Origin of the sequence: Scandinavium lactucae (genome assembly GCF_033843265.1) — a bacterium.
Lineage (GTDB): Bacteria > Pseudomonadota > Gammaproteobacteria > Enterobacterales > Enterobacteriaceae > Scandinavium > Scandinavium lactucae.
On sequence record NZ_JAWXRD010000038.1, the window covers coordinates 1 to 57,671 of the forward strand.

Annotated in this window: 49 protein-coding genes (1 of these 49 running past the window's edge); 27 read left to right on the forward strand and 22 right to left on the reverse strand. The window is 54.5% G+C overall.

What is annotated here, in order from left to right:
* Positions 1–182: 182 nt before the first annotated feature.
* Genes gsiD through iaaA form a run of 5 tightly spaced genes read right to left on the reverse strand, consistent with a single transcriptional unit; the run spans position 183 to position 6,379 of the window.
* Positions 183–1,094, reverse strand: coding sequence for a glutathione ABC transporter permease GsiD (gene gsiD, locus SIK69_RS16615; RefSeq protein ID WP_319629349.1), 912 nt, complete (start codon positions 1,092–1,094; stop codon positions 183–185).
* Positions 1,095–2,015 (reverse strand): glutathione ABC transporter permease GsiC, encoded by a 921-nt coding sequence (gene gsiC, locus SIK69_RS16620; protein ID WP_319786591.1) that lies wholly within the window; start codon positions 2,013–2,015, stop codon positions 1,095–1,097. It lies immediately after the preceding gene.
* Positions 2,015–3,553: a glutathione ABC transporter substrate-binding protein GsiB gene (gene gsiB / locus SIK69_RS16625; protein WP_319629351.1), complete on the reverse strand. Its 1,539-nt coding sequence runs from the start codon at positions 3,551–3,553 to the stop codon at positions 2,015–2,017. The genes gsiC and gsiB overlap by 1 nt, the downstream gene beginning before the upstream one ends.
* Before the next feature lie 19 nt (positions 3,554–3,572).
* On the reverse strand, positions 3,573–5,411 hold the full coding sequence (gene gsiA, locus SIK69_RS16630) for a glutathione ABC transporter ATP-binding protein GsiA (RefSeq protein ID WP_319786623.1): 1,839 nt from the start codon (positions 5,409–5,411) through the stop codon (positions 3,573–3,575).
* A 29-nt stretch (positions 5,412–5,440) separates the two neighbouring features.
* Complete coding sequence (gene iaaA, locus SIK69_RS16635) at positions 5,441–6,379, reverse strand: beta-aspartyl-peptidase (RefSeq protein WP_319786592.1); 939 nt, start codon at positions 6,377–6,379, stop codon at positions 5,441–5,443.
* Between the two features lie 196 nt (positions 6,380–6,575).
* On the opposite strand from iaaA, the gene moeA reads away from it, so the two are divergent.
* Positions 6,576–7,811 (forward strand): molybdopterin molybdotransferase MoeA, encoded by a 1,236-nt coding sequence (gene moeA / locus SIK69_RS16640; protein WP_319786593.1) that lies wholly within the window; start codon positions 6,576–6,578, stop codon positions 7,809–7,811.
* On the forward strand, positions 7,811–8,584 hold the full coding sequence (moeB, locus tag SIK69_RS16645) for a molybdopterin-synthase adenylyltransferase MoeB (RefSeq protein ID WP_319629355.1): 774 nt from the start codon (positions 7,811–7,813) through the stop codon (positions 8,582–8,584). Before moeA ends, moeB begins: the two co-directional genes overlap by 1 nt.
* 53 nt (positions 8,585–8,637) lie before the next feature.
* On the opposite strand, the gene fsa is transcribed toward moeB, so the two are convergent.
* Positions 8,638–9,300, reverse strand: coding sequence for a fructose-6-phosphate aldolase (fsa, locus tag SIK69_RS16650; protein ID WP_319786594.1), 663 nt, complete (start codon positions 9,298–9,300; stop codon positions 8,638–8,640).
* 134 nt (positions 9,301–9,434) lie between these two features.
* On the opposite strand from fsa, the gene SIK69_RS16655 reads away from it, so the two are divergent.
* The 4 genes from SIK69_RS16655 to SIK69_RS16670 all read left to right on the forward strand — a co-directional run bounded on the left by SIK69_RS16655 (position 9,435) and on the right by SIK69_RS16670 (position 15,172).
* The gene (locus SIK69_RS16655) at positions 9,435–10,334 is read left to right on the forward strand and encodes a glycyl-radical enzyme activating protein (protein WP_319629357.1); all 900 of its coding nucleotides are present in this window, start codon (positions 9,435–9,437) and stop codon (positions 10,332–10,334) included.
* Positions 10,335–10,338: 4 nt separating this feature from the next.
* Positions 10,339–12,771, forward strand: a complete 2,433-nt coding sequence (locus SIK69_RS16660; protein WP_319786595.1) for a formate C-acetyltransferase/glycerol dehydratase family glycyl radical enzyme — start codon at positions 10,339–10,341, stop codon at positions 12,769–12,771.
* 156 nt (positions 12,772–12,927) lie between these two features.
* On the forward strand, positions 12,928–13,743 hold the full coding sequence (locus tag SIK69_RS16665) for a Cof-type HAD-IIB family hydrolase (RefSeq protein ID WP_319786596.1): 816 nt from the start codon (positions 12,928–12,930) through the stop codon (positions 13,741–13,743).
* Between the two features lie 163 nt (positions 13,744–13,906).
* Positions 13,907–15,172 carry a DUF1479 domain-containing protein gene (locus tag SIK69_RS16670; protein ID WP_319786597.1) on the forward strand — a complete coding sequence of 422 codons (1,266 nt, stop codon included), beginning with the start codon at positions 13,907–13,909 and terminating at the stop codon, positions 15,170–15,172.
* On the opposite strand, the gene SIK69_RS16675 is transcribed toward SIK69_RS16670, so the two are convergent.
* Entirely contained in the window at positions 15,169–16,290 is a 1,122-nt protein-coding gene (locus SIK69_RS16675) for a LacI family DNA-binding transcriptional regulator (RefSeq protein WP_319786625.1), read from the reverse strand. The two genes, SIK69_RS16670 and SIK69_RS16675, sit on opposite strands and share 4 nt — an antisense overlap.
* A gap of 254 nt (positions 16,291–16,544) precedes the next feature.
* Here SIK69_RS16675 and SIK69_RS16680 point away from each other — a divergent pair, with 254 nt between their 5' ends.
* Together SIK69_RS16680 and SIK69_RS16685 are read left to right on the forward strand one after the other, a co-directional pair.
* Positions 16,545–17,846, forward strand: a complete 1,302-nt coding sequence (locus tag SIK69_RS16680; RefSeq protein ID WP_319786598.1) for an MFS transporter — start codon at positions 16,545–16,547, stop codon at positions 17,844–17,846.
* 18 nt (positions 17,847–17,864) lie between these two features.
* A complete protein-coding gene (locus tag SIK69_RS16685) occupies positions 17,865–20,231 on the forward strand; it encodes a glycoside hydrolase family 31 protein (RefSeq protein WP_319786599.1) in 2,367 nt (788 codons plus the stop codon).
* Positions 20,232–20,323: 92 nt separating this feature from the next.
* Here the strand turns inward: SIK69_RS16685 and SIK69_RS16690 are convergent, their stop codons facing one another.
* Positions 20,324–21,919, reverse strand: coding sequence for an ABC-F family ATPase (locus tag SIK69_RS16690; RefSeq protein WP_319629363.1), 1,596 nt, complete (start codon positions 21,917–21,919; stop codon positions 20,324–20,326).
* Between the two features lie 232 nt (positions 21,920–22,151).
* Between SIK69_RS16690 and ldtB the strand changes: the two genes are divergently transcribed.
* Positions 22,152–23,072, forward strand: a complete 921-nt coding sequence (gene ldtB, locus SIK69_RS16695; protein WP_319629364.1) for a L,D-transpeptidase LdtB — start codon at positions 22,152–22,154, stop codon at positions 23,070–23,072.
* An 82-nt stretch (positions 23,073–23,154) separates the two neighbouring features.
* Here ldtB and SIK69_RS16700 read toward each other — a convergent pair whose 3' ends face one another.
* The 9 genes from SIK69_RS16700 to mntR all read right to left on the reverse strand — a co-directional run bounded on the left by SIK69_RS16700 (position 23,155) and on the right by mntR (position 33,829).
* Positions 23,155–23,868, reverse strand: coding sequence for a GntR family transcriptional regulator (locus SIK69_RS16700; RefSeq protein WP_319629365.1), 714 nt, complete (start codon positions 23,866–23,868; stop codon positions 23,155–23,157).
* Between the two features lie 14 nt (positions 23,869–23,882).
* A complete protein-coding gene (locus SIK69_RS16705) occupies positions 23,883–25,202 on the reverse strand; it encodes a PTS sugar transporter subunit IIC (RefSeq protein WP_319629366.1) in 1,320 nt (439 codons plus the stop codon).
* A 56-nt stretch (positions 25,203–25,258) separates the two neighbouring features.
* A complete protein-coding gene (locus tag SIK69_RS16710) occupies positions 25,259–26,635 on the reverse strand; it encodes a glycoside hydrolase family 1 protein (RefSeq protein WP_319786600.1) in 1,377 nt (458 codons plus the stop codon).
* 159 nt (positions 26,636–26,794) lie between these two features.
* A complete protein-coding gene (locus SIK69_RS16715; protein ID WP_319786601.1) occupies positions 26,795–27,832 on the reverse strand; it encodes an aldo/keto reductase in 1,038 nt (345 codons plus the stop codon).
* A 121-nt stretch (positions 27,833–27,953) separates the two neighbouring features.
* Positions 27,954–29,480, reverse strand: a complete 1,527-nt coding sequence (locus SIK69_RS16720) for an efflux transporter outer membrane subunit (protein ID WP_319786602.1) — start codon at positions 29,478–29,480, stop codon at positions 27,954–27,956.
* Between the two features lie 2 nt (positions 29,481–29,482).
* Positions 29,483–31,054 (reverse strand): DHA2 family efflux MFS transporter permease subunit, encoded by a 1,572-nt coding sequence (locus tag SIK69_RS16725; protein ID WP_319629370.1) that lies wholly within the window; start codon positions 31,052–31,054, stop codon positions 29,483–29,485.
* Positions 31,051–32,145, reverse strand: a complete 1,095-nt coding sequence (locus SIK69_RS16730) for an HlyD family secretion protein (RefSeq protein ID WP_319629371.1) — start codon at positions 32,143–32,145, stop codon at positions 31,051–31,053. Before SIK69_RS16730 ends, SIK69_RS16725 begins: the two co-directional genes overlap by 4 nt.
* Positions 32,146–32,246: 101 nt before the next feature.
* Complete coding sequence (locus SIK69_RS16735) at positions 32,247–33,359, reverse strand: anion transporter (protein WP_319629372.1); 1,113 nt, start codon at positions 33,357–33,359, stop codon at positions 32,247–32,249.
* Positions 33,356–33,829: a manganese-binding transcriptional regulator MntR gene (gene mntR / locus SIK69_RS16740; RefSeq protein ID WP_319629373.1), complete on the reverse strand. Its 474-nt coding sequence runs from the start codon at positions 33,827–33,829 to the stop codon at positions 33,356–33,358. The genes SIK69_RS16735 and mntR overlap by 4 nt, the downstream gene beginning before the upstream one ends.
* 183 nt (positions 33,830–34,012) lie before the next feature.
* Between mntR and mntS the strand changes: the two genes are divergently transcribed.
* From mntS to SIK69_RS16785, 9 genes are all read left to right on the forward strand, one after another.
* On the forward strand, positions 34,013–34,141 hold the full coding sequence (gene mntS, locus SIK69_RS16745) for a manganase accumulation protein MntS (RefSeq protein ID WP_319629374.1): 129 nt from the start codon (positions 34,013–34,015) through the stop codon (positions 34,139–34,141).
* 269 nt (positions 34,142–34,410) lie between these two features.
* Positions 34,411–35,994, forward strand: coding sequence for a phosphoethanolamine transferase (locus SIK69_RS16750; protein ID WP_319629375.1), 1,584 nt, complete (start codon positions 34,411–34,413; stop codon positions 35,992–35,994).
* Between the two features lie 363 nt (positions 35,995–36,357).
* Positions 36,358–36,924: a fimbrial protein gene (locus SIK69_RS16755; protein ID WP_319786603.1), complete on the forward strand. Its 567-nt coding sequence runs from the start codon at positions 36,358–36,360 to the stop codon at positions 36,922–36,924.
* Between the two features lie 128 nt (positions 36,925–37,052).
* Positions 37,053–37,790 carry a fimbrial chaperone gene (locus SIK69_RS16760; RefSeq protein WP_319786604.1) on the forward strand — a complete coding sequence of 246 codons (738 nt, stop codon included), beginning with the start codon at positions 37,053–37,055 and terminating at the stop codon, positions 37,788–37,790.
* Between the two features lie 25 nt (positions 37,791–37,815).
* Positions 37,816–40,431 carry an outer membrane usher protein gene (locus SIK69_RS16765; protein ID WP_319786605.1) on the forward strand — a complete coding sequence of 872 codons (2,616 nt, stop codon included), beginning with the start codon at positions 37,816–37,818 and terminating at the stop codon, positions 40,429–40,431.
* A gap of 33 nt (positions 40,432–40,464) precedes the next feature.
* Positions 40,465–41,037: a fimbrial protein gene (locus SIK69_RS16770; protein ID WP_319786606.1), complete on the forward strand. Its 573-nt coding sequence runs from the start codon at positions 40,465–40,467 to the stop codon at positions 41,035–41,037.
* A gap of 25 nt (positions 41,038–41,062) precedes the next feature.
* Positions 41,063–41,638 (forward strand): fimbrial protein, encoded by a 576-nt coding sequence (locus tag SIK69_RS16775; protein WP_319786607.1) that lies wholly within the window; start codon positions 41,063–41,065, stop codon positions 41,636–41,638.
* 82 nt (positions 41,639–41,720) lie between these two features.
* Positions 41,721–42,248, forward strand: a complete 528-nt coding sequence (locus SIK69_RS16780; protein WP_319786608.1) for a fimbrial-like protein — start codon at positions 41,721–41,723, stop codon at positions 42,246–42,248.
* Positions 42,241–43,278: a fimbrial protein gene (locus SIK69_RS16785; RefSeq protein WP_319786609.1), complete on the forward strand. Its 1,038-nt coding sequence runs from the start codon at positions 42,241–42,243 to the stop codon at positions 43,276–43,278. Before SIK69_RS16780 ends, SIK69_RS16785 begins: the two co-directional genes overlap by 8 nt.
* A gap of 68 nt (positions 43,279–43,346) precedes the next feature.
* Here the strand turns inward: SIK69_RS16785 and ompX are convergent, their stop codons facing one another.
* Positions 43,347–43,859, reverse strand: coding sequence for an outer membrane protein OmpX (ompX, locus tag SIK69_RS16790; RefSeq protein WP_319629377.1), 513 nt, complete (start codon positions 43,857–43,859; stop codon positions 43,347–43,349).
* A gap of 355 nt (positions 43,860–44,214) precedes the next feature.
* On the opposite strand from ompX, the gene rhtA reads away from it, so the two are divergent.
* The 6 genes from rhtA (at position 44,215) to ybiO (ending at position 50,812) form a co-directional block, all read left to right on the forward strand.
* Complete coding sequence (gene rhtA, locus SIK69_RS16795) at positions 44,215–45,105, forward strand: threonine/homoserine exporter RhtA (RefSeq protein WP_319786610.1); 891 nt, start codon at positions 44,215–44,217, stop codon at positions 45,103–45,105.
* A 283-nt stretch (positions 45,106–45,388) separates the two neighbouring features.
* Positions 45,389–45,892 carry a DNA starvation/stationary phase protection protein Dps gene (dps, locus tag SIK69_RS16800; RefSeq protein WP_319629379.1) on the forward strand — a complete coding sequence of 168 codons (504 nt, stop codon included), beginning with the start codon at positions 45,389–45,391 and terminating at the stop codon, positions 45,890–45,892.
* Positions 45,893–46,252: 360 nt separating this feature from the next.
* On the forward strand, positions 46,253–46,999 hold the full coding sequence (gene glnH / locus SIK69_RS16805) for a glutamine ABC transporter substrate-binding protein GlnH (RefSeq protein ID WP_319629380.1): 747 nt from the start codon (positions 46,253–46,255) through the stop codon (positions 46,997–46,999).
* Between the two features lie 89 nt (positions 47,000–47,088).
* Entirely contained in the window at positions 47,089–47,748 is a 660-nt protein-coding gene (gene glnP / locus SIK69_RS16810) for a glutamine ABC transporter permease GlnP (RefSeq protein WP_319629381.1), read from the forward strand.
* Entirely contained in the window at positions 47,745–48,467 is a 723-nt protein-coding gene (glnQ, locus tag SIK69_RS16815) for a glutamine ABC transporter ATP-binding protein GlnQ (protein WP_319786611.1), read from the forward strand. Before glnP ends, glnQ begins: the two co-directional genes overlap by 4 nt.
* Before the next feature lie 110 nt (positions 48,468–48,577).
* Positions 48,578–50,812 (forward strand): mechanosensitive channel protein, encoded by a 2,235-nt coding sequence (ybiO, locus tag SIK69_RS16820; RefSeq protein WP_319786612.1) that lies wholly within the window; start codon positions 48,578–48,580, stop codon positions 50,810–50,812.
* On the opposite strand, the gene rlmF is transcribed toward ybiO, so the two are convergent.
* A complete protein-coding gene (gene rlmF / locus SIK69_RS16825; protein ID WP_319629384.1) occupies positions 50,813–51,739 on the reverse strand; it encodes a 23S rRNA (adenine(1618)-N(6))-methyltransferase RlmF in 927 nt (308 codons plus the stop codon). It abuts the gene before it with no gap.
* A 94-nt stretch (positions 51,740–51,833) separates the two neighbouring features.
* On the opposite strand from rlmF, the gene SIK69_RS16830 reads away from it, so the two are divergent.
* The 3 genes from SIK69_RS16830 (at position 51,834) to ybiJ (ending at position 53,580) form a co-directional block, all read left to right on the forward strand.
* A complete protein-coding gene (locus SIK69_RS16830; protein WP_319629385.1) occupies positions 51,834–52,448 on the forward strand; it encodes a flavin reductase family protein in 615 nt (204 codons plus the stop codon).
* A gap of 162 nt (positions 52,449–52,610) precedes the next feature.
* Positions 52,611–52,874, forward strand: coding sequence for a multiple stress resistance protein BhsA (gene bhsA, locus SIK69_RS16835; RefSeq protein WP_319629386.1), 264 nt, complete (start codon positions 52,611–52,613; stop codon positions 52,872–52,874).
* A gap of 445 nt (positions 52,875–53,319) precedes the next feature.
* The gene (gene ybiJ, locus SIK69_RS16840) at positions 53,320–53,580 is read left to right on the forward strand and encodes a DUF1471 family protein YbiJ (protein ID WP_319786613.1); all 261 of its coding nucleotides are present in this window, start codon (positions 53,320–53,322) and stop codon (positions 53,578–53,580) included.
* A gap of 112 nt (positions 53,581–53,692) precedes the next feature.
* Here ybiJ and ybiB read toward each other — a convergent pair whose 3' ends face one another.
* From ybiB to rhlE, 3 genes are all read right to left on the reverse strand, one after another.
* Positions 53,693–54,655, reverse strand: a complete 963-nt coding sequence (gene ybiB, locus SIK69_RS16845) for a DNA-binding protein YbiB (protein WP_319786614.1) — start codon at positions 54,653–54,655, stop codon at positions 53,693–53,695.
* A 20-nt stretch (positions 54,656–54,675) separates the two neighbouring features.
* Entirely contained in the window at positions 54,676–56,820 is a 2,145-nt protein-coding gene (gene dinG, locus SIK69_RS16850; protein ID WP_319629389.1) for an ATP-dependent DNA helicase DinG, read from the reverse strand.
* Between the two features lie 111 nt (positions 56,821–56,931).
* Positions 56,932–57,671: the 3' portion of an ATP-dependent RNA helicase RhlE gene (gene rhlE, locus SIK69_RS16855; RefSeq protein ID WP_319629390.1), read on the reverse strand. 643 nt of this gene lie beyond the right edge of the window; 740 of the gene's 1,383 nt are visible here — the last part of the coding sequence; its start codon lies off the right edge, out of view; it ends in the stop codon at positions 56,932–56,934.

Consider the following 57,671-nt stretch of genomic DNA (forward strand, 5'->3'; position numbering starts at 1 on the left):
AGGAGGGATTAGGTCAAAAAAGCAGTGTATGCTGTTATAATCTTTGCGAAAAAAGAATATTTCTCGGCGCAGTTGAAAATCAAAATCCAAATCGATCTTTCACTTTAAATAAAACTTTCGTATCCACGCCATTCAGCGTACAGGTCACGATTAGCGAGGACATCAGGGTAGCATCTTCTGGATTACCCCTTTATCTTCGGATCCAGCGCATCGCGCAGGCCATCACCGAGCAAATTGAACGCTAACACCGTCAGAAATATCGCCAGCGCCGGGAACAGTGCCACGTGCGGCGACATCACCATATCCGCCCTCGCCTCATTGAGCATCGCGCCCCACTCCGGGGTTGGCGGCTGCGCACCCAGTCCTAAAAACGACAGGCTGGCAGCAGAGATTATCGATACCCCAATTCGCATCGTGAAATAGACCACAATCGATGACACCGTGCCGGGCAGAATATGCCGGAACAGGATAGTGCTGTCGCTGGCCCCGATACTGCGAGACGACTCGATAAAGGTCTGCTGTTTGAGCACCAGCGTGTTACCGCGCACCAGGCGGGCAAAGGCCGGAACCGAGAAAATGGCCACCGCGATGATCACGTTTGCCATTCCGCTCCCCATCACTGCGACTACCGCAATGGCCAGCAGAATGCCGGGAAACGCGAACAGCACGTCGCAGATACGCATGATAATGCGGTCCCACCAACCCTCGTAATACCCTGCCAGTAGCCCGAGCACCGTCCCAACTACCGCGCCAATCAGCACCGCGAACACGCCCGCGGCGAGCGAAATCTGCGCCCCGACCAGCACCCGGCTGAAAATGTCGCGCCCCAGAGAGTCAACCCCGAACCAGTGCAGCATCGACGGGCCTTCGTTCAGCCGGTCGTAGTCGAAATAGTTTTCCGCATCAAACGGGGCTATCCAGGGGGCGATAATCGCCACCGCAATTAACAGCAGCACAAACAGCCCGGCGGTCATCGCCACCGGCTGTTTACGGAATTTACGCCAGAATTCATGCCATGGCGTGCGCACCTGCCCGGGAGAAATTCCGGGCAATGTATTGATAACCGCCTGACGTCGCCAGTTTAACAGTCGCACTTATTTGTACCTGATTGCTGGGTTAATGGCGGCATACAGCACGTCCACCACCAGATTGATTAGAATGAACTCCAGCGAGAAGAGCAGAACTTCCGCCTGAATCACCGGGTAATCGCGCATCTCCACCGAATCCACCAGCAGGCGTCCCAGCCCCGGCCAGTTGAACACTTTCTCTACGACGATCGAGCCGCCGAGCAGGAAACCGAACTGCAGTCCCATCATGGTGACCACCGGGATCATCGCATTGCGCAGGCCATGTTTCAGTACCACCCACTTTTCGCTGACCCCTTTGGCACGCGCGGTACGCATGTAGTCTTCGTTAAGCACCTCAACGAACGAGGCGCGGGTGAAGCGCGCCATCACCGCCGCAACGGCAGCCCCGAGGGTTATCGACGGCAGAATGTAGTGCCGCCAGCTGTCGGCCCCAACGGTCGGCAGCCATCCCAGCTGGACGGAAAAAACCTGCATCAGCAACATCCCCAGCGCGAACGCCGGGAATGAGATACCGGTCACCGCAATGGCCATCCCGAGACGGTCCGGCCAGCGATTGCGCCATACCGCAGCGGCCACGCCCATCGCCATGCCAAAAATGACCGCCCAGACCATGCTGCTCAGGGTCAGCCACAGGGTCGGCATAAAGCGGCTGGCAATCTCCTCCGATACCGGGCGACGCGACACCATTGAAATGCCGAAATCACCCTGCAAGACGTTGACGATGTAGTGTCCGAACTGCACGTACAGGGGTTGATCGAGCCCCAGCTGTTGGCGCACCATCGCCACCACCTGGGCATCGGCTTCCGGCCCGGCAATCAATCGCGCCGGATCGCCGGGCAACAGATGCACGAACAAAAACACCAGCACCGCCACGATGAGCAGGGTCGGGAGCAGGCCGAGCAGGCGTTTAAAGACGTAATTAAGCATTACTTCAGGTCGGCCTGATCAAAGCTAAACCCGGTATCCGGCATGATGTAGAACCCGGTCAGGTTTTTGCTGTGGGCGGATACCAGTTTTTCGACCACCAGTGGCACCCACGGCGACTCTTTCCAGATGGTGTCCTGCGCGTCTTTGTACAGGCGTTCCTTCTCTTTCGGATCGTTGGTTTTCAACGCCTCGTTCAGGTCTTTATCGACCTGCGGATTGTTGTAGAACGCGGTGTTGAACAGGGTCGGCGGCCAGTTCTGCGAGGCGAACAGCGGCGACAGCGCCCAGTCAGCTTCGCCGGTAGAAGCGGTCCATCCGGTGTAGAACATTCTCACCCCGCTCTCTTTCTGCCCTTTGGCTTCCACTTCGGACGCACGCTGCCCGGCATCCATCGCCGTGACCTGCGCCTTAATGCCCACCTGCGCCAGCTGCTGCTGGGTGAATTGCAGCACTTTCTGGGCGGTGCTGTGATTGTGGGACGACCATAGCGTGGTGCTGAAACCGTTCGGGAAACCGGCCTCTTTCAACAGTTCACGCGCTTTGGCCGGATCGTACGGCCACGGTTTGTAGGTTTGCGCCCAGGCAATCGACGGCGGCACCACCCCGGTCGCGGGGGTGGCGTATCCGGCAAAGGCCACTTTCACCAGCGCCTGACGGTTGATGGCGTAGTTAATCGCTTCGCGCACTTTCGGGTTATCGAACGGCTTTTGGGTGACGTTCATGCTGATATAGCGCTGCATGATTGACGGGCTGGCCACCAGTTCCAGTTTGCTATTTTTTGCCAGTAAAGGCGCTTGCTCATAGGGGATCGGGAAGGCGAATTGCGCTTCGCCGGTTTGCAGCATCGCCGCCCGAGTGTTGTTGTCGACCACCGGTCGCCAGGTGATGGAATCCAGCTTGGGCAGGCCCTGCTGCCAGTAACCTGCAAATTTCTTCACCTTCACAAAATCGGTCTGATTCCAGGTATCGAGTTGATAAGGCCCGGTGCCGACCGGATGGAAACCAATCTCTTTGCCGTATTTTTTCAGCGCGGCTGGCGAAATCATCGCCGTCGCCGGATGGGCCAGAATATTGATGAACGCCGAGAACGGCTGTTTGAGCGTGATTTTCACCGTCTGCGCATCGACGACTTCGGTGCTGGCGATATTCTTGTACAGGTTGTAACGCTTGAGGTGATTATCCGGATTGCTGGCACGATCAAGGTTGGCCTTCACCGCCTCGGCGTTAAAATCGGTGCCGTCCTGGAACTTCACGCCGCTGCGTAACGTGAGGGTGTACACCCGTCCGTCGTCCGACACGGTGTAGCTTTCCGCCAGAACGTTGTGCATTTTCATGTCTTTATCCAGGCCGAACAGACCCTGATAAAACGACTTCGCTACCGCCTGAGAAAGCGTATCGTTGGCGTCATACGGGTCGAGCGTGGTGAAGTTCGAGCCGACGGCCACCACCACGTCCTTTGCCGCAAACGCAGGCGTCGCGGCGAGGGCGGAAACAACACCCAGCGCCAGCAGCCATTTACCTGAAATCTGTTGTGTCATGTTGTTGTTCTCCTGATTGTTATAAGTGCGACAGCGGGCTGGGAGTCTCGTCCCGGACCACAAAATGTCCGGGGCTGACCTGCACCAACGGCGCGTGGGCAATCTCTTCTCCCCGCCGATAAATATTGCCGGGCATTTCATCAGACAACAGCACCCGCTGTGGCCGACGGTGCGTCGGGTCGGCCACCGGCACCGCAGCCATCAGCTTGCGGGTGTACGGATGCTGTGGATTTTCAAACACGGCGCGGCGCGGCCCCATTTCGACGATCCGCCCGCGGTACATAACCGCCACGCGGTGGCTGATGCGCTCGACCACCGCCATATCGTGGGAAATAAACAGATAAGCGATCCCCATTTCCCGCTGTAAATCGAGCAGCAGATTGATGATTTGCGCCCGAATCGACACATCCAGCGCCGACACTGCCTCATCGGCAATGACCACTTTCGGGTTCAGCGCCAGCGCGCGGGCAATGCAGATCCGCTGGCGCTGTCCGCCTGAAAATTCGTGCGGATAACGCCAGGCGTGTTCGGGCTGCAAGCCAACGCGTTCAAGCAGCCACGCCACCCGACGCTGCGCCTCGGCTTCCGGCATGATGTTATGCACCCGCAGCGGTTCCAGAATCGAATAGCCGACGGTTTGCCGCGGATCCAGTGAGGCCCACGGGTCCTGAAAAATAAACTGGATATTGCGGCGTAACGGCTGGAGCTGGCTATCGGGGAGGGTATCAATGCGCTGACCGTTGAATACAATGCTGCCGCTTTGTGATTCGACCAGCCGCAGCAGCGCGCGCCCGGTGGTCGATTTGCCGGAGCCGGATTCCCCTACCAACGCCAGCGTTTCACCGGGCCACAGATCAAAACTGACTTTTTCCACCGCGTGCACTTCACGAGTGACGCGGTTGAGAATGCCGCTGCGCAGCGGGAAACGGGTAACCAAATCACGTACCTGCAATACCGGATCGCCAGACACCACGGTGTCCTGTTCTTCCGCCGCGGCAGTGGCGTTCAGCAATGGGAAACGGCGCGGGAGTGAGGTGCCGCGCATCGCGCCGAGGGTCGGCACGGCGGCCAGCAGCGCTTGAGTGTAGGGATGCTGGGGCGCGGCGAAAATCTGCTCCACACTGCCGGTTTCCACCGCTTCGCCCTGATACATCACCAGCACACGGTCGGCGATATCCGCCACCACGCCCATATCGTGAGTGATAAAAATCACCCCCATTTCCATCTCTTTTTGCAGGACGGCGATCAGTTGCAGGATTTGCGCCTGAATCGTGACGTCGAGGGCGGTGGTCGGCTCATCGGCAATCAGCACCGCCGGGCGGCATGAGAGCGCCATCGCAATCATCACCCGCTGGCGCATCCCGCCGGAAAGCTGATGTGGATAGCGGGCCAGCATGGTTTCCGCTTCCGGGATCCGCACCTGCTCTACCATCTTTTTCGCCGCTTTCAGCGCGTCTGCGTGCCCCAACCCCTGATGCAATCGGATCGACTCAGCAATCTGCTCCCCAACGGTAAACACCGGATTCAGGGAGGTCATCGGCTCCTGGAAAATCATCGCGATATCCACCCCGCGCACATGACGCATCTGCGAAGCACTCTGCGCGGTCACCTCAATCACCTCGCGATTGCGCCGCCGCAGCAGGATCGATTCACTGTTGACCTCGCCGCCGGACTGTTCCAACAGGCGCATCAGCGCCAGCGCGGTCACGGATTTTCCCGAGCCAGATTCACCGACAATCGCCAGCGTTTCACCGCGTTTCAGGTCAAACGACAGATTTTTGACTGCCTGAACCGGGTGGCCTTCCTGACGAAAGGAAATCGTTAAATCGCGTACCGCCAGCACTTCGCTGGCGTCGATGGCGTGATTGCGGCCGACCTCTCCTCCGCTCACCGGTAAATACCCACGGTCGAGGAGTCACCTGCAAACGCATAAGCGCGGTACATGCCTTCGCTGTTAAACGGCAGCGCCACGTTGCCGTCGCAGTCGATGGCTATCAGCCCACCGCTGCCGCCGAGCGCCGGAAGTTTTTCCATCACCACTCGCTCGCAGGCGTCCTGCAGGCTTAAGCCACTGTATTCCATCAGGGCTGAGATATCGTAGGCCGCCAGGGTGCGCATAAAGACTTCGCCAGTGCCGGTACACGACACCGCCACGCTGGCGTTATTGGCGTAGCAACCTGCGCCGGGTAGCGGACTGTCACCCACCCGGCCCGGCAGCTTGTTGGTCATCCCACCCGTCGAAGTGGCAGCGGCAAGATTGCCCGCCAGGTCACGCGCTACGGCCCCGACGGTGCCCATTTTGCTGCGTTCATCGAGCGGGGCCGGGCTGTGATCGAGCCGCATTTCCCCCGCCTCCTGCGCCTGACGCAGTTGATGCAGGCGTTCCGGAGTGGAGAATAACGAGTTGCTCACTTTTTCTATCCCATTAGCAACGGCAAATTTCTCTGCCCCTTCGCCAATCAGCAACACATGCGGGCTGTGTTCCAGCACCTGACGCGCGGCAAGGATTGGGTTGCGTAAATGCTTAACGCCCGCGACTGCGCCGACGTTAAGCGAGTTGCCGTCCATCACGCAGGCATCAAGTTCATGCGTTTCATCGGCGGTAAAGACAGAGCCTATCCCGGCATTAAACAGCGGACACTCTTCCAGCAGGCGCACGGCCTCGGTCACCACGTCCAGTGCGCTGGCCCCTTGTTCAAGCATTTGCTGGCCCGCCTCGACGATCATCGCCAGCGCCTGCACATATTCTTGTTCGCGCTCAGGCGTCATTGTGGCGCGGGAGATGGCCCCGGCCCCGCCATGAATGGCGATCACTGCATTACTCATTGCGCCCTTCCCTTCGGCTAATCGGCTGTCGGCCTGCTTTTTCTATAGATATCATTATTGTGCCGATTAATTTATATGATTTTTGAATATAGAAAGTGCCATCGGTGCTGTAAAGCTCTCCTGCCCCCTGACGTACAGTCGTCGGCGCTTTTCTGCCATAATGGGCGCAACAGACGAATTGTCGCAGGAGTAAATAATGGATTTTAACGCCGGACTGATGCCGCTCGACGTGGCGCTGACCCAGATGCTCGACCGTATTTCCCCGCTGAGCGAAACCGAAACGCTGCCGCTGCTACAGGCATTTGGCCGCATTACCGCCCGCGATGTGGTGTCCCCGCTCGACGTACCGGGCTTTGATAACTCGGCGATGGACGGTTATGCCGTACGTCTGGCTGACCTTGCGGACGGCAAAGCCCTGCCGCTGGCGGGGAAAGCGTTTGCCGGTCAACCGTTTGACGGTGAATGGCCCGCCGGAACCTGCGTACGCATTATGACCGGCGCTCCAGTGCCGTCAGGCTGCGAGGCGGTGGTCATGCAGGAAGAAACCGAACAAACCGCTGACGGGGTACGTTTCACCGCCAGCGTCAGAGCAGGCCAGAATATCCGTCGTCGCGGGGAAGACATCACCGCGGGCAGCGCCGTGTTCCCGCGCGGCACGCGCCTTACCGTGGCCGAACTGCCGGTGCTGGCCTCACTCGGCATCCCAACCGTCGAAGTGGTGCGCAAAGTACGCGTGGCGGTGTTCTCCACCGGCGATGAACTGAAATTACCCGGCGAACCGTTGGCGGCTGGGCAGATTTACGACACAAACCGTCTAGCGGTGCATCTGATGCTGGAACAGCTCGGCTGCGAGGTGATTAATCTCGGGATTATCCCGGACAATCAGGACCCGCTCCGTGACGCCTTCCTCCGTGCCGACCAGCAGGCCGACGTGGTCATTAGCTCCGGCGGTGTGTCGGTCGGGGAAGCGGATTACACCAAGACTATCCTCGATGAACTGGGCGAAATCGCCTTCTGGAAACTGGCCATCAAGCCCGGTAAACCCTTTGCCTTTGGCAAGCTGAGCCACAGCTGGTTCTGCGGCCTGCCGGGCAACCCGGTGTCGGCGGCGCTGACGTTCTATCAGCTGGTGCAGCCGCTGCTGGCAAAACTGAGCGGCAATCCGGCTTCCAGCCTGCCACCGCGCCTGCGGGTGCGCACCACCACGCGCCTGAAAAAATCGCCGGGACGTCTCGATTTCCAGCGCGGCATTCTGACCCGCAATGAGGACGGCGAGTTAACCGTCGCTACCACCGGGCATCAGGGTTCACACGTGTTCAGCTCGTTCAGCCAGGGCAACTGTTTTATTGTGCTCGAACGCGAGCGGGGCCATGTCGAGGTGGACGAATGGGTTGACGTCGAACCGTTCAACGCGCTGTTCGGGGGACTGTGATGAGCGTGGAACTGAGTGACGCGGAGATGCTGCGTTACAACCGGCAAATCGTGTTGCGCGGTTTCGATTTTGACGGTCAGGAAAAACTGAAAGCCGCGCGGGTACTGGTCGTCGGGCTGGGCGGTTTAGGCTGTGCGGCGGCGCAATATCTGGCCGCCGCCGGGATCGGGCAGATGACGCTGCTCGATTTCGACACCGTCTCGCTGTCGAACCTTCAGCGCCAGACGTTGCACAGCGATGCGACTCTCGGCCAGCCGAAAGTGGAATCTGCCCGTGACACGCTGGCGCGTATTAATCCGCACGTTCAGTTCCAGTGTATTAACGCGCTGCTGGATGACGCTGAGCTTTTCGCGCACATTGCCGCCCACGATGTGGTCCTCGACTGTACCGACAATGTGCAAATCCGCAATCGGCTTAACGCCGGTTGTTTTCAGCATAAAACCCCGCTGGTCTCCGGGGCGGCGATCCGTATGGAAGGGCAAATCAGCGTGTTCACCTATCAGGACGGCGAACCGTGCTATCGCTGCCTGAGTCGCCTGTTCGGGGAAAACGCCCTTACCTGCGTGGAAGCCGGGGTGATGGCACCGCTGGTTGGGGTGATAGGTTCGTTGCAGGCGATGGAAACCCTTAAGCTACTGGCCGCTTATGGCACGCCCGTCGCGGGGAAAATCGTGATGTATGACGCAATGACCTGCCAGTTCCGCGAAATGAAATTGATGCAGTTTGCCGGGTGTGAAGTGTGCGGAGGTAAAAGTAAAACGGCAATCGTTTGATTGCCGTTTTAGGCCCGGTCAGCATAGCGCCGCCGGGCATCAGGCCGCACAGGTCAGATAGTCGAACGTCCAAACGCACCCAACCAGTCCTGTTCAAATTTATCGATAGCCGCATCAACCGCCGGGGAAGCGATAAACTGCTGCGCGACATCCAGCGGCAGCGTAATCGACTGACAGCCCACCAGCAGACAATCCAGCGCCTGACGCGGGGTTTTGAAGCTCGCGGCCAGCACCTTAGATGCAGGCGCATGCAGCTCCAGCAACTGCTGTAACTCTTCCACGCTGCGAATCCCACTGCCGCCCTGAGCATCAATGCGGTTCACGTAAGGCGCAACATATTCCGCCCCCGCCAGTGCCGAGAGCAGGCCCTGCGCCGCGCCGTATACTGCGGTGCCAAGCGTAGGAATGCCTTCGGCTTTCAGCATTTTTATTGCCGCCAGCCCTTCCGCCGTGACCGGCACTTTCACCACCAGATCAGGAATAATGGCGCGAAGTTTACGCGCATCGCTCACCATTCCTTCAGCGGTGTTAGCCATCACCTGCGCAAATAAACGGCCCTGACCGCCCAGCGCATCGTGCAGTTCCGGTAACAACGTTTCCAGCGGTTTTTTACCGGCAGCCACGATGCTTGGGTTAGTGGTCACCCCCGCCAGCGGGAAGATGCGGGCCAGTTTTTTCACCGCAGCGACTTCGGACGTATCGAGATAGAGTTCCATAACGGTTCCTTAAATTGTGAGATTCTGCATGCTTTAAGACTACCACGCTGCAACCTCTCTTTTTGTTGACGCATGTCAAAATCACTTTCATTCGAAAGTTATTTAATCTTTATACGAAAGCAGAGAGGCAAATTATGATTTTCAACATTCAGCGCTATTCCACCCACGATGGCCCCGGTATCCGCACCGTTGTGTTTATGAAAGGCTGCTCACTGGGCTGCCGCTGGTGCCAGAATCCGGAAAGCCGCGCCCGCACGCAGGATCTCCTGTTCGATGCCCGTCTGTGTCTTGATGGGTGCGAACTTTGCCAGCAGGCGGCCCCCGGGGTTATCGAGCGTGCGCTGAATGGCCTGGTTATCCATCGTGAAAAACTGGAACAGCCGCATCTCGATGCGCTGACCGACTGCTGCCCGACGCAGGCGCTGACCGTTTGCGGCGAAATGAAAAGCGTCGACGAAATCATGGCAACGGTCCTACGCGATAAACCTTTTTACGATCGCAGCGGCGGCGGGCTGACCCTCTCCGGCGGCGAACCCTTTATGAACCCGGAACTGGCGCTTGAACTGCTGAAAAACAGTCACGCGCAGGGCATTCATACCGCGGTGGAAACCTGCCTGCACGTGCCGTGGCGCTACCTTGAACCGGCCCTGCCGTATATCGATTTGTTCCTCGCTGATTTAAAGCACGTCGACCCGCAGAAATTTTTGCAATGGACCGACGGCTCAGCAAAACGGGTGATGGATAACCTCAAACGGCTGGCGGCGGCAGGCAAAAAAATGACCATCCGCGTGCCGCTGATCCAGGGTTTCAACGCCGATGAAGCCTCCATCGAAGCGATTACCGACTTTGCCGCCAATGAATTACAGGTGAGCGACATTCACTTTTTACCTTATCACACGCTCGGCATGAACAAATATAGCCTGCTTGGCGTGCCCTATTCTGCCCCAGATAAGCCGCTCGATGCCCCGGAACTGCTGGATTTTGCCCAGCAAATCGCCCGGGAAAAAGGGCTGACTGCGACCCTACGAGGATAATACGATGACTACCCTGAAACTCGACCAACTGACCGACCGCATTCAGGCGCACAAAAATGCGCTGGTTCACATTGTGAAGCCCCCGGTCTGCACCGAGCGCGCCCAGCATTACACCACTCTTTATCAGCACAACATGGATAAGCCGATCCCGGTTCGCCGCGCGCTGGCGCTGGCGCATCATCTGGCGGAACGTACCATCTGGATCAAACACGACGAGCTGATTATCGGCAACCAGGCCAGCGAAGTCCGCGCTGCGCCGATTTTCCCGGAATACACCGTCAGCTGGATTGAAAAAGAGATTGATGATCTCGCCGATCGTCCGGGCGCAGGCTTTGCGGTCAGCGAAGAAAACAAACGCGTGCTGCATGAAATTTGCCCGTGGTGGAACGGTCAGACCGTGCAGGACCGCTGCTACGGCATGTTCACCGATGAACAAAAAGCCCTGCTGGCGACCGGGATTATTAAAGCCGAGGGCAACATGACCTCCGGTGATGCGCACCTGGCGGTAAACTTCCCGCTGCTACTGGAAAAAGGCCTTGATGGCCTGCGTGAAAAAGTGGCCGAGCGCCGCACGCGTATTAATCTCACGGTGCTGGAAGATCTGCACGGCGATCAGTTCCTGAAAGGGATCGACATCGTGCTGGAAGCCGTTAGCCTGCACATCAAACGTTTCGCCGAACTGGCGCGCAAAATGGCGAGTGAAGAGAGCCGCGAAGCCCGTCGCGACGAACTGCTGGCGATGGCCGAAAACTGTGACGTTATCGCTCACGAGCCGCCAAAAACCTTCTGGCAAGCGTTACAGCTGTGCTACTTCATTCAGCTTATTCTACAGATTGAGTCCAACGGTCATTCGGTGTCGTTTGGTCGCATGGATCAGTATCTGTATCCGTTCTACCGTCGTGACGTGGAGCTGAACGCCACGTTGCAGCGTGAACAGGCGATTGAACTGCTGCACAGCTGCTGGCTGAAGCTGCTGGAAGTGAACAAAATTCGCTCCGGGTCGCACTCTAAAGCCTCCGCAGGTAGCCCGCTGTACCAGAACGTGACCATCGGCGGCCAGAAGCTGGTTAACGATGAGGCGATGGACGCGGTCAACCCGCTCTCTTACGTGATTCTGGAATCCTGCGGTCGACTGCGCTCCACGCAGCCCAACCTCAGCGTGCGTTATCATGCAGGGATGAGCAACGACTTCCTCGACGCCTGTGTGCAGGTGATCCGCTGTGGCTTTGGGATGCCCGCCTTCAATAACGACGAAATCGTTATCCCGGAATTCATCAAGCTCGGCGTAGAGAAACAAGACGCCTACGATTACGCCGCCATCGGCTGTATCGAAACCGCCGTCGGCGGCAAATGGGGCTATCGCTGCACCGGCATGAGCTTCATCAACTTCGCCCGTGTGATGCTGGCAGCAATGGAAGGTGGGCGCGATGCCACCAGTGGGGAAGTGTTCCTCCCGCAGGCCAAAGCGCTGTCGCAGGGCAATTTCGGCGCATTCGACGAGGTGATGGCGGCATGGGATACGCAGATTCGCTACTACACCCGCAAATCGATTGAAATCGAATACGTGGTCGACACCATGCTGGAAGAAAACGTGCCCGATATCCTGTGTTCGTCACTGGTGGATGACTGTATCGAACGAGCGAAAAGCATCAAACAGGGCGGCGCGAAATACGACTGGGTTTCTGGCCTGCAGGTCGGGATCGCCAACCTCGGCAACAGCCTGGCAGCGGTCAAAAAACTGGTGTTTGAACAGGGTGTGATTGGGCAGCAACAGCTGGCCGCCGCGCTGGCCGACGACTTTGAAGGCCTGACCCACGAACAGCTGCGTCAGCGTCTGATTAACGGTGCGCCGAAGTATGGTAACGACGACGATACCGTCGATGCGTTACTGGTTCGCGCCTATCAGACCTATATTGACGAGCTGAAGCTGTATCACAACCCGCGTCACGGTCGGGGTCCAATCGGCGGCGATTACTATGCGGGCACCTCGTCCATCTCTGCCAACGTACCGTTCGGTGCCGCGACCATGGCGACGCCGGACGGACGTAAAGCGCATACCCCACTGGCGGAAGGTGCCAGCCCGGCGTCCGGTACTGACCACCTCGGCCCGACCGCGGTCATTGGCTCGGTGGGTAAATTGCCGACGGCGGCGATCCTTGGTGGGGTGCTACTGAACCAGAAGCTGAACCCGGCCACGCTCGATAACGACAGCGACCGCCAGAAGCTGATGGTGCTGCTGCGTACCTTCTTCGAGGTGCATAAAGGCTGGCATATTCAGTACAACATCGTGTCGCGCGAAACGTTGCTGGAAGCCAAGAAACACCCGGACCAGTATCGTGACCTGGTGGTGCGTGTGGCAGGTTACTCGGCGTTCTTCACCGCCCTGTCACCGGATGCGCAGGACGATATTATTGCGCGTACCGAGCATACGCTGTAAGGCGATAAATGCCCGGTGACGCTGCGCTAACCCGGCCTACGGGATCGATTTTGTAGGCCTGGCAAGCCACGCGCCGCCGGGCAAAAAGAATTTGTGGTTCTCGTCACATTGTACTTAGAATGTTGCTGGTCGCAGTAACATTCAGGAGCTCAATGTATGACAGTTAAAGTTATCGTCACAGATATGGACGGAACTTTTCTCAATGATGCCAAGCAGTACTCTCGTGAACGCTTTTTGGCGCAGTTCCAGCAGCTACAGCAGCGCGGCATTGAGTTCGTCGTTGCCAGCGGTAATCAGTATTACCAGCTTATTTCCTTCTTCCCTGAAATCCGCGATCGAATTTCCTTCGTTGCCGAAAACGGCGCGCTGGTGTATCAGCACGGCCAGGAATTGTTCCATGGCGAACTGACCCGGCATGAATCCCAGGTGGTTATCGGTGAACTGCTGAAAGACCCGCAGCTCAACTTTGTCGCCTGTGGCCTGGAAAGCGCCTACGTCAGCGATAAAGCGCCGGAAGCGTTCGTCCATCTGATGTCGAAACACTACCACCGCCTGAAACCAATTGCTGATTATCAGCAGATTGACGACAAGATTTTCAAGTTCTCGCTGAACCTGCCGGACAGTGAAATCCCACAGCTGATTGATGCGCTGCACGTTTCGCTGGACGGGATCATGAAGCCCGTGACCAGCGGTTTCGGCTTCGTCGACTTGATTATCCCCGGTCTGCATAAAGCCAACGGTATCAGCCGTCTGCTGAAAAACTGGCAGCTTTCGCCGCAGGAGTGTGTCGGGATCGGCGACAGCGGCAACGACGCCGAGATGCTGAAACTGGTGAAATATTCCTTCGCCATGGCCAACGCCGCCGACAGCATCAAAGCCATCGCTCGCTATCAGACCGATGACAACAACCACGACGGCGCACTGAATGTCATTCAGGCCGTGCTGGATAACGCCTCCCCGTTCGACGCCTGATAGTCCCCCGGAGCACCCCGCTCCGGTCTTTCCTTTCCCCGCTCAATGAGCTTTCCCGGATTGTGGATTGCATCAAGTTTTTTAATTTGCATTAACCTATTTTTAACTTAAAGTATCATCTGTAAGTTAAATTACTTTCGAATGAAAGATTGAGAGGTCAATCATGGCGCATTCCTTTACCCATTCAACCCTGCCCGCCGACCACAAAGCGGCCATCCGTGAAATGAAAAAAGCGCTGCGTGCACAGATAGGTGACGTGCAGGCGATTTTCGACTCGTTGGCGGTGCATATCGAGGCCCGGGTGGCAGAAATTGATGCCCTGAAAGCCAGCGGCAAACCGGTGTGGCCCGTGGTGGCCTACGACGATATCGCCAACGGCAACGTGACCGATGCCCAGCGTGAGCAGATCAAACGTCGCGGCTGCGCGGTGATTAAAGGGCATTTCCCGCGTGAGCAAGCGCTGGGCTGGGATCGCTCGATGCTTGATTATCTCGACCGCAATCATTTTGATGAGGTCTACAAAGGCCCGGGCGATAACTTCTTCGGCACCCTGACCGCGTCGCGGCCGGAGATCTACCCGATCTACTGGTCGCAGGCGCAAATGCAGGCCCGCCAGAGTCATGAGATGGCCTCGGTGCAGTCATTCCTCAACCGGCTGTGGCGTTTTGAAAGTGAAGGCAAACAGTGGTTTGACCCGGACGTCAGCGTGATTTACCCCGACCGTATTCGTCGTCGTCCACCGGGCACCACCTCGAAAGGTCTTGGTGCGCATACCGATTCCGGGGCGCTGGAGCGCTGGCTGCTCCCCGCCTATCAGCAGGTGTTCGCCAATGTGTTCAACGGTGATTTTACCCAGTTCGATCCGTGGGATGCGGCACACCGTACCGATGTCGAGGAGTACACCGTTGCAAACACCACCAAGTGCTCGGTGTTCCGCACTTTCCAGGGCTGGACGGCGCTGTCAGAGATGATCCCGGATCAGGGGCTGCTGCATGTGGTGCCTGTCCCAGAAGCAATGGCCTATATTCTGCTGCGTCCGCTGCTCGACGATGTACCGGAAGACGAACTCTGCGGCGTGGCACCGGGTCGCGTGCTGCCGATTTCCGAGCAGTGGCACCCGCTGCTGATCAAAGCGCTGACCTCCATTCCGGCGCTGGAACCGGGTGATTCGGTGTGGTGGCACTGTGACGTTATCCACGCCGTTGCCCCAGTGACCGACCAGCAGGGCTGGGGTAACGTGATGTACATCCCGGCAGCGCCAATGTGCGCCAAAAACCTCGCCTACGCGCAGAAAGTGAAAGTCGCGCTGGAAAACGGCGCGTCGCCGGGCGACTTCCCGCCGGAAGATTATGAAGTGAGTTGGCAAGACCGCTTTACCCTCGACGACCTGAACATTCACGGCAAACGCGCGCTGGGGATGGACCTTTAATCGTCGTATAAGCCTTCTCGTTCTACGGCGGTACGTCGCGTTCCCGGACGTATCCGCCGCACCGATTCCCGCACCACCAGTGTGCCGTGCAGCAGCAGTGACCCACCCGGTGCTTCCGGGCGAATCAGGCGCTGTTGAAGCATCTGTACTGCTTCGGTTCCCAGCTCATCTCGTGGCACGTGAACAGCCGTCAGCGGCACGTCCTGAATGGCCGCCAGGTTAAAGCCATCGATGCTCATGACCGACACATCCTGTGGCACCCGTAGTCCGCGCTGTTGCAACGCTTTGATAGTGCCCGCCGCCATGAAATCCCCCCCGACCAAAAACGCCGTCGGCAGTGGCTTATCCCCTTGCGCATCCAGCCATGCGCCGACTTTGTCTTCGGTCTCTTTGGCGCTGAAGCTGGGTACGGTAATCAAATCACGCGCATCCTGAAAACGCAGATTGCCATTCTTCCACGCCTCACGAATGCCCATCAGGCGCAGCTCCATGGTGTAGCGACGCAGGCACATCACGTTGACCACCGTCCGATGACCCATATCGAACAGGTAACGGGCGGCAAACTGGCCGATCAGCCGATGATCGGGGGCGATCGATGGCAAGCGCATCCGTTCGTCGCGACAGTTGATCAGTACACACGGCTTGGCAAAGTCTGCCGCCAGGTCGTGAATGTGCGGATCGTCTATCCCGAGCAAAATGGCCGCCTGGGTATCACTGTCATTCATCCGGGCCAGAAACAGGTTGGCGTCACTGTCATTTTCTTCCAGGGCACAGTATCGCAGCCGCACCTCATGGGCCGACAGCGCTTTGTTGATGCTCTGAATAACGCGGTAGTAAAAGATGTCGGACCGCTCGTCGAACGCACGCTGAGGGGCAAACACGATCAGGCTATTGAGCAGCATTCTTCCGGCGGCCATGCCGTCCATCACGCCCAGTTCTCGGGCGCAGGTCAGCACCCGCTCACGCGCCTTTTCACTGGTGTTGGCTTTCCCCGCCAACACCCGGGACACAGTGCTGGCCGACAGCCCGGTTCGCGCCGCGATTTCCGCGATTTTCAGCTTTTTATCCAATTTGTGATCTACCTCCACTTTGCAAATGAAAGAATTTTCACGAGCTATTTCCCCGGTGTTCAAGGGGATAAAATTAATTAAAAGGGAGTATACCGCTGGCTCATGAAAAAATTTGCACAAATTGCACTTTTACGGCTGATTTTTGTGCCCTACCCTTAATTGGCCTGACAACTTCCATACTAGTCATCCGGAAGCTTACTAAAAGAAAACCATTAGGTTTCAATAAAATATAAAAATCGGTATGACAACTCGCCCCTTGCGAGCGTCATCTTCCCCCTACAAACCGTCTTGTGGAGATTTCTATGAGCCAAGGTGTTAATAACGAGTTGACGGTCAGCAAAACGCGTCGCGTGGTGAAAAACCTGCGCTGGTGGGTGCTGGTCCTTTTCCTTCTGGGCGTAACCGTTAACTACATTACACGTAACTCTCTGGGCATCCTTGCCCCGGAACTGAAAACTGAACTCGGCATTACCACGGAACAATATTCCTGGATTGTCGGTGCCTTCCAGATTGCCTACACCATTTTCCAGCCTCTCTGCGGCTGGCTGATTGATGTTATCGGCCTCAAGCTCGGGTTTATGATCTGCGCCTGCCTGTGGGCTGTGGCCTGTATCGCCCATGCCGGGGCCGGGAGCTGGTTGCACATCGCCCTGCTGCGCTTTGGTATGGGGGCATCGGAGGCGGCAGCAACGCCAGCCAACGCCAAAACCATCGGCGAGTGGTTCCCGAAATCTGAGCGCCCTATCGCCGCCGGTTGGGCGGGTGTAGGCTTCTCCATCGGCGCGATGCTGGCCCCGCCTATCATCTATTTTGCCCATGCCTCCTTCGGCTGGCAGGGTGCCTTTATGTTTACCGGTTTCCTGGCGCTGGTTTGGGTGGTGCTGTGGTGGCTGTTCTATCACAACCCGGAACAGCACCCGAACCTGAGCAAGGAAGAGTTGGCCTACATCCAGCAGGATAACGAACCGCCCGCGGTGAAACTGCCGTTCCTGAAAGCCCTGAGTAACATCAGTAAAAACAAACGTTTCTACGGGATTGCCATTCCAGCCTTTATGGCGGAACCGGCCTGGGCGGTGATGAGTTTCTGGGTACCGCTGTATCTGGCCAAAACCTACGGCATGGATCTGAAACAGATTGCGCTGTTCGCCTGGCTGCCGTTCCTGGCCGCCGATCTCGGCAGCGTCGCCAGCGGTTATTTGACCAAACTGTACGTGCGCCTCTTCGGCTTTACCCGCGTGAATGCGGTCGTCGCCTCTTCTGTATCCGGCGCGTTCCTGATGCTCTCCCTGGCAATGATGGCCTTCACCAGCAACCCGTACGTGGCGATTGCCCTGATCTCCATCGGCGGCTTCGGTCACCAGATAATTTCCTGCATGCTGAGCGCGCTGGTGGTGGAGTCGTTCGACCGGGGGCAGATGGCCACCGTCAACGGAATGCGTGGCTCCGCGGCGTGGATAGCGAGCTTCATCTTCTCTCTGATTATCGGGGTGACCGCCGACAAGATTGGCTTCAACCCGCTGTTTATCGCCATGGGCTTCTTTGACCTGATTGGCGCTGTATTCCTGATTGCCTTTATTGCTGAACGTCGCGCTAAGCGCGCCTGATTACAGGTTTGATTATTTATGAAAACGCTTAAACACTGGACTTTCGAAAAACAATCCGCACATCACGTCGAACTGACCGTCGATGGTCAGCACACTCTGTGCCTGTACATGCTGGAAGAAAACCTGTTCCGCGTACTGCTCAAACGTCAGGGCAAACTGGCGCTCGACAAAACCTGGAGCATTGCCCCCGATAAGGACGTGCCGTGGGAAGGCCGCTCGCGCGATGACGTGTCCGGCTTCGGTCTGCCTGCCTGGACGCTGGAAAAGCATGATGACAAGCTATCCATCAGCACCTCGCAGCTACGCGTCACCGTCCACCAGCCGCTGTGGCTGGAGTGGCATTACCGCAACGACGCAGGCGACTGGCAGTACCTGACCGCTGACCGTCCGACCAGCGCCTATCTGGTGAACGCCCACGGCGACGGCGTGGCCCACTATCTGAAGCGGCAAAAGGACGAGCGCTTTTACGGCCTCGGCGAGAAAGCGGGCGATTTGCAGCGTACCGGGAAGCGTTTCGAAATGCGTAACCTTGATGCGATGGGCTATAACGCCGCCAGTACCGACCCGCTGTACAAGCATATTCCGTTCACCATTACCCGCCGCGATGATGTGAGCGTCGGCCTGTTCTATGACAACCTGAGCAGTAGCTGGCTGGATTTGGGTAATGAACTCGACAACTACCACACCGCCTATCGCCGCTGGCAGGCCGAAGCGGGTGATATCGACTACTACCTGTTCACCGGCAAACGGGTACTGGATATCACCAAATCCTTTGTACGCCTGACCGGGAAAACCCTGTTTGGCCCGAAATGGAGCCTCGGCTACAGCGGCTCTACCATGCATTACACCGATGCTCCTGACGCGCAAAACCAGCTGATGAACTTTATCCGTCTGTGTGATGAGCATGCTATTCCTTGCGATTCGTTCCAGCTGTCGTCGGGCTATACCTCGATCAACGGCAAGCGCTACGTGTTCAACTGGAACTACGACAAAGTGCCGCAGCCGAAAGTCATGAGTCAGGCCTTCCACGACGCGGGACTGAAGCTGGCGGCGAATATCAAACCGTGCCTGTTGCAGGATCATCCGCGCTATAACGAAGTGGCGGAAAAAGGCTTGTTCGTGCGCGATTCAGAAGCTGACGCGCCAGAACGTTCTGTGTTCTGGGATGACGAGGGCTCACACCTTGACTTCACCAACCCGGCGACCGTCGACTGGTGGCAGGAAGGCGTCACCACCCAGCTGCTGGAAATGGGCATCGATTCGACCTGGAACGACAACAACGAATACGAAGTATGGGACGGCGAAGCTCGCTGCCATGGCTTCGGTCAGGAAATCGCCATCAAGCATGTGCGTCCGGTGATGCCGCTGCTGATGATGCGCGCCTCAATGGAAGCGCAACAGCGCTTTGCCCCGGAAAAACGTCCGTACCTGATCTCCCGTTCCGGCTGCGCCGGGATGCAGCGCTACGTGCAAACCTGGAGCGGCGATAACCGCACCAACTGGCAGACGCTGCGCTACAACACCCGCATGGGCGTAGGCATGAGCCTTTCGGGTCTGTTTAACGTCGGCCACGATGTGGGCGGTTTCTCCGGCGATAAGCCCGATGCCGAGCTGTTCGTGCGCTGGGTACAAAACGGCGTCATGCATCCGCGCTTTACTATCCACTCGTGGAATGACGATCACACCGTTAACGAGCCGTGGATGTATCCAGGCGTCACCCCGGCTATCCGGGGTGCGGTGGAACTGCGCTATCGTCTGCTGCCCTACCTCTACACTCTGCTGTGGCAGGCACACGCCGACGACGAACCAATGCTGCGCCCAACGTTCCTCGATCACGAGCATGACGCGCAGACATTCGAAGAGTGCGATGACTTTATGCTCGGACGCGATCTGCTGGTGGCAAGCGTAGTGGAACAGGGTCAGCGTCAGCGCCCGGTATGGCTGCCTGACAACGAAACCGGCTGGTACGATTTCTATACCGGGGAGTGGTTCTCCGGCGGACAGGGGATCACCGTCGATGCCCCGTTGGAAAAACTGCCGCTGCTGGTCCGCGCCGGGGCAGGTCTACCGCTGAGCGGCAGGATCAAGCACGTTAGCGCGGCTGCCGATGACAGCCGTGAACTGAAGCTGTTCCCGCTGAAAGGTGTGGGCTCTGAGCGCGGCATGCTGTTTGAAGATGACGGCGAGACCTGGGGCTACAAAGACGGTAACGCCCTGTGGCTGGACTGGGAAATGGCCTGTTCCGGCAGCACCATCAACCTGACCTTCAACCCGCGCGGCGATTACCGCCCGGCATGGAGCACGCTGAAGGTAACGTTACCGGCAGGTGAGAAACGCCAGCTGTTGATTAACGGTGAAGCGGCGAGCGAGTGGTCGTTGAGCTGATAGCGATCTGCCCTTCCCGATTGGGAGGGGCAAAAAAAAACGCCACGACGGTCATACCGCGTGGCGTTTTTTTATGATGCAACCGCAGACAATTAGCCGTCGATACCTTTGCTGCGCAGGTAATCTTCGTAGTTGCCGCTGAAGTCGATCACGCGCTCTGGCGTCAGCTCAATTACTCGCGTCGCCAAAGAAGATACGAACTCACGGTCGTGGGAAACGAAGATCAGGGTGCCCTGATACATTTCCAGCGCCATGTTCAGCGATTCGATAGATTCCATATCCAGGTGGTTGGTCGGTTCATCCATCACCAGAATGTTCGGTTTTTCCATCATCAGCTTACCGAACAGCATGCGACCTTTCTCACCACCGGAGAGCACTTTCGCCGGTTTTTTGATGTCGTCCTGGCTGAACAGCAGACGCCCGAGGAAGCTGCGCACCACCTGCTCGTCATCGCCTTCTTGCTTCCACTGGCTCATCCACTCGAACACGGTGAGATCGTTTTCAAACTCGTACTCATGATCCTGCGCGTAGTAGCCAATTTTGGCGTTTTCAGACCACTTCACGCTGCCGCCATCCGGGGTTAAATCGCCAACCAGGGTTTTCAACAGGGTCGATTTACCGATGCCGTTGGTCCCGAGGATCGCCAGCTTTTCGCCCACTTCTAACAGCAGGTTGACGTCTTTAAACAGCGGGCCGTTATCAAAGCCTTTGGTCAGTTTTTCCACTTCCAAAGCGTTACGGAACAGTTTCTTGTCCTGCTCGAAACGAATGAACGGGTTCTGACGGCTGGAGGCTTTCACTTCGTCGAGCTTGATTTTGTCAATCTGACGGGCACGCGAGGTTGCCTGACGAGATTTAGAGGCGTTGGCACTAAAGCGGCTCACGAAGGATTGCAGGTCAGCAATCTGCGCTTTTTTCTTGGCGTTATCGGCCAGCAGACGTTCACGCGCCTGAGTCGCCGCAGTCATGTAGTCGTCATAGTTGCCCGCATAAACGCGCAGCTCGCCGTAGTCCAGATCCGCCATGTGGGTGCAGACCATGTTCAGGAAGTGACGGTCGTGCGAGATGATGATCATGGTGCTGTTGCGCTCGTTGAGCACGCTTTCCAGCCAGCGAATGGTGTCGATGTCCAGGTTGTTCGTCGGTTCATCGAGCAGCAGGATATCAGGATTGGCGAACAGGGCCTGCGCCAGCAAGACACGCAGCTTCCAGCCCGGAGCGACTTCACTCATTGGGCCGTAATGCTGTTCCAGCGGAATACCCACGCCGAGCAGCAGTTCACCGGCGCGCGATTCCGCAGAATAGCCGTCCATTTCGCCGTAGGTCACTTCGAGGTCGGCAACTTTATAACCGTCCTCTTCGCTCATTTCCGCAAGACCGTAGATGCGGTCGCGTTCCTGTTTCACTTCCCACAGTTCGGCGTGGCCCATGATTACGGTATCGAGCACCGAGAACTCTTCGAAGGCGAACTGGTCCTGGCGCAACTTACCGATACGTTCGTTCGGGTCGAGCGAAACGTTGCCGAGGGTCGGCTCTAAGTCGCCCCCCAAAATTTTCATAAAGGTGGATTTTCCGCTTCCGTTAGCGCCAATCAGGCCGTAACGGTTGCCGCCGCCAAATTTCACGGAGATGTTTTCGAATAGCGGCTTACTGCCGAACTGCATGGTGACGTTGCTGGTAACTAACACGGGCGTATCCTAAAAAGATGTGACAAACGGCCTATTTTGGCACAATTAGGAATAAAAATCGCCCTGCACGTGCATCAACCTGGCTGTCAGGATGCTATCAGAAGGTGAAAAATAGGTGATTTCATCCACATCTGATTTCCCTGTGGCGCAGAATGCACCTATAATGCGCTCCCATTACGGGTTCCGATTCTCCAACAACTGCTGCCTGCGTGGCACCGATACTTCGCATAAAATGAAAATGAAAATATCTACGCTTTTCGCGGCAGCGCTTGCCGTTATGGGCTTTTGCAATACTGCATCGGCTGTGACCTATCCTCTGCCAACTGACGGTAGCCGTCTGATTGGCCAGAACCAGGTCGTCACCATCCCTGAAGGAAATACGCAGCCGCTCGAGTATTTCGCTGCGCAGTACCAGATGGGCTTATCCAACATGACCGAAGCTAACCCGGGCGTGGACGTTTACCTGCCGAAGGGCGGTACCGTGCTGAACATCCCGCAGCAGCTGATCCTGCCGGACACCGTGCATGAAGGCATCGTGATTAACAGCGCCGAAATGCGTCTGTATTACTACCCGGCGGGCACCAACACCGTTATCGTGTTACCAATCGGTATCGGCCAGTTGGGTAAAGATACCCCGATCAACTGGACCACTAAAGTTGAGCGTAAGAAAGCCGGTCCAACCTGGACGCCAACGGCCAAAATGCATGCAGAATACGTTGCCGCCGGTAACCCGCTGCCAGCCGTTGTTCCGGCGGGCCCGGATAACCCGATGGGTCTGTATGCCCTGTATATTGGCCGTCTGTACGCTATCCACGGCACCAACGCGAACTTCGGTATCGGCCTGCGTGTAAGCCACGGCTGTGTGCGTCTGCGTAACGAGGATATCAAATTCCTGTTCCAGAACGTGCCAGTAGGCACCCGCGTGCAGTTCATTGATGAGCCGGTGAAAGCAACCACTGAGCCAGACGGCAGCCGCTACATTGAAGTTCACAACCCGCTGTCCACCACCGATGCGCAGTTCAACGGCGGTGAAATCGTGCCGATTACGCTGAACAAATCTGTGCAGGCCGTTACCGATCAGGCAGATGTGGACAGCAACGTGGTCGATCAGGCCGTGCAGGATCGTTCCGGGATGCCAGTTCGTCTGAACTGATAGCTGAACGCTGAACACAAAAAAGGCGGGTTCTGAGGAATCCGCCTTTTTTATTGTCGCATGGTTGCCACAACGAAAAGTGTTAGCCGTTATTGACGATAACAATACCGCCGTGATCGTAGCGATAATGGCAGTGGGCATACTCCAGCGGTGTGCCGTCTTCCAGATAAATCACCTGTTCGACTTCCAGCACCGGGTCGCCCGCTTCACACACCAGATGCTGTAGCTCCAGCTCGCCGGGTTTGATGGCCCGCACCACGCGATACGACCCCATAATCTTCAGTCCCAGGGTTTCGACATACTGAAATACTGAACTTTCCAGATGACCTTTATTAAGACCGGGCACCAGATTAACCGGCATGACGGTCGAGTCCAGCGACATCGGTTCACCGTTCAACAGGCGCAGACGAACGAAATCGTATACTGGCGCATCAGCATTGATCAGCAGGGAAGCCTGCTCTTTTTCGTTGGGAAAACGCAGCTCAAACCGCACCACCTGGCTGCTGACCGTACCCAGGTGCTCCCAGGTTTTGGTCGCGCCGAAGTAATCGCTACCGGGTAAATCCCACTGGGAAAGCTGGAGGAAATTCTTACGCACAAAGGTGCCCTGCCCCTGGCGCGTGTAAATCAGCCCTTCAACAATCAGCTGGCGAATCGCCTGCTGAATGGTCATCCGGCTGGTCTGAAACTCCGCCGCCAGCGCAAACTGGTCGGGCAACGGCGAGCTGGCGGGATACCGCTGACTGATGATCCGCTTCTTAATTTCCCGCGCGATAGTGAGGTATTTCGCCGCCATTGCCCGTTCCTTAGTTATTCGTTTATCCCATTGTTTCTTAAGGCCACTCGCTCGGAAATCTTGAGGAAAGGCAGGTAGAAGAATACACCAAAGACGATGATTATCAACTGAACCACCACCGCCCTCCAGTCCCCGGCGGTGGCCAGCCAGGCGCTGAGGACCGGCGGGGTTGTCCAGGGGATCATCACCACACAGCGCGAGATTAACCCAAGCGTGGTGCAGACCCAGGCAAAGAAGATGCCGATAGCCGGGAGCAGCACGAAGGGGATCATCAGCGGCACGTTGAATACAATTGGCAAACCGAATATCACCGGTTCATTGATGTTAAACAGCCCTGGGGTGATGGCCAGACGCGCCACCTGCTTTGATGCTTTCTGTCGCGAGAACAGGAAGATAGCAATCAGCAGCGAAATCGTGCTGCCGGTGCCGCCGACCATACCAAAGGTCGGAACAAAGATATTGTTGATGATGTGCGGGATAGGCTGCCCCGCGGCATACGCCAGCATGTTCTCGTTGGTGTTAATCAGCAGGAATGGCTCCAGCACCACGCTGTTGACCACCGACTGATGGATCCCCAGCGTAAACAGGAAGTTGCCGAAGCTATAGATAAAAATCGTGCCCGGCAGGCTGGTGTTGATCAGCCGGAGCGGCTGCTGAATCAGGGTGGTGATCAGGTGGATCAAGTCGGTGTGCAGCAGGTTGTTGAGCAACGCCGCGAATACCGCAAACAGCGACAGCGTAATGATCGTCGGCAGTAGCGAAGAAAATGACTGACTCACCGCAGGCGGCACGTTTTCCCCGAGGTTAATTTCGAGGCGTTTGAACTGCGCGATGCGGATAAAAATCTCCGTCGACAGCAGGCCGATGATGACCCCGGCGAAAATCCCGGTGGAACCAATGTTGGCGAAGGTCAGGATGGAGGTCAGACTTACCGCCACCTTCCCACCGACCGGCACCATATCGACCTGCATCGGCATCATTATAATGAAGCTACACAAGGCGATGACGACGGCCGAAACCGGGTTACCGAAGTTTTTGTTACGCGCCAACGACCATGCGATCATCGGCGCTATCAACAGTGCCGCGATATTCAGTGTGCCGTTGATAATCGCCTCCCCCCAGACTTTGAAGCGCACCAGCGTGTCGCCTTCAAAAATCCAGGGGAACACCACGTTGTTCACCAGTACTGCAAGACCTGCCAGAATGAAAATCGGCATGACACCAGCAAACGCGTCGCGCAGCGAACGCAGGTGGACCTGGTTCGCGATACGCGCCGAAAACTCCACGAAGCGATCGGTAAAAGACTGCATATTGGATGTAACGTTATCAGACATGTGCAGAACCCTTTTTTGACTCACTCGTATCCCAGAATCGGCCTGGCAACTGTGCCTTACATCTCTTCGCCGTTACTGCGGATCGCCTGTTTCAACCATGCGTAGCTTTTCTTCGGCACGCGTTTCAAGTCTTTGAGATCGTGGTTTTCGCGGTTGACGTACACCACGCCGTAGCGTTTGCGCATGTCACCCTGCGAGCTGAGAATGTCGATCAGCCCCCAACCGAGGTAGCCAATCACCTCTGCGCCATCTTCAAAAATCGCCTCTTTCATGGCGTTGATATGGTCGCGGTGATAGGCAATGCGGTAATCATCGGCAATCATGTTTTCGCCGTCCCAGGATTCGATGACCCCAATCCCGTTTTCAATCGGGAACACCGGCAGACGCCAGTCGTTGTAGTAGCGGGTGATGATGGTGCGGAAACCCAGCGGATCGATCTGCCAGTTCCACTCAGTGGCTTCCAGATACGGGTTATTTTTGTCGCCGTATTGCAGATAGTAATTCACCGCGCAGCCCTCTGGGATGGGGTCGCTGTCGAGCGTGCGGCTGGCGTAATAACTAAACGCCATGTAATCATTTTTGTTTTGCGCTATTAGCGCCAAATCGTCTTCACGGTAGATATCGTCAAAGCCTTCGCGCTTCACGACCGCCATCACTTCCGGGCTGTAGCCTTCACCTGCATACACGCGCAGCAGGTTTTGATTGAGGAATTCGTCGAACTGCTGAGCGCAGAAAATATCACGTGGTTTGCAGGTCGCCGGGTAAATAAGCTGATGTGCCAGCATACCGCCCATCAGCTTGCCCGGTTTGGTCTGATGCAGATACTGCGTCAGCTGCACGTGTGCCACCATGGTGTGGTGCTGCACTTCATAGAGCTCGCGCAGCGTTTCGTCCCCGCGCAGGTACCCCGAAATACGGAACGCAATCGGCATGTGGAAAATGTTCTGCTCGTTGAAGGTCAGCCAGTACTTCACCTTGTCACCATAGCAGTCGATCATCTTTTTGCCGTAGCGGACGAACGCGTCCATCACCCGGCGATCATTGAAGCCGTTGTACTCCTCGGCCAGCGCCAACGGCATGTCGAAGTGGTACAGGCAGATCATCGGCTCAATGCCGCGGGCAATCAGCGCATCGATAAAGCGATGATAAAAGTCGATACCTTCCTGGTTAAACGCGCCATCACCGGTAGGGCAGATACGGCTCCACGAAATCTGGAAGCGGTAACAGTTCATGCCCAAATCCTGCATTAAATCAAAATCTTCTTCATAGCGATGATAGGAATCTGTGGCCACTTTCCAGTCGGACGCAAATTCGCTCGGCTCGCGAATGTCATACACCGATTTGCCTTTACCGCCCTCGTTCCACGCGCCTTCGGTCTGCATACTGGATACCGAGTTACCCCACAAAAAATCCTTCGGCAGTTTGTTCATCATTGCTCTCCGTCTATATGACTAGTCATTTAAATTTCATGACTAGTCATATAGAACGAAATGACAAATCAGGCAAAAGGGTTGTGCCGTTTTTGTGAGCAGTTTCGAAAAGAAGGCAAAAAAAAGGTGGGCCGAAGCCCACCTGTGAAAAGGAAAGGAGGATCAACCTTTCAGCTGATTACGACGGTATTCGCCCTGACGCTCCAGCATCCAGCCTGGGTATTCGCGCGGCAGCGCACTGACCGCATCCAGCTGTTTCAGCTCGTCTTCGCTAAGGCGAATCTCGGTCGCGGCAATGTTATCCGCCAGCTGATCCGGACGTTTCGCCCCGATGATCACGCTGCTGACCACTGGCTGATGCAGCAACCACGCCAGCGCAATTTGGGCTACCGACACGCCTTTGCTTTCGGCGATAGTGCGCATCACGTCGATGCAATCGAAGCCGCGCTCTTTGTTCACCGGTGGGAAATCAAACTCAAGGCGACGACCGCCCGCTTCGTTCTGGCCGTCGCGGCCATATTTGCCGCTGAGGAAACCGCCCGCCAGCGGGCTCCAGACCATCAGTCCGACCCCTTCGCTTTGCATCATCGGCACCAGCTCCCGCTCCAGATCGCGCCCGGCAATGGTGTAATAGGCCTGCAACGAGGCAAAGCGCGACAGCCCCAGACGGTCAGAAATGCCCAGCGCTTTCATAATTTGCCACGCTGACCAGTTCGACACCCCGATGTAGCGAACGTGTCCGTGCTGTACGAGGTTATCAAGCGCATACAGCGTCTCTTCAATAGGTGTTGCCGGGTCAAAGCCGTGAAGCTGATAGAGATCGATATGATCGAGCTGCATCCGGCGCAGGCTCTCTTTCACGCTGTTGATGATGTGATATCGAGAACTGCCGCGCGAGTTGACGCCCGCAGTGCCGGTTTCGCCGAACGCTTTGGTCGCCACCACGACATTTTCACGCGGCACTTTGAGATTTTTCAGCGCCTGGCCGGTGATTTCCTCGGAGCGCCCATCCGAATAGACGTTGGCCGTATCGATAAAGTTGATGCCCGCATCCAGCGCGCTGCCGACCAGACGTTCCGCGTCCGACTGCTGCAGTTGACCGATTTTGCCCCACATGCCGTCTTCACCGCCGAAGGTCATGGTGCCCAGGCACAGTTCGGAGACAAATAAACCGGTATTGCCTAATTTTTGGTAACGCATAACGTTCTCCTTAGAGGATGTTGTGGGTGAGTGTTGTGTCCTTGTTGTGTACAGTTATAGGCTCACTCATGCGTTTGCGAATGGGGCGATCCTGCCCGTTTCTTGCCCAATCCTCTGAACCTTATCCGCGCGGTGCATCCCCCAATACCGAGTAGTCCGGCAGCTGAACGTTCTGATACGTCTCCCAGCCACCGCCGAGCGCCTTATACAGCGCCACCAGGTCAATTCGGCTTTGTACCTGTGCCTGGGCGTGCTGCTGCTCGGCCTGTGCCAGCTGGCGCTGCGCATCCAGCACATCAATGAATGTCGCCAGCCCCTGTTTATAGCTCGAACTTGCCAGCTCAAAGGCATTTTGCAGCGCATCAATCGTGCGTTGCAGGGCCTGTTCCTGCTTCTGATCGCTGCGATAGCTGACCAGCGAATTCTCCACATCACCGAGCGCGGTCAGCACCGTTTGTCGGTACTGCAACACCTGCGCGCCCTGCTGCGCACGCGCCAGTTTGACGCTCGACACCAGCCGTCCACCCTGGAAAATGGGGATCGATATCTGCGGGCCGACGCTGTAGAAATGGCTGCTCCAGTCGGTGAGCCAGTTGGTCTCGGAGTTGCGTAAACCAAACTGCCCGTTCAGCGTCAGGCTGGGAAACAGTTCCGCCACCGACACGCCGATTTGTGCGGTGGCGGCGTGCAGATTGGCCTCGGCTTGGCGGACATCCGGTCTGCGCCGGGCCAGGGTCGACGGGATCCCGGTTTGCACTACATCCGGCAGTGTCGGCAACGGTTGCGGAGCGCTCAACTCGCCGTCCAGCGCGCCCGGCGGTTTGCCGAGCAGAATCGCCAGGGCATTCATCGCCTGGCGGGCCTGGGCTTCATACTGCGGCAGCTGTGCTTCAAGATTGCCAAGCTGGGCGCGGGCATTTTCGACATCCATCTGCGGTGACAGGCCGCCTTTCTGGCGATTTTCGGTCAGCTCCAGCGTTTCCTGCGCGCTGCTGATTTGGGTATTGATGGTCGCCATGATGCTTTGCGTGCCGCGCAGTTGCAGCCAGGCGCGCGCCACTTCGGCTTCCAGCGACACCAGCGCATCGTTGCGCTGCTCAATTGCCGCCTGCTGCTGCGCCTGCGCCGCTTCCACCTGACGCCGCACTTTGCCCCACAGATCCAGTTCCCATTGGGCGTCAAAACTGCCCTGATACAGATGAATCGGCTCGGTCAGCGGCTGTAATGCCCCTTTCAAATCCGGGTTGATCGTATCAATCTGGTCATACACACCCTGTGATTTCAGTTCGCCTTCAATCCCTAACTGCTGGCGCGTGGCCTGCAAATTGCTATTCACCGACGGGAAAAATGCGCCGTTAGCCTGGTTGAGCTGTTCTCGCGCCCCGGCGATACGCAGGGCGGTTTGTTGCAGGGAGAGATTGCCGATAATCGCCCGGTCGATAAGGCTATTGAGCTCGGCGGATTGAAACGTCGTCCACCATCGGGTATTCACCGCCTGGGTTGCGGTTTGTGAAGCCGCGCCTTTATCGCCCGGATCGTTCCAGTGCGACGGAGTTTTGGGCTGCGGGGACTGATAGTCAGGCCCGACCGAACAGCCTGCCAGCAGCAGCGACAATCCGGTCAGGGCAAAAGGTAAACGTCTGTACATCGTCAGTGTGCTCCTGCGCTGCCTTCACTCTTGATCGGAGAAAGCAGTAAACAGAACGGGATCAGGCAAAGCGCGACCACGCTCAGAATAGTAAAAACATCGACATAGGCCAGGAAACGAGATTGTTCAATCAGCGCTTTATACATTTGTCCGTTGGCCAGACTCAGCGGATCGCCCACTTGAGTGGTGAAATTACGGATAGCCTCCGCCACCTCTTTGAGCGTCAGCTGGAAAGATTCGTTAAGCGGCGTAGCGTTGTAGGCCAGATAGGCGCTGTGGGTTTGCGCCCGCTCAGTGATGGCGGCGGTCGAGAGTGAAATGCCCACCGATCCTGCCACGTTACGAAACATGGTAAACAGCGCTGACGCATCCGCATTCAGGCGGCGCGGGATCGAGATAAACGCGATGGTGGTCAGCGGCACGAACAGGAAGCCAAGCCCTATCGACTGCGCACAGCGGAACAACATCAGCGTTTCAAAATCGATGGAAGGGGTCAGGTTTCGCGACCAGAAAAAGGAGCCTGCAAGTAAGGTGAAGCCAAAGGCAATTATCCAGCGGGTTTGCACCACCGGCATCAGTTTGAGCACCAGCGGAATGGTGAGCACAATCAGTATCGCCCCCGGGGACATCACCAGCCCCGACCAGGTAGCGGTATAGCCTAAATCCTGCTGGGCAAGCTGGGGGATGACCACCGAACTGCCGTAGAGGATCATCGCCATCCCCGCCATCAGCAGACAGGAGACGGCGAAGTTGCGGTCGGCCATACAGCGTAAATCAACCACCGGTTTGCGGGCATACATCAGCCAGTAAATAGCCCCGACGATACCAATCAGCGTCAGCACCGCGAAGGTGATAATGAAGTTGGAATGAAACCAGTCGTCGTCTTCTCCCCGGTCGAGCATCACCTGCAAACAGCCCAGCCCGAGTGCAATCAGCCCGATGCCAGGCCAGTCAATACTGGCTTTACCCTCGGCTTTTTTCTCCCACGGCGGGTCTTCAAGCAGCTGATACACCGCCAGAACCGTCAGAATACCGACCGGAATGTTGATGAAGAACACCCAGCGCCAGGAGTAGCTGTCGGTTATCCAGCCGCCCAACGTCGGGCCCATTACCGGGGCGACGATGATCGCAATCGATGAGAGACCAAACGCTTTACCCCGGTCCTCCGGTTTGAAGTAATCCAGCAGCACCGACTGTTGAGTCGGCTGTAGGCCGCCGCCGAAAAAGCCCTGCATCACGCGAAACAGGATGATTTGCCACAGCTCAGTGGCAATCCCACACAGAAAGGAGCAAATCGTGAACATCACAATGCAGATGATGAAGAACTGTTTGCGCCCGAGCAGGCGGCTTAAGAAGGCGGAAATCGGCAGCACAATCCCATTGGCCACCAGATAGCTGGTTAATACCCACGTCGATTCGTCGTAGCTGGCGGAGAGCGACCCGGCGACGTGCGGCAGCGCCACATTGACGATGGTGGTGTCGAGGATTTCCATAAACACCGCCAGAGTGACAACGATCGCCACCGCCCACGGATTGCTGGCCGGTCGCCAGTTTTCATGGCTGCTGTCAGTCATTCCACCGTCACCTTCGGCTCAACGGATAGGCCCAGCGGCAGCGGATGGTTGGCATCCAGTCCTTTATCAATCACGATTTTGACCGGCACGCGCTGCACAATCTTAACGAAGTTACCGGTAGCGTTTTCCGCCGGGAAGGCCGAGAACTTCGACCCACTGCCCTGCTGAATACTGTCGATATGCCCTTCCAGCTCGATATCGGGCCACGCATCCACGGAGAGGGTCACTTTGTTTCCCGGCTTCATCCGTTCCAGCTGAGATTCCTTGAAGTTGGCGGTCACCCACATATCCGCTGACACCAGCGAAAACAACGCCGTGCCCGCCTGCACCAGGGTGCCGGTCTGGACGTTACGTTTGGTGACGAAGCCGTCGAACGGGGCGCGTACTTCGGTCCAGGAGAGATTCAGTTCGGCGGTTTCCAGCTGCGCTTTGGCCTGATCGACCTGACGCGCCCGTGCTTCGACGTTAGTTTCCTGTTGACGAATTTGCAGTTGAACCTGATCGGCAACTTCCAGCTGTGCCTTCGCACTGGCTAACCCGGCCTGGGCACTGCGCAGTTGTGCATTCGCCGAATCAATATTTTGTTGGGTGGTGGCGCGAGGGTCGACTCCGCGCTGACGACGATACGCCGCTTCGGCATTCGCCAGGTCAGCCTGGGCTTTCAGCACCTGGGCACGCGCCTGGTCACGCTGGGCCGGATACTGCACTTTCGACAGCTCAAGTTGGGCCTGAGCCTGATGCAGTTGCGCCACCGCCAGCCCGAGCTGGGCATTGGCCTGGGCACGCTGAGCGGTATTATCCCGTGGGTCGATAACCACCAGCAGATCGCCCTTTTTCACCCGCTGGTTATCGGTCACTTTCAACTCGGTGACGTAGCCTGCGGCTTTTGGTGCGATGGTGACGACGTTACCATCGGTGAACGCATCGTCGGTGGTTTCTTCGTTGCGGGTCATAAACCACCACACGAAGGCGATGATGACCATCACCACCACCACGATACCGAGGATAATCAACGGCTTTTTGCCGGGTCGCTTGCGCGTTTCTGCGTCATTATTTTGTTCATTTTCGGAGGGGGTATTGGTCTGGGCCATAGCGTCACAACGATCCTTTGAGTTAACGGCGTCACACTTTCGCCGTTAAATAAACTTAGGAGGTTGCTATACATTTGCCAGGAAAACCTGACAAATGAGCATTATCTGACAATGAGCAGCAGACCAAAACCGACGACCGCCGCCCACAGCAGCATCGGGATAGAAAAGAGATGAAAGCGCCACCAGATGCGGCGGTCGTTAGCCATCCGCAGCGCAATCAAATTGGCCAGCGATCCCGGCAGCAGACCAAACCCGCCGACGTTTACCGCCCACGCCAGTAGCATCGTCGGCGGAACATAGTTGATGAGTAGAATGGTCGACGGCACGTTGCTGATAACCTGCGACAGGCCGATAGCCGTCAGCCAGAGTCCAACGTCAGACAAGCCGCCCACGCCGGACAGCGCATGATGCAGCGCCGGGAGTTGGGTCATCAGATGTACGTCAACAAACATCGCCATAAATACCAGCAGCAGCGTCCAGTCAACGCTGAACACCACCCGACGCTCAAGCACCAGGAATCCTGCTGCGAGAACCGCCAGCCCCCACTGTTCCTGATGCAATTCCAGGCTCAGCAAAAAAATCAGATAGAACGCCAGGCAGCTCCACACCAGCTTAGGTTTCCAGTTCGGCGTCTGATCACCGCTCTGAAAATGCAGCGCTTTGGCCGGGAAACAGAAGCAACACAGCAGCAACAGCGTGAGCATCATCACCACTGCCAGTGGAGCCATTTGCCAGCTGAATGACAGGAAGGAAAGCCCGGAGCGTCCCCACAGCAGGATGTTTTGCGGGTTGCCAATCGGCGTCAGCAGCGACCCGGCGTTGACGGCCAGAGCCTCAAAGATAATCAGCCGGTTGACCGGAATGGCGCTCCATTTTTTCAGGGTCAGGGTCAGTGGCACCACGATAAACAGCGCCACGTCGTTAGTCAGAAACGTCGAAAGTACCGCCGCCGCCAGCACCATGAATATCGCCAGCTGGCGTTCGGTGACAAACCGCCGCGCCATCTTCCGGCCCAGCACGTCGAAATAACCGCTCTGCTCCACCCCTTTGGTCAGCAGCATCAGCCCGCTCAGCGTAATAATGGTATGCCAGTCAATGGCCGCGGGCCACGTCGAAGGATGAAAAGGAACCCATAAAGAAAGGACGATCGCAATAAGGAGCAGCAGATGTAAAAAGCGGTCACGCAGAAGCGACCGCAGAAAAGGAAGGTTCATTCAGCGTGCAATCCCGCCTGAAGGGTAAAGTGTCGGAAGCGTTCCAGCGTTTCTTCACTGACATGATGCTCCATGCCTTCGGCATCACGACGGGCAGTATCCTGACTGACGCCAATCGCCAGTAAAAAGTTTTCCACAATCTGATGACGCTCGCGGGTCTCCTGCGCCAGCTTTTCGCCCTCGGGCGTGAGAAATACGCCGCGCCACGGGATCTGCTGAATAAGCCCAACCCCGGCCAGACGTTTTAACATTTTGGCTACCGTAGGCTGTGACACGCCGAGTCGGGCCGCCATGTCTACCTGCCGTGCTTCACCCACTTCGCGGATAAGGTCTGAAATCAGCTCAACATAATCATCAATCAGCTCGCGGCGATGCGCTTCCCGCACCTGACGAAAGCCTTCCACGTGCTCTTCAACATTGACTAATTGCGTCACTTTTTTTATTCCTGGGGTGCCTGTGTGACGGCTCATTCTGCTTCCTCTTCGCGGTGACGCGTCAGTGCATCGGATAAAGGAGCTCTATTGTATAGGATAGTGACCCGAGCACAAAAAATTAACGTTTTAGCCATAGCTAAGTAATATAGCCTGTGCTATATCTGTATGTAATACGAACATCCTTCAGGGAATGAAGGTGTGGAAAGTTCAGGAGGTCCTATGAACGAATTCAAGAGGTGTTTACACGTGTTTAGCCATTCTCCTTTTAAAGTACGCCTGATGCTTCTCAACATGCTGTGCGATATGTTTCACAGCAAACCGCAGCAGGATGACAAACCTTCTCATTAATGCGGCGTCGCGGCACGCCGCTTCATTTTCCTGTCACACTCCCCGGCAATACTGGTCGTTTGGCCGCTATAACCCCTTCTTTTTTCCGGATTTGCAATCGTCCTCGCAAAACAATTTGTTATGAGTAGTTGACGTTAGTATTCATCAAATTTATCTTCTCGCATCCCTGCAGCTTTTGCGCTTCGCTGAACCTCTTCTTCGCGCACTGCCAGGCAGGCTTTACCCTTCGACGCCAGGGGACGCACATGGCGGCTTTTTAATTGTGACCTATGAATGTAACGCTGAAACAAACGCTGGCTGCGCGTGGCCTGGCGCTTAACCCATGGACCGGATTTTACTTTTTACAATCACTGCTTATAAATCTGGCGCTGGGATATCCTTTCAGCCTGCTGTATGCCGTCGCGTTTACCTGCGTCCTGCATGTGCTGTGGCGTGCCGCGCCGCGCACCCAGAAAGTCCTGATCGGCGTTTATTCGCTGGTGGCCGCCTTTTATTATCCGTTTGGTCAGGCTTATGGCGCGCCAAACTTTAATACCCTGCTGGCGCTGCATTCGACCAATGCCGAAGAATCCACAGAAATTCTGACCATCTTCCCGTGGTACAGCTATTTTATTGCGCTATTTATTTTTGCGCTTGGGGTGATAGCGGTTCGCCGTAAGCGGGAGGCTAAACGCACCTGGAGTAAAATCGATTTGTTGTGCCTGCTGTTTTGTATCGGCGTGGCCTTCGTGCGCCCGGTGCAGGAAATTGCCTGGGACGGCGTATTCCGCATTACGAAAATCGGTTATCCGGCGGTGCGCTTTGTACACGACGTGGCCATCAGTAATCAGCAGGTTCTCGATGAGAAAGCGCGTCTGGCACAGTTTGCCCATCTGAAAGACACCTGGACCGTATTAGCAGTAAAACCGAAATATCACACCTACGTGGTGGTGATCGGCGAAAGTGCGCGTCGGGATGCGCTGGGTGCGTTTGGCGGACATTGGGATAACACCCCGTTTGAAAGCAGCGTCAACGGGACCCTGTTTACCGATTACATCTCTGCCAGCGGATCGACGCAGAAATCGCTGGGCATGACCCTTAACCGTGTCGTCGACGGTAAGCCGCAGTATCAGGATAACGTCGTGACGCTGGCTAACCGTGCCGGATTCCAGACCTGGTGGTTCTCAAACCAGGGACAAATCGGTGAATACGACACCGCCATCGCCAGTATCGCCAAACGCGCGGACGAAGCGCATTTCCTCAAGAACGGTGATTTTGAAGCGGATAAAAACACCAAAGATGAAGAGCTGCTGAAGATGACCGCCCAGGTGCTGTCCACCGAGCGCACTCAGCCCCAGCTCATCGTGCTGCACCTGATGGGATCGCATCCGCAGGCCTGCGATCGAACCCAGGGTAAATATGCCAATTTCGTGACGTCGAAAGAGACCTCCTGCTATCTGCAAACCATGACCGACACTGACCAGCTGCTGAGCAAACTCTACGATCAGCTGCGCAATTCTGGGGACAGTTTCTCACTGGTTTACTTCTCCGACCACGGTCTGGCCTTTAAGGAGCGCGGAAAGTCGGTGCAGTATCTGGCGCATGATGACAAGTTCCAGCAGAACTTCCAGGTGCCGTTCCTGGTGCTGTCCAGCGATGACAAAACCCATCGGGTGATAAAGGCGCGCCGCTCAGCGAACGATTTCCTCTCGTTCTTCTCACAGTGGACCGGTATTCAGGCGCAAGAGATTGCCACGCCATACCGCTTTATCTCTAACCAGAAGGCCGGTCAGGTTTACGTCACCAACTTCCAGCTCCAGAAAGTCGATTACAACCACCTGGGCACCGACATATTTGACACCGGCACGCACTAACTTCAGAACGTTAATTGCAGGCAAAGTAACCCACTTCCTGACGAATACCCCGCCATCGCGGGGTAGTATTCTACCCAATATATCCTCCTTAAAATCATCTATAAAAAATCACTCCCCTCTTCTTCATTTCGCCTATATTTCCACCTGTCACTTCAGAAACATCCAAAAAAACATAAATAATAATGATCAATCAACAGCGAATGATAATTCTCAATGATCAATTAGAACTTAATAACTAATTCACATGCATCAATGGGTGTCACCACGCTATATTTTATTAAGATTCTTTAAGCCGTGTTTAAGTTTTTTAAATTAAGCAGGGAATCTACTAGATATATAATTTTTTTATAAGGGATGATAAACATGAAATTTAAAATTAGCGCGTTATTACTGGCCATGAGTGCACTATCGGCGAATGCAGCAACCGACCTGGGTCTCATTACATTTGATGGCGCGGTTTCCGATACAACCTGTAAGGTCACCACCAATAATGGTCTGGATGCACATAACGTCACTATTTCTATGCCGGTGGTAACAAAAAGCGCAGTCATTGATGGCACCGCAGCAACGAAAGAATTTGAGCTGAAACTATCAGAATGTGATACCACGCTAACCAAAGCAGCCATCTCATTCACCTCTCAACAGTTCGCCGAACTGTCAACCGGCACTTTAAAGCCTGACACCACCGTCTCGGGTGCGGCTGAAAACGTGAATATTGCCCTGTTTAATAATGGTAATGGCACGACCGATCAGGTAAAAATTGGCGACCCGGCAGATGCTTCGCAAGAACTTGACCTGAGCGCAACCAACGGCGGCGTATTTGCTTACGTCGCCAAATATGTTCCAAGTGCTGATATGGATGCCACCAGCAACCCAATCATCGCGGGTAAAGTCAATACCAACGCGACCTTCACAATGACCTACGAATAATATTTAGCATTACATTAATTCGGCATGTCGGAAACGGCATGCCATCTATATCCAGAGAATCATAATGTAATCGCTTGATGCGAACTTCATGAACAACCATACCCTTTAAATAACAGTTAATTTAAAATATGCGAATTAAACATTATAATAATTTTGTTCCGGTCGTTGGATTACTCGCAAGTCTGTTGATGGCTCCGGCCTCACAGGCTGATATTGTTATTTCAGGTACCCGTGTCATTTATCCTGCCGGGCAAAAAAGTGTCACCGTAAAACTTGAAAATCGCGGCGGGAAACCTTTACTGGTTCAGTCCTGGATTGACGATGGACGTGAAAACACCAATCCACAAGAACTCAATATTCCTTTTTTAGTGACACCACCCGTATCCCGGATCGATCCGTCTAAAGGACAGACCATAAAAGTCACCTACTTGGGGACTGCACTCCCGCAGGATAAAGAAAGTATGTTCTGGTTCAACGTACTTGAAGTACCACCTAAAGCGAATGGCGCTGACGATCAAAATATTCTTCAGTTGGCTTTTCGTACCCGTATCAAGCTTTTTTATCGTCCTGCGGGATTAAAGGGAAATCCATCTGAGGCAGCAAAAACACTGGTCTGGAAAGCGAAAACGACGGGTCAAAATCTCTTTGTTGATGTTAAAAACCCCTCCCCTTTTCATGTCTCTTTTAGCGATGCATTTCTTGTTAATGGCAAGGCCAAATACGAGATCGAAACGGTGATGCTTAAACCCGGTGAGAGCCAGTCATTCAAAGTGAAAGGCCTGGCGGTAGCCCCTGCTGGAGCGAAAGTGGAATACAGCATCATCAATGATTTCGGTGGTGCCTCGAAGGACGAAGCCAGCCTGTAAAAGCGAACGACTAAAGACACGCCTCATGAAATGGAAATCCAACAACGTGAAAGCATCAGATAACCGCTACCCGGTACTCCTGCTAAGTTGCGTCCTCCTTCCCATGCATATCAGTGCGGCGGAAAAAGAGGTCTCGGCCAGCGCACCTGAAGTTGTGGAGTTCAACGAACAATTTTTGTTTAACGCCGGTAATGGCAGGCAGATCAACGTCGACCGTTTCACCAAAGGTAATCCCGTTTTACCCGGTGTTTATAATGTCAATGTCTACATCAACGACCGTCAAGAATATAACGGCGAGATCCTGTTTAAGGATAACGGTAGTGAAATCGCGACACCCTGTATCACACATAAGCTGCTAATGCAGTTGAAACTAGAAAATAACGAGAATACTGAAACATCCGTCGAACCGGCAGATGAGACGGCTTGTTATGATCCCGCAACGCTGTTTCCAGGGGCTCAGTTGCGCTTTGACAGCGCAGAACAACGGCTGGATATCACATTGCCGCAGATTTATGCCTCAAGAATGCCACGGGATTACATCGATCCGAGTTTATGGGATAGCGGGATTAACGCGGCGATGTTCTCCTGGGATATCAACGCCTACAGTGCAAAAAGCAACGGTGATACATCGCAAAGCCTGTATGCCGGTCTTAACTCCGGCTTCAACCTGGGTGCCTGGCAGTTTCGCTCACGTGGCGCGGCACATTGGTCGAATGAGGAAAGTGGTGATTACGACCACCAGGAGCTGTTCGTGCAGCGCGATATCCCGGTCATAAAATCGCAATGGGTGGTGGGTGATACCTATACCAGTGGCGATACGTTTGACTCAATCAGCCTGCGAGGGATGCGCTTATACAGTGACGACCGTATGAAACCAGCGTCGACGACAGGTTATGCCCCTGTGATTCGGGGTGTAGCAAACAGTAATGCCAAGGTCACCATTCGTCAGAATGACAACATAATTTATGAAAATACCGTTCCGCCAGGACCTTTTGCGATTACAGATTTGAATCCGACCGGCTACGGAACCGATTTGGATGTCACTGTAGAAGAGTCTGATGGAAGCAGAACCCATTTTTCTGTGCCCTTCTCTTCCGTCACCCAGTTATTACGCCCGGGAGATGCCCGCTGGGAGTTTGGCATAGGTCAACTCAATGAAGACTCCAGCGGGGGAGATACACGCGTTATTACCGCAACTGGCTACTATGGCTTGAATAACATTTTCACCGGTTATTCTGGTTTTGAATTCACAGATACTGACTATTACGCAGGCTTAGCAGGTATCGCTATGAATACTTCCATCGGGGCATTTGCCTTTGATGTAACGCATTCGCACGCCGAATTCGACAGCGAAGGCACGTTTGAAGGGCAAAGTTATCGCCTGACGTACAGTAAACTTCTGGAACTGACTGATACGTCCTTAAATGTGGCAGCCTACCGCTTCTCAACCCAAAATTACTACAGTCTTCGCGATGCGGCACAGCTGCAAGAGACTATTCGGGAGCCTGATAACGATAACAATGAATCTCCCATGCAAAGTTTTGAGCACGAAAAAAATGAGATCCAAATTAATATTAACCAACCCTTGCGCATCAACGAAGAAGATTTTGGTTCTGTGTATTTGACAGGTAGCTGGCAAAACTATTGGAACAGTTCTAAAACAACCTCTCAATATTCATTAGGTTACAGTCATTCACTCGGCTGGGCGAGTTATAATATATCAGTCCAGCGCGCCTACAATGAATGGGGAGAAGAAGACGATCGTGCTTATGTAAGCCTAAGTTTACCGTTAGACAGACTGCTCGGACATGAAAGAAGTCAGGGCGGGTTCAACATGCTGAATACGTCGGCAAGTACCGACTTTAAAGGCAATAACCAAACGGATATGTCGATAAGTGGTAATAGCGCGGATAACCGATACAGCTACAGTGTGAATACCTCTTTATCACAATCAGATACCGACGATCTCCAGCAGATTGGTGGATATGCAACCTATAACAGCCCGTGGGGTCCATTTAGCGGTTCAGTATCCGTAAATAACGATAATGGTCAGCAATATTCTCTCGGAAACAGTGGCGGTGTTGTTCTGCATAGTGGCGGCTTAACGCTGACACCTGGCAATCTGGGGGTCAACAGCACCATTGCCCTGGTTCAGGCAAAAGGTGCCAAAGGAACAAAAATGAGTAATGGCGAAGGCCAGATTGATAATAATGGTTACGCGGTTATCCCCTGGCTTTCGCCCTATCATGAAAACAGTATTGGTCTGAATATTGATACGCTTGAAAATGATATTGAAATAGAAAATACCAGCAGTACCGCTATTCCGCGTGATGGTGCCGTTATACTGGTTAATTTCGCCACGGATGAAGGTCAATCGGTATTACTGGAACTGAATCGTTCTGATAAGGGATTTATTCCGCTTGGCGCAGATGTCTATGACCATAAAAATAACCTGGTGGGGAGCGTAGGCCAGGCTGGCAGAGCATGGGTGAGAGGAATTAATCAGAGCGGGACATTGAGTGTACGTTGGGGTCGTGCCGCAAACGAACAGTGCGCAGTAAATTATCAGATCCCATCACAGCCGCAGACTATTGCTAAATCAATCCTGCTACAAAATCAGCAATGCCATATTAATCATTAAAATATTCACCAGTAAATAAATCAGGATTTCATTATGATAAAAAAACATTATTTTATTACATTAGCCTCGCTTTTAGGTTGTGCAAATGTGTCTTTATCCTTTGCCCAAAGTCTCGATGTGAAATTCACGGCCAGCATTCGTGAGACTACCTGTGACATGCGGATCACTGGCGGCACGGGGAATGTGGACAATTATACTATTTCTATTGGCAATGGCGGGAAAACGTCCCTCGATAAAATTATTTCAGCTGATGCGAGTACCAGTAAGCCTTTTACACTTGATATTGTTACGTGTCCTACAAGTATTAGTCGTTTGAAGACCACCATCAGTGGTACACCTTCACACTATCTTAACACTGCACTAATCAATAACTTATCCGGGACAGAGGCATCATCATTTGTTGGGGCAACTATTTCCCGTAGTAATGGCGGTAATGCCTTTGTCATTAACTCAACAAACGATCCGGACCGGATTGTATGGACCAGTGCTGAAATTAATAGTAAGCGTGTTTCGTTAGTGGCCAAACTCGTTCCGACATACGGTAGCACAAAAGTTACCCCAGGTGCTTTTAGCACTACAGCGACCTTTAACTTTACCTATGAATAATCATCCTCGGACCAGGAGAAAAAAGATGAGTAAACAATTACCCCAATCACTGTTTATGGGTTTAGGCGCTTTAATGTTAACAGTCTCGCCCTCCCTGTTTGCCATTGACGGTACTCAAAGTCTACAGGCAACCCTGACGTCGACGATTGAAGCGGGCACCTGTAACGCCCAGATTAAAGATAAGAATGGTGCTCCCGCCTCAACAATCAGTTTTGGGGATGTTTTTAAATCTGACTTAGAACGTAAAACACGCATGGAGAATTTCCAGTTGTCCTTCAGCGAATGTTCCGGGGTGCATGGTGCTCTGGTGAGTACACAAATTGCAGCGAGTTGCTCGGGTACCAGCGGCACCGGGAACTCTTATCCTAACGCAGGTGGAACATCCGCCGCGACAGCCGTTGAAATATGGAACGGACAACCCAACTCCGGTACGGAATTTAATTGTAATGCCCGCACGACTGCCCAGGATATTGCGATTTCAGGCGACAGTAAAGATCTCAATATGAGTGCCAGAATGGTTATAGCTAGCGGGAAGACACTCAATGATGTTAGTGCCGGAACATTCCAGGCTCCCGTTACCTTTGTTGTCACCTATCGATAGGGTAATAAATATGCTTTTCCATCAGCGTTGTAGATTAAGACTACCGTATCTATTCGGCTTCTTGTTGTCAGGAACATTCCCCTTGATCTGCAATGCTGATATGGATGTTAATATCACCGCCAACATTATTAATAATACCTGCTACATATCAATTGATAATAATGGAAATATCCATATGCCGATTGTCAGCCTGAGTTACTTTAACGATCGGGGTAAACCACCCTCGCCACTATTGCCGACAGACGCTGCATCAGGCACCCCTTTTAACATTCGTGTAGAAGACTGTGAAGACTGGAGTTCCAGTCCAGCCAACCGGCTACATTTCACGTTCCAGCCACGTACCGGTGCTTTTCCAGCAAGCTCTCGTCAAATATTCATTAATGAAAGCAGTAACGGTGCAAAAAATGTCGGTGTGGTCATTTTTTCCGCTGCAACCAATACCAATGTTTTGAGCAGTGACGGCATGTCAGATGTCATCTATGACGTAGAAGAGAAAACCCGGTCGCAATATCTAACAAATTATCAGTTCTATGTCCGCTATCAAAATTATGGCCCTGCATCAGCAGGGACAGTAACCTCAAGTGTATTAGTGAGCGTAGTTTATGATTAGTTATATCACCCTAAAATCAACAGTCCTGACAATTTTATTATTATCTTTATTTACGTTATCTTTTAATGCATCTGCTGCGAGAGATTGTGAATTCTCAGGGTCTTTAGATCCATCAATTAGTGTTACTGACTCTACCCCAATCAGTTTTTTTAGCAAGACAAGTTCAGCAGTAGTATTAAAAAAATGGACCTATACAATGAATATCTGGACATATTGCCAGGCAGGTAATGATGGTAATGACTTGTACTCGAAACATAATGCCAATATCCATCCTACTCAACAATTTAATAGCTTAGGATTATTTGAAACAAATTTACCGGGAATATATTATTCTATAGAAATGGCTACAACCACCGGTAGCGCCAATAGCGCCTTCTATATATACAGTGAAGAAACGAAGTGGTCTATTGAGGAAAGTCAGGTCAAAGATAAACGATGGAATATCATCATCACACTTTACCAAAGACCAGAATATGATGGTATTCCTGCTGGCGTAACGAGTATTCGTCTAAAGCAAACGGGGTATGTGGGTTATTTCCGGATAGGTGGAACGCAGCACTTCGCTGTTGATGTCACCATGGCCAACATGGATATTCCTGTCGTGGTGCCGACCTGTACGTCTCTGGTCTCATCCGTGGGTTCAGGATCCGTCAACCTTGGGAGCGACTATGAAATTGACGATATCAAAAACAATAAAACCAATCAGGTTGACTTCACCCTTACCGCATCCCAGTGCTCAAACGTTCTCAGATATAAAACCAAGCTGACGGCAAATAACGCGTACAAAGGATTGTTGACGAATAATTCAACAGAATCACTTCGTGCCGGCGGAGTGGGGGTAAAGATATGGGCACCTAATGGCGCTCAACTACTGGCCAACGATAGCCAATCGATTTACACCGAAGCCCCAGCAACCATGCAAGGGTCGAAGACGTTCAACTACAAGGCCCAGCTCGTGAGCAGTAGTAACGGGGAAGTCACATCTGGCGATTTCAAAGCGACAGGCACATTCTCTATGAGCTATGAATAGCTCAACGGGGCACTTGTGGGCAAAAAAAATCCGCCACAAGGGCGGATTTTTCATCATCACCGAAGTGATTAGAAACGGTAACCTACACCCGCGATCCAGGTGCCAACGTCAACGTTACGAATACGAGACTGCTCGTAAGAGAAGTCCAGAGCAACGTTTTCGATTGGGTTGAACTGCAGACCCGCGCCGTAAGAGAAACCGTAGTCGCTCATGTCAGATTTGCTAGCTGGGAAGTCGTTTGCCTGGAATTTACCGTAGCCAACACCGACAACACCGTAGATGCTTGCCCAATCGTTGATGCGGTAAGCTGGACCAGCAGTCAGACCGTAGTACTGAGCTTTGTTATAGGTATTGCTTTCGTTGTGATTCTTCTCGGTATAAGTGAAAGAACCAATCCAGCCGAGTGGGTTGTTATCCTGCTCGTAACGGTATTTCAGGTTGAAACCACCTGCTTTGTTGGCTTCGCCCTGCATGTCGCTCTGAGCGTAACCGCCAGTCACGGTAGAAGTAGCAGCTACAGCAGTACCTGCGGTTGCAGCCAGTACAATGGCCAATGCTGAAAGACGTGCAATTTTATTCATAACCACCTCAAATGTGCTTCAAGTAATTCCGTAAGTTTTAAATATATCAAAATTTAGTAAGAAACTCTTTGCGATTCGCGTTGTCTAAGGGGGTCAAACATGTAACTAAACGTTTCCAGCGTTGACACTCCCTGTTGAAAATCAGCAGGTTCCTCACAGATTTTGCCATTATTGCGCTCATCCGATGGCGCATTCATCCAGATTATTCTTAAACTGGTAGTGTTTTTACCTGCTAAGTGAACTTTATTGTAAGACGCCTTTCAACGTTTTTTTTCAACAATCCCTAAACCAAAAAGGGGTAATTCATTTACACTGCCTGTTTTACTTCCTTTGACAAAAGCTGACAGGAGAAAGGATGCCAGGGTTGTCACGTAAGGTCCCGGTATGGCTGCCGATACTCGTCATTTTGATTGCCATGTGTTCGATTCAGAGTGGCGCTGCGCTGGCTAAATCGCTCTTTCCTCTGGTCGGTGCACCTGGGGTTACCGCGCTTCGCCTGACGTTAGGCACGTTGATTCTGGTATGCATCTTCAAGCCCTGGCGTCTGCGCTTCACCCGAGAACAACGCCTGCCGCTGCTGTTTTACGGCTTGTCGCTCGGGGCGATGAACTATTTGTTCTATCTCTCTATCCAACGCATTCCGCTGGGTGTGGCCGTGGCACTCGAATTTACCGGGCCACTGGCCGTGGCGCTGTTTGGTTCCCGCCGTGCGGTGGATTTTGTGTGGGTGGTACTGGCGGTACTCGGCCTGTGGTTTTTACTGCCATTAGGACAAAGTATAGCGCACGTCGATTTAACCGGAGCTGCTTTGGCGCTGGGGGCCGGGGCCTTTTGGGCAGTTTACATTCTCACCGGACAGCGTGCCGGGGAAGAACACGGCCCGGCAACGGTGGCGATGGGTTCACTGATTGCTGCCGTGGTGTTCGTCCCCATCGGCGCATTCCAGGCCGGTGCCGTCCTGTGGCAGTGGTCAATTTTACCCTTAGGTTTGGGCATCGCCATCTTATCTACGGCCCTCCCCTACTCACTGGAAATGATTGCCCTGACCCGGATGCCGACCCGCACCTTTGGCACGCTAATGAGCATGGAACCGGCGCTGGCGGCGGTATCCGGCATGATTTTCCTCGGTGAAACCCTGACCGGCACCCAGAGTCTCGCCCTGCTGGCGATCATGGCCGCGTCGATGGGCTCGACGTTGACCATGCGAGGCGAAGCTAAAATAGAGAAAATCAATATTAAAGAGTAGCGTTACGCCGCAGGGGTAAATGGCTCTGCGGTTGTAAAAACTTATTTCACCTCTCAATGATTTTCCTGGGGAAATATTTCTGCAATAAACAGACCTTTCTTAATAAATTGCTTCCAAACGACCAGTCAAACACCTATATATATGATTATAAATGGTTTTTCAATCTCAACCTCGTTCCCACTATTAGACCGATAGGTACTAACGTTCCGGCAGCATGAATATCCGGTGCTATACTTCTTTCGGTAATTAACTGGGACTTTTCACATCAAGAGGATATGAGATTATGAGTACCGCTAAACTGGTAAAAACCAAAACATCTAATCTGCTCTATACCCGTAACGATGTATCGGATAGCGAGAAAAAAGCGACGATTGAGTTGCTGAATCGCCAGGTTATCCAGTTCATTGACCTGTCGCTGATAACCAAACAGGCCCACTGGAATATGCGCGGTGCAAACTTTATTGCCGTTCATGAGATGCTTGACGGCTTCCGCACAGCGCTGATTGATCACCTGGATACCATGGCAGAACGTGCCGTGCAGCTCGGCGGCGTAGCACTGGGTACCACTCAGGTCGTTAACAGTAAAACGGCGCTGAAAAGCTACCCGCTGGACATTCACAGCGTTCAGGATCACCTCAAAGAACTGGCCGATCGTTACGCGATTGTAGCCAACGATGTGCGTAAAGCCATCGAAGAAGCTAAAGACGAAGACACTGCCGATATCTTAACGGCTGCGTCCCGTGACCTGGATAAGTTCCTGTGGTTCATCGAATCTAACATCGAATAACCATACGTTTTTCTTATCCCTAAAACCCCTCAGCTGAGGGGTTTTGCACTTTTATAGTGCGTAAAACTGTCTTACCGCCCCGCAAAAGTAAACCAATTGTAATAATCACCTCACACAATCGTTAATGAAAGATTGTTTTATCAGCGTAATTTGCGCTTAATAACCCCACGTAATGCCCACCGCCTGATGCGCACCATTTTGGTGCCTCATGATGGTGCATATCGCGTGCCTGGCCCCTCTTTTTGTGCAATACCGGGCCACCGCTTCGTTGGAAAACAACAAGTTGTAAAACTGGCACGATTCTTTCATATGCGGATTGTTCTCGCAGGGGATTGCCCCGTGGTTATAAAAGGAAATGCTATGAAGTCTGTATTTAAAGTTTCACTGGCTGCACTGACCCTGGCTTTTGCCGTTTCTTCTCAGGCCGCGGAAAAGCCGCTGGTTGTTGCGACTGACACCGCGTTCGTCCCCTTCGAATTCAAACAGGGCGATAAATACGTTGGTTTTGACGTCGATCTGTGGGCTGCTGTCGCCAAAGAGCTGAAGCTCAACTACACCCTGAAACCAATGGATTTCAGCGGCATCATCCCTGCGCTGCAAACCAAAAATATCGATCTGGCGCTGGCTGGGATAACCATTACCGACGAACGTAAAAAGGCTATCGACTTCTCTGATGGCTACTACAAAAGCGGTCTGCTGGTGATGGTGAAAGCCAACAACAACGACATCAAAAGCGTTAAAGATTTAGAGGGCAAAGTGGTCGCTGTGAAGAGCGGTACCGGTTCGGTGGATTACGCGAAAGCGAACATCAAAACCAAAGACCTGCGCCAGTTCCCGAATATTGATAATGCCTATATGGAACTCGGCACCAACCGTGCTGACGCGGTCCTGCACGATACGCCGAACATCCTGTACTTCATTAAAACGGCGGGCAACGGTCAGTTCAAAGCGGTTGGCGAATCACTGGAAGCGCAGCAATACGGGATTGCGTTCCCGAAAGGCAGCGACGAACTGCGTGAGAAAGTGAACGGTGCACTGAAAAAACTGCATGAAAACGGTCAGTACAACGAGATCTACAAAAAATGGTTCGGTACTGAACCTAAATAATTATTCTGACTCGGTTTTACTTTTCACAGGGGCGACCTTTCGCCCCTGTCATATTTGAACCACGGTAACAGTAACAGGAATACAACATTATGCAGTTTGACTGGAGCGTCATCTGGCCTGCCATTCCAATCCTGCTGGATGGCGCCAAAATGACTCTGTGGATTTCGATCCTCGGGTTAGCAGGCGGGATTATTATCGGTCTGCTGGCCGGTTTGGCCCGTACCTACGGCGGCTGGATTGCCAACCACGTTGCCCTCATCTTCATCGAAATCATCCGCGGCACCCCTATCGTTGTTCAGGTGATGTATATCTACTTCGCTCTGCCGATGGCCTTCCCGGATATTCGCATCGACACCTTCACCGCCGCGGTGATCACCATCATGATCAACTCCGGGGCCTATATCGCGGAAATCACCCGTGGCTCGGTATTATCCATCCACAAAGGCTTCAGCGAAGCGGGACTGGCGCTCGGCCTGTCGCGTCGCGAAACCATCCGCCATGTGATTATGCCGTTGGCACTGCGTCGTATGCTGCCTGCACTCGGTAACCAGCTGATCATCAGTATCAAAGATACTTCGCTGTTCATCGTCATCGGTGCCGCCGAGCTGACCCGCAGCGGTCAGGAGATCATCGCCGGGAACTTCCGCGCCCTGGAAATCTGGACCGCCGTCGGGGTTATCTATCTGATAATTACCCAGGTCCTGAACATCGTGCTCCGCATTCTTGAAAGAAGGATGAAAATCCTGTGATTGAATTTAAAAACGTCTCCAAGCACTTTGGCCAAACCCAGGTGCTGCATAACATCGATTTGAACATTACCCAGGGTGAAGTGGTGGTGATAATCGGGCCATCCGGCTCCGGTAAATCTACCCTGCTGCGCTGCATCAACAAGCTTGAGGAAATCACCAGTGGCGACCTGATCGTCGATGGTCTGAAGGTCAACGATCCGAAGGTTGATGAGCGGCTGATTCGTCAGGAAGCCGGTATGGTGTTCCAGCAGTTTTATCTGTTCCCGCATCTGACGGCGCTGGAAAACGTGATGTTCGGCCCGCAGCGCGTGCGCGGTGCCTCCAAAGCCGACGCAGAAAAACAGGCCAAGGCTCTGTTAGCGAAGGTCGGTCTGGCGGAACGTGGGCATCACTACCCGTCGGAACTGTCCGGCGGTCAGCAACAACGCGTGGCGATTGCCCGTGCGCTGGCGGTTAAACCGAAAATGATGCTGTTCGATGAGCCAACCTCGGCCCTCGATCCCGAACTCCGCCACGAAGTGCTGAAAGTGATGCAGGATCTGGCTGAAGAGGGCATGACCATGGTCATCGTTACTCATGAAATCGGTTTTGCCGAGAAGGTGGCGTCGCGTCTGATCTTCATTGATAAAGGTCGCATTGCCGAAGACGGCAATCCGCAAACCCTTATCGACAACCCGCCGAGCCAGCGTCTGCAGGAATTTTTGCAGCACGTCTCGTAAACCGCTTCACTCTCCCCCGCTCCTGGGGGAGAGAATCCTCTCAAAATAAAACCGCCCTCCCCCAGCCGCTATACTTATCATTTTGTTGATGATTTAAAAGGGAGGCACCTGTGCCGTGGATCCTGTTGCTTATTGCGACACTTTTTTGTGCCCCGCTTCAGGCGGTAACTCTCCCCGGCGTAACGGCCCCAGCGTCCAGTTCTAACAGTGCCTCCGCGTCAGCAAAACCCGATGCTGCGCAAAAAAAAGCGGCCTACGCTGCGCTGGCTGACGTACTCGAAAATGATGCATCGCGTGAGGAGCTGATTAAACAGCTACGTACGGCGGCCGCCACACCACCGCAGGATCCAACGCCAACGCTTAGCCCCCCTCCGGTGAGTGAAGAAAAAACCGTGCTCGAAAGCGTGACCGACGTTAGTCGTCATTACGGCGAGGCGTTTGCAGCAAGCTTTGCGCAGCTGTGGCGCAATATTTCTACTGCGCCGCATAAGCCGTTTAATACCCATACATTCACCAACGCGGTCACCCACTTTTTACTGTTAGCGGGGCTGGTCTTCATTTTCTACGCATTGCTTCGTCTCTGCGCGCTGCCCCTGTACCGCAAGATGGGCCAGTGGGGACGACGGAAAAATCGCGATCGCAGCAACTGGTTGCATCTGCCAGCGATGATCACCGGGGCGATGATAATCGACCTGCTGCTGTTGGGACTGACGCTGTTTATCGGGCAAATGCTGAGCGACAGACTCAACGCAGGTAGCCGTACCGTCGCATTTCAGCAAAGCTTGTTTCTCAACGCCTTCGCGCTGATTGAATTCTTTAAAGCCATTCTGCGGCTCATTTTCTGCCCGCGCGTACCGGATCTGCGCCCGTTCAACATTCAGGATGAGAGTGCACGCTACTGGAGCATACGCCTGAGTCTGTTGAGCAGCCTGATTGGTTACGGTCTGATTGTGGCGGTGCCGATCATTTCTAATCAGGTGAATGTGCAAACCGGCGCGTTAGCAAACGTGGTTATCATGCTGTGCATCACCGTTTGGGCACTGTGGCTGATTTTCCATAACAAGAGAGCTATTACCGCCAGTCTTATCCAGCTGGCAGACCGATCGCTGGCTTTCTTTAGCCTGTTTATCCGCGCCTTTGCGCTGGTCTGGCACTGGCTTGCCAGCGCCTATTTCATCGTGCTGTTCTTCTTCTCACTGTTTGACCCCGGCAATAGCCTGAAATTTATGATGGGTGCGTCGGTGAGAAGCCTCGCCATCATCGGCATTGCGGCCTTTATCTCAGGGATGCTGTCGCGTTGGATCGCCAAAACCATCACCCTGTCGCCCGAAACCCAGCGCAACTATCCGGAGCTGCAAAAACGGCTCAACGGCTGGTTGTCTGCCTCGCTAAAAGTCGCCCGTATTCTGACGGTCTGCGTGGCGGTAATGATGTTACTCAGCGCCTGGGGGCTGTTTGATTTCTGGAACTGGCTGCACAACGGCGCGGGCGAGAAAACCGTCGATGTCATTATCCGCATCGCACTTATCCTTTTCTTCTCGGCCATTGGCTGGACGCTGCTGGCAAGCCTGATTGAAAACCGTCTGGCGTCGGATATCCACGGTCGTCCGCTGCCGAGCGCCCGCGCCCGTACGCTGTTGACACTGTTTCGCAATGCCCTGGCGGTGGTGATTAGCACCATCACGATAATGATTTTATTGTCGGAAATTGGCGTGAATATAGCACCGCTGCTGGCGGGGGCCGGGGCGCTGGGGCTGGCGATTTCCTTCGGGTCACAAACGCTGGTAAAAGACATCATTACCGGAATCTTCATTCAATTTGAAAACGGGATGAACACCGGGGATCTGGTGACCATCGGGCCGCTTACTGGCACCGTGGAAAGAATGACCATTCGCTCGGTCGGCGTACGCCAGGATACCGGGGCCTATCACATCATTCCGTGGTCATCGATTACGACTTTTGCCAACTTTGTGCGCGGCATCGGGTCAGTGGTGGCAAATTACGACGTGGATCGCAACGAAGAGGTCGATACTGCCAATAACGCGCTGAAAGCGGCGGTGGCGGAGCTGATGGAGCAGGAAGATATACGCGGGCTGGTGATCGGCGAGCCGTCGTTTGCCGGCCTGGTGGGCCTGACTAACACCGCGTTTACGCTGCGGGTCACTTTCACTACCCTGCCGCTAAAACAGTGGACGGTGCGTTTCGCGCTCGATACGCAGGTGAAGAAGCACTTCGATAAAGCAGGCGTTCGTGCGCCGGTGCAGACCTATCAGGTTCTGTCTGCACCGGGTACTCCGGCTGCGGCGTCGCTTGAGCCACCCGCCCCGGATCAAACGACGGCGTGATTACCGTGCGCGGGCCGCAAAGCGACGGCGTTTGTCGTCGTCAAGGAAGGTCCAGGCGATGAAGCGACTCTGCTTCTGCCCCTGGGCCATCTCTTTTTTCACGACTTTTACCGCACCCGCTTTGGTCAGGGCGGCATACAGCAGCGGCAGATTGTCACCGCGAGACACCAGCGACGTGAACCACATCACCTGACGCTCAAACTGGCGGCTTTCGTCGATCATTTTGCTGATGAACGCCACTTCACCACCGTCGCACCACAGCTCCTGCTCCTGGCCACCGAAGTTCAGGGTATCGTTCTTCTGCTGGCCGAGATTGCGACGTTTACGCTCATTGCCTTCACGCGCGGTTGCCGCAGAGTCATGGAACGGCGGGTTGCAGATCATCGCATCGAACATTTCATTCTTATGGATAATCCCGGTCAGGATTGCCTGTGCGTCTTTCTGACGACGCAGACGGATCTGACGGGTCATCCCCGGATTGGCATCAATGATCGCCTGAGCACCGGCGATAGCTTCGGCATTCACTTCGGTGCCGGTGAAGCGCCAGCCGTATTCATGACTGCCAATCAGCGGATAAATCAGGTTCGCCCCGGTGCCAATATCCAGCACGCTGGCATTTTGTGGCACGCTACCGGTGGTTTCTGCCAGCAGGTCTGCCAGATGGTGCAGATAATCCGCGCGGCCAGGCACCGGTGGGCAAAGGAAACCCTCTGGGATATTCCAGCCTTTCACCTGGTAAAAATGCGCCAGCAGTGCCTCATTCAGGGTCTTAACTGCATCGGGATCGGCGAAATTAATGGTCTGTTCCCCGGCCGGGCTGGTGACGATAAACGCCGACAGTGCCGGTGTGTCCTTGCACAGTGCGGGTAAATCGTATCGGGCGTGGTGACGGTTACGCGGGTGTAACCCCGGCTTTTGGGCTTTCATGTCTTCCTCCTGTTGACGGCAGCGTAAGATACCCGTTGACGCGGGTGAGGTAAATAAGTGAGTCTTCATAATCCTTTAAACTGACAGGTGCGCTATGTATTTTTATCAGCCTTCAGACGGACATGGACTGCCGCACGACCCGCTTAACGCCATCATTGGCCCACGCCCGATTGGCTGGATTGCTTCGCTTGATGCGCAGGGCAACCGCAATCTGGCACCGTACAGCTTCTTTAACTGCTTTAACTATCGCCCGCCAATCATCGGTTTCGCCAGCAGCGGCTGGAAAGACAGCGTGCGTAATATCGTTGAAACGGGCGAATTCGTCTGGAACCTGACGACATTTGACCTCGCCAGCGCGATGAATGAAACCTCCGCCAGCCTCGCGCCGGGCGAAGATGAGTTTGTGCGCGCCGGGCTCACCCCCGCCGATAGTCGAATCGTGCGCGCGCCACGCGTGGCCGAAAGTCCGGTTAATTTCGAGTGCCGCTTATCGCAGTGCATTCAGCTTACCGGCGCAGACGGCGCGGCAATTGACACCTGGCTGGTGCTCGGGGAAGTGGTGGCGGTACACATTGATGAATCGCTGTTGGAAAACGGCATTTATCAGACTGCAAAAGCACGACCAGTGCTGCGCGCAGGCGGCCCTTCGGCATATTACAGCATTGACGAAAGCCAGCGGTTCGACCTCGTTCGACCAGATGCTCGATAATCCACATCTTATCAGCCACTTATATGTGGCTGATTTGTCAGTTTCTCGTCAATTTATGTCGTTCAAAAAACACGCAGATGATCATCAATTTTTTGCGGTATGTCACATTTCTTCTCCACCTACACTTAGCCTATCCCAGGTGGATACAGAGAGGATGTGCATATGAAAAGAATACTGGTTTTGATTGCGGCTAGTGCGTTGTCGATGCTCTCTTTTTCGGCGAGCGCCGAGCCTCAACAGTTGCAGCAAGGTGATACCGGACAACTCCGTTCGGCGGGTACGGTATCGGTTTCTGGTGCTGACGATTTCCAGGATCTCCAGACCAAACTGGCTGAGAAAGCGCATCAAGAGGGTGCGAAAGGGTTTGTGGTGAATTCCGCCAGCGGTGATAACAAAATGTTCGGTACCGCAACCATCTACAAATAATCTGTTCAAGTTAATCCCATCAGAAATGCGCCTCTTTCTACAGGCGCATTTTTTCGTACTCGCCAAAATTAACCGCCCCACACCAACAGCACAAAAACTTTAAAAAACTCACCCAAACGGTGTATAGTGCCTGCCAAATCCGTAATCTGTAGATTTACTGACAAAACTATAGCTTCCACTACAGCGAAACCGGTTGTCTTTACGCGCATACTTTTTGCCGAAAAAAGTCGCAATCCGTGCCCTTAAATTCGCCGCACGCCCCTCATCCCCGTTTTCTGCTCACGCGACCATTTTATTTTATTAATAATCAGTAATTTATTAATCATTCAAATTTTTCGATGAAGTCCATCAAGTCTATTCGATTTTATCTACCGCAAAAAAACGTGATACTCATCACATCGACGGACAACGTCACTTTTAAAGAATAACCTGCGAGAAATTAACGATGAAAACGATCAAAACTACTGCTGTCGCTATCGCTCTATCTGCTCTGTCTTTCGGCGTGTTTGCCGCACAGCCGGTCTCCCCAACTGAAGCACAAAGCCTGAACAAAATCGGTACCGTGTCGGTAGATGGGGCAAGTACTCTGGATGGTCTGGAAGCGAAACTGGCTGAGAAAGCCGCTGCTGCGGGCGCTACCGGTTACAGCATTACTTCTGCCAACACCAATAACAAAATCAGCGGTACTGCGGTGATTTACAAATAATCACCCGAAACAGATTTAACCCTCATTGACCTTTAAGCATTGCCTTGCAGTACCAGAATTAACCCTTATTCGCCCGTTCACGCCACTGAACGGGCTTTTTTTTGCCGGTTGATCACCAGCAGTCGTTAACCCGTTGCAGGCCAGCGTTAATATCCGTGACTTCCCCGGTCGCCACCAGGCAACAGGCCATCTGTATTTTCAGTGATTCAGGCACCGGTTCGACTCCGGCGACACAGCACTCAATCCATCGGGCCGTCACGTCCGGATCCTTTGACCCCGGCAGAACGGTCTCCCGCAGGGCATCTTCGCGCTCGACCAACACCCGAGTACCGTTGCTATCAATCAGGCTAATTTGCGGGCAGCGCTGCGGGTTGGCGTAAACTTCCCCTTCGGTGCCATGCATTAACAGCGCCCGACCGCCAATATCACCGAAGAATTTGCCCACACGCGGCACATATTCCGGATGAGAAACGCTCGACAGGCGCAGAGCAGCATCCTCCTCAAACGGCGTAGCGACCTTCGCCAGGGTATGGGCACTGTTACGTACGCCCATACGCCAGCGCATCCCGAGCTGATTTTCAAGCGGTGGGCAGAAGGCACCAATCGGCATGTACACCGGCTGATGACCGTCAAGCTTCGCCTGCGCCTGCCCGGCATGCCGCGTCGGCTCCACGCCCAACAGGGTGAAAATGGTTTCGGTCAGCACCCGGGTAGGATCATGGCTGACGCCGTGCACCAGCACCGGGAAACCAAGCTTGTGCAGCAGCATCGCCAGCAGCGGCGTGAGGTTGGCCTGCTTGCGCGCACCGTTATAGCTTGGAATAACAATCGGCATCGGCTTCGCCACTGGCGGGGTGAGGCGAACAGTGTGCTGCTGCATCGCCTCGTAGAAGCCGAGCATTTCGGCCTCACCTTCGCCTTTAATGCGCAGCGCAATCAAAATGCCGCCCAGTTCCAGTTCCGGCACCTCGCCTTTGAGCATCTGCGCGTACAGCCCACGCGCGGTATCGGTGTCCAGGTCGCGGGCGTGATTTTTGCCACGGCCAACTTCTTTAATGATTTTGCGATAGTCCATGCATTGCTCCTGACAGCAGGTCAGCGTCTTTTACGCCGCGCCGGTAAACTTTTGCTTTTTACTATACCTTCTGGCGCGTCGGGTTGCTCGATGGGAAATACCGGCAGCGCATTCAGCAGACGCGGGCCATAATTTTTGGTCAGCAGACGCTTGTCGTAAATGACCACTTCGCCCCAGCATCCGTGGCTACGAATCAAACGCCCAACCTGCTGAATAAGGTTGAACGAGGCGCTGGGCAGACTTTGCACCTCAAACGGATAACGATTGAGGCTTTTCAGCCACTCACCCTCGGTGATGACCACCGGGCTGTCGATCGGTGGAAAGGCAATTTTGTGGATATGCACCTGGCTGAGTAATTCGCCTTTCAAATCGAGCCCTTCGGCAAACGACTGTAACCCGACCAGCACGCTGCGCTCGCCGCTTTCGACGCGTTTACGGTGCAGTTCCACCAGCCGATAGCGCGGTTGATCGCCCTGCACCAGCAGCAACAGGCGCAAATCCGGAACATATTCGAGAAAACGCTGCATCGCCCGGCCGCTGGCGAACAGCACCAGCATCCCGAGATGCTTTTTGGCTTCAACCTGCTCACGGAAAAAGGCGGCCATTTCGGCCAGATGCAGCTCTTCATTGTCCATCGACGGCTCAACGCGCATCCGAGGAATGATGATTTTCCCTTGTTCGACGTGGTTAAACGGCGAATCGAGGGAAACAAAGCGGTCACCTGCTTTTTCCTTCAGGCCGCTCATCTCCTGCAAACGCGAGAAGCTATTAAGCGAACGCAGCGTGGCCGAGGTCACTACAATATGCGGCACACGCCGCCAGAGCAGCTTTTCCAGCTGATCGCTGACCCGAATGCCCACGCAGTGGAACCAGACGTGCGGCTGCCCATCGCGCTGGTCACGGGTCGCCCATTTGGTGACCGGCGCACCTGACGCCTGGACCATCGCCGCCAAGCGCCACAGTTTGCTTTGCGCTTCGAACATGCCCAGCGCGCGGTTCATTTGCAGCAGCACCCGGTGCAAACGAACGATATCGTGCGAGCCGGTTTTCTCACTGAGATCGTTGAGGAACAGCTCGGATAAACCCCGCAGCATTTCAGTGAGTTTCGCCAGCCGTTGACACAGCACCATCACTTCGTCTGGCAGTTCGCCCATCGCAAAGCGGTGTTCTGCTTCCGGCCCGGCAGGCATAAACAGACTGAGAATATTATTCAGCGAAACAATATGTTCATACAGCTCATCGCAATGTTCTTTCAGCCGTTCCGGCGAGGCCAGCGGGGGCACAGTTTTCGGCCGGAACTGCTCCATGCAGGTCGCCACCAGTTTGCTGAATAAATCGAGCTGCAAGCGATACCAGGGCGCGGTAATTTCGGCGCTCATTTCCAGTGCATCGCGGGCCACATCCGGCAGATGATGGCCTTCATCGAGCACCAGCAGCAAATTTTTCGCTTCAGGCAACACCGCTTCGCTTTCCATCGCCGCCATCACTAACGCATGGTTAGCGACCACCACTTCTGCTTCCTGAATTTCGCGGCGTGCCACGAAGAACGGGCATTCGCGGTAATAATGACAGTTGCGGTTGAGGCAGCTGGCTTTGTCGGTGCTCAGACGACGCCACAGGTCGTCATCAATGGCCTGATCGGTGTGATCGCGCAGGCCGTCCCATTTATAGCTGTCTAAATCGGCTTTCAGTTTGGCGCAGCGCTTCTGCTCTTCCTGATTATTCGGCGTGAGCTCGTCGTCGAGAAAGGCCAGTAAATCCTGCTGCGTCGGTTCGGTGCTGGAGAGCGCGGCCAGGTTACGGGGGCAAACATAGCGCCCACGGCCAAATGCAGCGGTGAAGCGCAGATCGGGAATGATTTTCTTTAGCAGCGGCAAGTCTTTGCTGTAGATCTGATCCTGTAAGGCGACGTTGGCGGTGCTGATGACCAGCGTTTTTTGCTCTTCGCGAGCAATTGCTATCCCGGGGATCAGATAGGAGAGCGTTTTACCCACGCCGGTTGGCGCTTCGATAGCCAGATGCCTGCCCTCGTCACCGGCGAGCGTTTTTGCCACGTCGGCAATCATCTGCCGCTGCGGTGCCCGGGGGATAAAATCGGGGATCTGTTCCTGGAGCGCCTTGTACCATGACGCGATTTGCGCCTTCAGCGCGGCGGTGAGTGCCATCGAAAAGTCCGAATACTGTATAAACAGCCACTATTCTGGCATTTTCCGGCGACGGGGGCAAAAAAAATGGCCGCGTTTGCGGCCATTCTCGTAAATTACTGCTCGCGAAGATTACTGCGCGGCAGCAGGCTTGCGCGGACGGCGTCGACGGGCGGCGGCACCATCGGCGGCGCGGCGTGGCTGTTCGCCTTCGCTACGGCGTGACTGACCGTTTCCAGCGGCTGGCTTATCGCTGCGACGTGCCTGACCATTGCCCGCAGGTTTGTCGCTGCGACGCGGTTGGCTCTGACCACGACCACCGCCACCACCGCCACGGCCCTGACGACCGTTGATGATAGGCTCGGCCTGAATGCTTGGGTCCACCTCGTAGCCTGGGAGGGCAATACGGGGGATCTCTTTCTTAAGCAGACGTTCGATGTCGCGCAGGAGTTTATGCTCATCGACGCAGACCAACGACAGCGCTTCACCGGTGGCGGCTGCACGTCCGGTACGGCCGATACGGTGAACGTAATCTTCCGGCACGTTCGGCAACTCGTAGTTCACCACGTGCGGCAGTTCTTCGATATCCAGGCCGCGCGCGGCGATATCAGTCGCCACCAGCACACGCAGGTCACCGGACTTGAAATCTGCCAGGGCGCGAGTACGAGCCCCTTGACTCTTGTTCCCGTGGATAGCGGCGCTGCGAATGCCGTCTTTGTTCAGCTGTTCGGCGAGGTGGTTGGCACCGTGTTTGGTACGGGTGAACACCAGCACCTGTTTCCAGTCGCCTTCGCCAATCATCTGGGACAGCAGTTCCCGCTTGCGCTTCTTATCGACGAAATGCACGTGCTGAGTGATCTGCTCGGAGGCGG

Bases quoted from the DNA above. Each gene is read 5' to 3' on its own strand.
- gsiC (WP_319786591.1), bottom strand. From the start codon at position 2,015: ATGCTTAATTACGTCTTTAAACGCCTGCTCGGCCTGCTCCCGACCCTG.
- gsiB (WP_319629351.1), bottom strand. From the start codon at position 3,553: ATGACACAACAGATTTCAGGTAAATGGCTGCTGGCGCTGGGTGTTGTT.
- iaaA (WP_319786592.1), bottom strand. From the start codon at position 6,379: ATGAGTAATGCAGTGATCGCCATTCATGGCGGGGCCGGGGCCATCTCC.
- moeA (WP_319786593.1), top strand. From the start codon at position 6,576: ATGGATTTTAACGCCGGACTGATGCCGCTCGACGTGGCGCTGACCCAG.
- moeB (WP_319629355.1), top strand. From the start codon at position 7,811: ATGAGCGTGGAACTGAGTGACGCGGAGATGCTGCGTTACAACCGGCAA.
- fsa (WP_319786594.1), bottom strand. From the start codon at position 9,300: ATGGAACTCTATCTCGATACGTCCGAAGTCGCTGCGGTGAAAAAACTG.
- SIK69_RS16655 (WP_319629357.1), top strand. From the start codon at position 9,435: ATGATTTTCAACATTCAGCGCTATTCCACCCACGATGGCCCCGGTATC.
- SIK69_RS16660 (WP_319786595.1), top strand. From the start codon at position 10,339: ATGACTACCCTGAAACTCGACCAACTGACCGACCGCATTCAGGCGCAC.
- SIK69_RS16665 (WP_319786596.1), top strand. From the start codon at position 12,928: ATGACAGTTAAAGTTATCGTCACAGATATGGACGGAACTTTTCTCAAT.
- SIK69_RS16670 (WP_319786597.1), top strand. From the start codon at position 13,907: ATGGCGCATTCCTTTACCCATTCAACCCTGCCCGCCGACCACAAAGCG.
- SIK69_RS16680 (WP_319786598.1), top strand. From the start codon at position 16,545: ATGAGCCAAGGTGTTAATAACGAGTTGACGGTCAGCAAAACGCGTCGC.
- SIK69_RS16685 (WP_319786599.1), top strand. From the start codon at position 17,865: ATGAAAACGCTTAAACACTGGACTTTCGAAAAACAATCCGCACATCAC.
- ldtB (WP_319629364.1), top strand. From the start codon at position 22,152: ATGAAAATGAAAATATCTACGCTTTTCGCGGCAGCGCTTGCCGTTATG.
- SIK69_RS16700 (WP_319629365.1), bottom strand. From the start codon at position 23,868: ATGGCGGCGAAATACCTCACTATCGCGCGGGAAATTAAGAAGCGGATC.
- SIK69_RS16705 (WP_319629366.1), bottom strand. From the start codon at position 25,202: ATGTCTGATAACGTTACATCCAATATGCAGTCTTTTACCGATCGCTTC.
- SIK69_RS16710 (WP_319786600.1), bottom strand. From the start codon at position 26,635: ATGATGAACAAACTGCCGAAGGATTTTTTGTGGGGTAACTCGGTATCC.
- SIK69_RS16715 (WP_319786601.1), bottom strand. From the start codon at position 27,832: ATGCGTTACCAAAAATTAGGCAATACCGGTTTATTTGTCTCCGAACTG.
- SIK69_RS16720 (WP_319786602.1), bottom strand. From the start codon at position 29,480: ATGTACAGACGTTTACCTTTTGCCCTGACCGGATTGTCGCTGCTGCTG.
- SIK69_RS16725 (WP_319629370.1), bottom strand. From the start codon at position 31,054: ATGACTGACAGCAGCCATGAAAACTGGCGACCGGCCAGCAATCCGTGG.
- SIK69_RS16730 (WP_319629371.1), bottom strand. From the start codon at position 32,145: ATGGCCCAGACCAATACCCCCTCCGAAAATGAACAAAATAATGACGCA.
- SIK69_RS16735 (WP_319629372.1), bottom strand. From the start codon at position 33,359: ATGAACCTTCCTTTTCTGCGGTCGCTTCTGCGTGACCGCTTTTTACAT.
- mntR (WP_319629373.1), bottom strand. From the start codon at position 33,829: ATGAGCCGTCACACAGGCACCCCAGGAATAAAAAAAGTGACGCAATTA.
- mntS (WP_319629374.1), top strand. From the start codon at position 34,013: ATGAACGAATTCAAGAGGTGTTTACACGTGTTTAGCCATTCTCCTTTT.
- SIK69_RS16750 (WP_319629375.1), top strand. From the start codon at position 34,411: ATGAATGTAACGCTGAAACAAACGCTGGCTGCGCGTGGCCTGGCGCTT.
- SIK69_RS16755 (WP_319786603.1), top strand. From the start codon at position 36,358: ATGAAATTTAAAATTAGCGCGTTATTACTGGCCATGAGTGCACTATCG.
- SIK69_RS16760 (WP_319786604.1), top strand. From the start codon at position 37,053: ATGCGAATTAAACATTATAATAATTTTGTTCCGGTCGTTGGATTACTC.
- SIK69_RS16765 (WP_319786605.1), top strand. From the start codon at position 37,816: ATGAAATGGAAATCCAACAACGTGAAAGCATCAGATAACCGCTACCCG.
- SIK69_RS16770 (WP_319786606.1), top strand. From the start codon at position 40,465: ATGATAAAAAAACATTATTTTATTACATTAGCCTCGCTTTTAGGTTGT.
- SIK69_RS16775 (WP_319786607.1), top strand. From the start codon at position 41,063: ATGAGTAAACAATTACCCCAATCACTGTTTATGGGTTTAGGCGCTTTA.
- SIK69_RS16785 (WP_319786609.1), top strand. From the start codon at position 42,241: ATGATTAGTTATATCACCCTAAAATCAACAGTCCTGACAATTTTATTA.
- ompX (WP_319629377.1), bottom strand. From the start codon at position 43,859: ATGAATAAAATTGCACGTCTTTCAGCATTGGCCATTGTACTGGCTGCA.
- rhtA (WP_319786610.1), top strand. From the start codon at position 44,215: ATGCCAGGGTTGTCACGTAAGGTCCCGGTATGGCTGCCGATACTCGTC.
- dps (WP_319629379.1), top strand. From the start codon at position 45,389: ATGAGTACCGCTAAACTGGTAAAAACCAAAACATCTAATCTGCTCTAT.
- glnH (WP_319629380.1), top strand. From the start codon at position 46,253: ATGAAGTCTGTATTTAAAGTTTCACTGGCTGCACTGACCCTGGCTTTT.
- glnP (WP_319629381.1), top strand. From the start codon at position 47,089: ATGCAGTTTGACTGGAGCGTCATCTGGCCTGCCATTCCAATCCTGCTG.
- rlmF (WP_319629384.1), bottom strand. From the start codon at position 51,739: ATGAAAGCCCAAAAGCCGGGGTTACACCCGCGTAACCGTCACCACGCC.
- SIK69_RS16830 (WP_319629385.1), top strand. From the start codon at position 51,834: ATGTATTTTTATCAGCCTTCAGACGGACATGGACTGCCGCACGACCCG.
- bhsA (WP_319629386.1), top strand. From the start codon at position 52,611: ATGAAAAGAATACTGGTTTTGATTGCGGCTAGTGCGTTGTCGATGCTC.
- ybiJ (WP_319786613.1), top strand. From the start codon at position 53,320: ATGAAAACGATCAAAACTACTGCTGTCGCTATCGCTCTATCTGCTCTG.
- ybiB (WP_319786614.1), bottom strand. From the start codon at position 54,655: ATGGACTATCGCAAAATCATTAAAGAAGTTGGCCGTGGCAAAAATCAC.
- dinG (WP_319629389.1), bottom strand. From the start codon at position 56,820: ATGGCACTCACCGCCGCGCTGAAGGCGCAAATCGCGTCATGGTACAAG.